Source organism: Cryobacterium frigoriphilum (assembly GCF_004403305.1).
Taxonomy (GTDB): Bacteria; Actinomycetota; Actinomycetes; order Actinomycetales; family Microbacteriaceae; genus Cryobacterium; species Cryobacterium frigoriphilum.
The window spans coordinates 1-50,914 of sequence record NZ_SOHE01000065.1; the positions used below are offsets into that span (position 1 = coordinate 1).

General features: G+C 68.0%; 54 protein-coding genes. 12 read left to right on the forward strand and 42 right to left on the reverse strand.

The genetic code is table 11. The features are described from left to right. Nucleotides 1-190 (forward strand): hypothetical protein (locus tag E3T55_RS20615; RefSeq protein WP_206751385.1); only part of this gene is annotated, 190 nt, incomplete at its 5' end. 215 nt (nucleotides 191-405) lie between these two features. On the opposite strand, the gene csrA is transcribed toward E3T55_RS20615, so the two are convergent. From csrA to E3T55_RS15510, 31 genes are all read right to left on the reverse strand, one after another. Beyond that, entirely contained in the window at nucleotides 406-843 is a 438-nt protein-coding gene (csrA, locus tag E3T55_RS21090) for a carbon storage regulator CsrA (RefSeq protein ID WP_134520438.1), read from the reverse strand. A gap of 9 nt (nucleotides 844-852) precedes the next feature. Then, nucleotides 853-2,736 (reverse strand): hypothetical protein, encoded by a 1,884-nt coding sequence (locus tag E3T55_RS15365; protein WP_134520439.1) that lies wholly within the window; start codon nucleotides 2,734-2,736, stop codon nucleotides 853-855. Next, nucleotides 2,711-4,744 carry a flagellar biosynthesis protein FlhA gene (locus tag E3T55_RS15370; protein WP_241993093.1) on the reverse strand — a complete coding sequence of 678 codons (2,034 nt, stop codon included), beginning with the start codon at nucleotides 4,742-4,744 and terminating at the stop codon, nucleotides 2,711-2,713. Before E3T55_RS15370 ends, E3T55_RS15365 begins: the two co-directional genes overlap by 26 nt. A gap of 22 nt (nucleotides 4,745-4,766) precedes the next feature. Beyond that, nucleotides 4,767-5,852 (reverse strand): EscU/YscU/HrcU family type III secretion system export apparatus switch protein, encoded by a 1,086-nt coding sequence (locus tag E3T55_RS15375; protein ID WP_478213438.1) that lies wholly within the window; start codon nucleotides 5,850-5,852, stop codon nucleotides 4,767-4,769. A gap of 33 nt (nucleotides 5,853-5,885) precedes the next feature. Next, entirely contained in the window at nucleotides 5,886-6,644 is a 759-nt protein-coding gene (locus tag E3T55_RS15380) for a flagellar biosynthetic protein FliR (protein WP_134520442.1), read from the reverse strand. Between the two features lies 1 nt (nucleotide 6,645). Continuing rightward, the gene (fliQ, locus tag E3T55_RS15385) at nucleotides 6,646-6,921 is read right to left on the reverse strand and encodes a flagellar biosynthesis protein FliQ (RefSeq protein ID WP_134520443.1); all 276 of its coding nucleotides are present in this window, start codon (nucleotides 6,919-6,921) and stop codon (nucleotides 6,646-6,648) included. After that, nucleotides 6,921-7,736 (reverse strand): flagellar type III secretion system pore protein FliP, encoded by an 816-nt coding sequence (gene fliP / locus E3T55_RS15390; RefSeq protein WP_134520483.1) that lies wholly within the window; start codon nucleotides 7,734-7,736, stop codon nucleotides 6,921-6,923. Before fliP ends, fliQ begins: the two co-directional genes overlap by 1 nt. A gap of 83 nt (nucleotides 7,737-7,819) precedes the next feature. Further along, nucleotides 7,820-8,275 carry a FliO/MopB family protein gene (locus E3T55_RS15395; RefSeq protein WP_134520444.1) on the reverse strand — a complete coding sequence of 152 codons (456 nt, stop codon included), beginning with the start codon at nucleotides 8,273-8,275 and terminating at the stop codon, nucleotides 7,820-7,822. Further along, a complete protein-coding gene (gene fliN, locus E3T55_RS15400) occupies nucleotides 8,276-8,983 on the reverse strand; it encodes a flagellar motor switch protein FliN (RefSeq protein WP_134520445.1) in 708 nt (235 codons plus the stop codon). Nucleotides 8,984-9,051: 68 nt separating this feature from the next. Beyond that, nucleotides 9,052-9,960 (reverse strand): flagellar motor switch protein FliM, encoded by a 909-nt coding sequence (locus E3T55_RS15405; RefSeq protein WP_338145131.1) that lies wholly within the window; start codon nucleotides 9,958-9,960, stop codon nucleotides 9,052-9,054. A gap of 201 nt (nucleotides 9,961-10,161) precedes the next feature. Beyond that, nucleotides 10,162-10,962 (reverse strand): OmpA/MotB family protein, encoded by an 801-nt coding sequence (locus E3T55_RS15410; protein WP_174775478.1) that lies wholly within the window; start codon nucleotides 10,960-10,962, stop codon nucleotides 10,162-10,164. Then, nucleotides 10,959-11,813 (reverse strand): motility protein A, encoded by an 855-nt coding sequence (locus tag E3T55_RS15415; RefSeq protein WP_134520446.1) that lies wholly within the window; start codon nucleotides 11,811-11,813, stop codon nucleotides 10,959-10,961. Before E3T55_RS15415 ends, E3T55_RS15410 begins: the two co-directional genes overlap by 4 nt. Further along, nucleotides 11,813-12,046 (reverse strand): flagellar FlbD family protein, encoded by a 234-nt coding sequence (locus tag E3T55_RS15420; RefSeq protein ID WP_134520447.1) that lies wholly within the window; start codon nucleotides 12,044-12,046, stop codon nucleotides 11,813-11,815. Before E3T55_RS15420 ends, E3T55_RS15415 begins: the two co-directional genes overlap by 1 nt. 133 nt (nucleotides 12,047-12,179) lie before the next feature. Further along, a complete protein-coding gene (locus tag E3T55_RS15425; protein WP_134520448.1) occupies nucleotides 12,180-13,346 on the reverse strand; it encodes a flagellar hook protein FlgE in 1,167 nt (388 codons plus the stop codon). 68 nt (nucleotides 13,347-13,414) lie between these two features. After that, the gene (locus E3T55_RS15430) at nucleotides 13,415-13,846 is read right to left on the reverse strand and encodes a flagellar hook capping FlgD N-terminal domain-containing protein (protein ID WP_134520449.1); all 432 of its coding nucleotides are present in this window, start codon (nucleotides 13,844-13,846) and stop codon (nucleotides 13,415-13,417) included. Between the two features lie 13 nt (nucleotides 13,847-13,859). Next, nucleotides 13,860-15,593 (reverse strand): flagellar hook-length control protein FliK, encoded by a 1,734-nt coding sequence (locus tag E3T55_RS15435; RefSeq protein ID WP_134520450.1) that lies wholly within the window; start codon nucleotides 15,591-15,593, stop codon nucleotides 13,860-13,862. After that, complete coding sequence (locus E3T55_RS15440; protein WP_166791806.1) at nucleotides 15,590-16,288, reverse strand: C40 family peptidase; 699 nt, start codon at nucleotides 16,286-16,288, stop codon at nucleotides 15,590-15,592. The genes E3T55_RS15435 and E3T55_RS15440 overlap by 4 nt, the downstream gene beginning before the upstream one ends. A gap of 2 nt (nucleotides 16,289-16,290) precedes the next feature. Continuing rightward, nucleotides 16,291-16,731: a hypothetical protein gene (locus E3T55_RS15445; RefSeq protein WP_134520452.1), complete on the reverse strand. Its 441-nt coding sequence runs from the start codon at nucleotides 16,729-16,731 to the stop codon at nucleotides 16,291-16,293. Next, complete coding sequence (locus tag E3T55_RS15450; RefSeq protein ID WP_174775480.1) at nucleotides 16,728-17,999, reverse strand: FliI/YscN family ATPase; 1,272 nt, start codon at nucleotides 17,997-17,999, stop codon at nucleotides 16,728-16,730. The genes E3T55_RS15445 and E3T55_RS15450 overlap by 4 nt, the downstream gene beginning before the upstream one ends. Before the next feature lie 170 nt (nucleotides 18,000-18,169). Further along, nucleotides 18,170-18,850: a FliH/SctL family protein gene (locus tag E3T55_RS15455; protein WP_134520453.1), complete on the reverse strand. Its 681-nt coding sequence runs from the start codon at nucleotides 18,848-18,850 to the stop codon at nucleotides 18,170-18,172. Further along, on the reverse strand, nucleotides 18,840-19,862 hold the full coding sequence (fliG, locus tag E3T55_RS15460; RefSeq protein ID WP_420898009.1) for a flagellar motor switch protein FliG: 1,023 nt from the start codon (nucleotides 19,860-19,862) through the stop codon (nucleotides 18,840-18,842). The genes E3T55_RS15455 and fliG overlap by 11 nt, the downstream gene beginning before the upstream one ends. Next, the gene (gene fliF / locus E3T55_RS15465) at nucleotides 19,853-21,454 is read right to left on the reverse strand and encodes a flagellar basal-body MS-ring/collar protein FliF (protein ID WP_134520454.1); all 1,602 of its coding nucleotides are present in this window, start codon (nucleotides 21,452-21,454) and stop codon (nucleotides 19,853-19,855) included. Before fliF ends, fliG begins: the two co-directional genes overlap by 10 nt. Next, on the reverse strand, nucleotides 21,454-21,774 hold the full coding sequence (gene fliE, locus E3T55_RS15470) for a flagellar hook-basal body complex protein FliE (protein ID WP_134520455.1): 321 nt from the start codon (nucleotides 21,772-21,774) through the stop codon (nucleotides 21,454-21,456). The genes fliF and fliE overlap by 1 nt, the downstream gene beginning before the upstream one ends. Further along, a complete protein-coding gene (locus E3T55_RS15475) occupies nucleotides 21,774-22,160 on the reverse strand; it encodes a flagellar basal body rod protein FlgC (RefSeq protein WP_134520456.1) in 387 nt (128 codons plus the stop codon). Before E3T55_RS15475 ends, fliE begins: the two co-directional genes overlap by 1 nt. Next, entirely contained in the window at nucleotides 22,160-22,501 is a 342-nt protein-coding gene (locus E3T55_RS15480) for a flagellar basal body rod protein FlgB (protein WP_134520457.1), read from the reverse strand. Before E3T55_RS15480 ends, E3T55_RS15475 begins: the two co-directional genes overlap by 1 nt. A gap of 160 nt (nucleotides 22,502-22,661) precedes the next feature. Further along, nucleotides 22,662-22,955 carry a hypothetical protein gene (locus E3T55_RS15485; RefSeq protein WP_134520458.1) on the reverse strand — a complete coding sequence of 98 codons (294 nt, stop codon included), beginning with the start codon at nucleotides 22,953-22,955 and terminating at the stop codon, nucleotides 22,662-22,664. Between the two features lie 46 nt (nucleotides 22,956-23,001). Further along, the gene (gene fliS / locus E3T55_RS15490; protein ID WP_134520459.1) at nucleotides 23,002-23,430 is read right to left on the reverse strand and encodes a flagellar export chaperone FliS; all 429 of its coding nucleotides are present in this window, start codon (nucleotides 23,428-23,430) and stop codon (nucleotides 23,002-23,004) included. Nucleotides 23,431-23,438: 8 nt separating this feature from the next. Beyond that, entirely contained in the window at nucleotides 23,439-24,815 is a 1,377-nt protein-coding gene (fliD, locus tag E3T55_RS15495) for a flagellar filament capping protein FliD (protein WP_241993094.1), read from the reverse strand. A 176-nt stretch (nucleotides 24,816-24,991) separates the two neighbouring features. Beyond that, nucleotides 24,992-26,110, reverse strand: a complete 1,119-nt coding sequence (locus tag E3T55_RS15500; RefSeq protein ID WP_134520461.1) for a flagellin N-terminal helical domain-containing protein — start codon at nucleotides 26,108-26,110, stop codon at nucleotides 24,992-24,994. Nucleotides 26,111-26,361: 251 nt separating this feature from the next. Beyond that, nucleotides 26,362-26,694, reverse strand: coding sequence for a hypothetical protein (locus E3T55_RS15505; protein WP_134520462.1), 333 nt, complete (start codon nucleotides 26,692-26,694; stop codon nucleotides 26,362-26,364). Nucleotides 26,695-26,781: 87 nt separating this feature from the next. Further along, nucleotides 26,782-27,603 carry a sigma-70 family RNA polymerase sigma factor gene (locus E3T55_RS15510; RefSeq protein ID WP_134520463.1) on the reverse strand — a complete coding sequence of 274 codons (822 nt, stop codon included), beginning with the start codon at nucleotides 27,601-27,603 and terminating at the stop codon, nucleotides 26,782-26,784. Between the two features lie 324 nt (nucleotides 27,604-27,927). On the opposite strand from E3T55_RS15510, the gene E3T55_RS15515 reads away from it, so the two are divergent. The 5 genes from E3T55_RS15515 to E3T55_RS15535 all read left to right on the forward strand — a co-directional run bounded on the left by E3T55_RS15515 (nucleotide 27,928) and on the right by E3T55_RS15535 (nucleotide 32,259). Further along, nucleotides 27,928-28,416: a flagellar protein FlgN gene (locus E3T55_RS15515; RefSeq protein WP_134520464.1), complete on the forward strand. Its 489-nt coding sequence runs from the start codon at nucleotides 27,928-27,930 to the stop codon at nucleotides 28,414-28,416. A 10-nt stretch (nucleotides 28,417-28,426) separates the two neighbouring features. After that, nucleotides 28,427-29,854 (forward strand): flagellar hook-associated protein FlgK, encoded by a 1,428-nt coding sequence (gene flgK, locus E3T55_RS15520; RefSeq protein ID WP_134520465.1) that lies wholly within the window; start codon nucleotides 28,427-28,429, stop codon nucleotides 29,852-29,854. Nucleotides 29,855-29,869: 15 nt separating this feature from the next. Then, on the forward strand, nucleotides 29,870-30,763 hold the full coding sequence (gene flgL / locus E3T55_RS15525; protein WP_338145132.1) for a flagellar hook-associated protein FlgL: 894 nt from the start codon (nucleotides 29,870-29,872) through the stop codon (nucleotides 30,761-30,763). Beyond that, entirely contained in the window at nucleotides 30,760-31,236 is a 477-nt protein-coding gene (gene fliW / locus E3T55_RS15530; protein ID WP_241993092.1) for a flagellar assembly protein FliW, read from the forward strand. The genes flgL and fliW overlap by 4 nt, the downstream gene beginning before the upstream one ends. 150 nt (nucleotides 31,237-31,386) lie before the next feature. Then, nucleotides 31,387-32,259: an SDR family oxidoreductase gene (locus E3T55_RS15535; RefSeq protein WP_134520467.1), complete on the forward strand. Its 873-nt coding sequence runs from the start codon at nucleotides 31,387-31,389 to the stop codon at nucleotides 32,257-32,259. A 58-nt stretch (nucleotides 32,260-32,317) separates the two neighbouring features. Here E3T55_RS15535 and E3T55_RS15540 read toward each other — a convergent pair whose 3' ends face one another. Both E3T55_RS15540 and E3T55_RS15545 read right to left on the reverse strand, forming a co-directional pair. Continuing rightward, nucleotides 32,318-32,881: an iron-sulfur cluster assembly scaffold protein gene (locus E3T55_RS15540; RefSeq protein ID WP_134520468.1), complete on the reverse strand. Its 564-nt coding sequence runs from the start codon at nucleotides 32,879-32,881 to the stop codon at nucleotides 32,318-32,320. Continuing rightward, nucleotides 32,881-34,233 (reverse strand): SufS family cysteine desulfurase, encoded by a 1,353-nt coding sequence (locus E3T55_RS15545; protein WP_134520469.1) that lies wholly within the window; start codon nucleotides 34,231-34,233, stop codon nucleotides 32,881-32,883. The genes E3T55_RS15540 and E3T55_RS15545 overlap by 1 nt, the downstream gene beginning before the upstream one ends. Nucleotides 34,234-34,400: 167 nt before the next feature. Here E3T55_RS15545 and E3T55_RS20470 point away from each other — a divergent pair, with 167 nt between their 5' ends. Then, nucleotides 34,401-35,027 carry a hypothetical protein gene (locus E3T55_RS20470; RefSeq protein WP_174775479.1) on the forward strand — a complete coding sequence of 209 codons (627 nt, stop codon included), beginning with the start codon at nucleotides 34,401-34,403 and terminating at the stop codon, nucleotides 35,025-35,027. Then, entirely contained in the window at nucleotides 35,024-36,589 is a 1,566-nt protein-coding gene (locus E3T55_RS15555; protein ID WP_134520470.1) for a GMC family oxidoreductase, read from the forward strand. The genes E3T55_RS20470 and E3T55_RS15555 overlap by 4 nt, the downstream gene beginning before the upstream one ends. Before the next feature lie 36 nt (nucleotides 36,590-36,625). On the opposite strand, the gene E3T55_RS15560 is transcribed toward E3T55_RS15555, so the two are convergent. Next, nucleotides 36,626-37,543 carry an IclR family transcriptional regulator gene (locus tag E3T55_RS15560; RefSeq protein ID WP_134520471.1) on the reverse strand — a complete coding sequence of 306 codons (918 nt, stop codon included), beginning with the start codon at nucleotides 37,541-37,543 and terminating at the stop codon, nucleotides 36,626-36,628. A gap of 141 nt (nucleotides 37,544-37,684) precedes the next feature. Here E3T55_RS15560 and clpS point away from each other — a divergent pair, with 141 nt between their 5' ends. After that, on the forward strand, nucleotides 37,685-37,969 hold the full coding sequence (gene clpS / locus E3T55_RS15565; RefSeq protein ID WP_420898008.1) for an ATP-dependent Clp protease adapter ClpS: 285 nt from the start codon (nucleotides 37,685-37,687) through the stop codon (nucleotides 37,967-37,969). Beyond that, complete coding sequence (locus E3T55_RS15570) at nucleotides 37,966-38,589, forward strand: DUF2017 family protein (protein WP_134520473.1); 624 nt, start codon at nucleotides 37,966-37,968, stop codon at nucleotides 38,587-38,589. Before clpS ends, E3T55_RS15570 begins: the two co-directional genes overlap by 4 nt. Nucleotides 38,590-38,729: 140 nt before the next feature. Here E3T55_RS15570 and rbsD read toward each other — a convergent pair whose 3' ends face one another. The 6 genes from rbsD to E3T55_RS15600 are packed head-to-tail and all read right to left on the reverse strand — an operon-like array spanning nucleotide 38,730 to nucleotide 44,745. Further along, complete coding sequence (gene rbsD / locus E3T55_RS15575; protein WP_134520474.1) at nucleotides 38,730-39,113, reverse strand: D-ribose pyranase; 384 nt, start codon at nucleotides 39,111-39,113, stop codon at nucleotides 38,730-38,732. After that, the gene (locus E3T55_RS15580; RefSeq protein WP_134520475.1) at nucleotides 39,110-40,120 is read right to left on the reverse strand and encodes a ribokinase; all 1,011 of its coding nucleotides are present in this window, start codon (nucleotides 40,118-40,120) and stop codon (nucleotides 39,110-39,112) included. Before E3T55_RS15580 ends, rbsD begins: the two co-directional genes overlap by 4 nt. Beyond that, on the reverse strand, nucleotides 40,117-41,061 hold the full coding sequence (locus tag E3T55_RS15585) for a substrate-binding domain-containing protein (RefSeq protein WP_134520476.1): 945 nt from the start codon (nucleotides 41,059-41,061) through the stop codon (nucleotides 40,117-40,119). The genes E3T55_RS15580 and E3T55_RS15585 overlap by 4 nt, the downstream gene beginning before the upstream one ends. Nucleotides 41,062-41,112: 51 nt before the next feature. Next, the gene (locus tag E3T55_RS15590) at nucleotides 41,113-42,123 is read right to left on the reverse strand and encodes an ABC transporter permease (protein ID WP_134520477.1); all 1,011 of its coding nucleotides are present in this window, start codon (nucleotides 42,121-42,123) and stop codon (nucleotides 41,113-41,115) included. Further along, nucleotides 42,120-43,709 (reverse strand): sugar ABC transporter ATP-binding protein, encoded by a 1,590-nt coding sequence (locus E3T55_RS15595; RefSeq protein WP_134520478.1) that lies wholly within the window; start codon nucleotides 43,707-43,709, stop codon nucleotides 42,120-42,122. Before E3T55_RS15595 ends, E3T55_RS15590 begins: the two co-directional genes overlap by 4 nt. Before the next feature lies 1 nt (nucleotide 43,710). Further along, nucleotides 43,711-44,745, reverse strand: a complete 1,035-nt coding sequence (locus tag E3T55_RS15600) for a LacI family DNA-binding transcriptional regulator (protein ID WP_198418581.1) — start codon at nucleotides 44,743-44,745, stop codon at nucleotides 43,711-43,713. Nucleotides 44,746-45,006: 261 nt separating this feature from the next. Here E3T55_RS15600 and E3T55_RS15605 point away from each other — a divergent pair, with 261 nt between their 5' ends. Both E3T55_RS15605 and E3T55_RS15610 read left to right on the forward strand, forming a co-directional pair. Then, nucleotides 45,007-45,969 carry an FAD binding domain-containing protein gene (locus E3T55_RS15605; protein ID WP_134520479.1) on the forward strand — a complete coding sequence of 321 codons (963 nt, stop codon included), beginning with the start codon at nucleotides 45,007-45,009 and terminating at the stop codon, nucleotides 45,967-45,969. After that, on the forward strand, nucleotides 45,966-49,055 hold the full coding sequence (locus E3T55_RS15610; protein ID WP_134520480.1) for a molybdopterin-dependent oxidoreductase: 3,090 nt from the start codon (nucleotides 45,966-45,968) through the stop codon (nucleotides 49,053-49,055). The genes E3T55_RS15605 and E3T55_RS15610 overlap by 4 nt, the downstream gene beginning before the upstream one ends. Before the next feature lie 88 nt (nucleotides 49,056-49,143). On the opposite strand, the gene E3T55_RS15615 is transcribed toward E3T55_RS15610, so the two are convergent. Then, entirely contained in the window at nucleotides 49,144-50,067 is a 924-nt protein-coding gene (locus E3T55_RS15615; RefSeq protein ID WP_134520481.1) for an ABC transporter permease, read from the reverse strand. After that, nucleotides 50,064-50,914, reverse strand: an 851-nt coding sequence (locus E3T55_RS15620) for an ABC transporter permease (protein WP_338145133.1), incomplete at its 5' end; no start/stop codon positions are given. The genes E3T55_RS15620 and E3T55_RS15615, both read right to left, overlap by 4 nt.

Genomic DNA, 50,914 nt, shown 5'->3' on the forward strand with positions numbered 1-50,914 from the left:
GGGGTTCCGGGGCATCCGCTGCCTCGAACGGATGACCGCGCCCGAAACCGGTGAGCGCTACGGCCATTACGGTAGCGGCCACCCGTTTCGGGCGCGGTCATCGTGCGGCCCCGCCGCCGCGCGGGAGCTGCGCCACTGCGCGGGGACTGCGCCACGGGGTTCAGGGGCATCCGCTGCCTCGAACGGATGACCGCGCCCGAAACGGGTGAGCGCTACGGCCGTTACGGTAGCGGCCACCGGTATCGGGCGCGGCCGTGCTGCCAGCCCGCGCGCTAAGGGTGGGCCGGGGTGGGCGGGTGTGGTCGTGGGCTGCCGGTGGGCGCGACATCAGGCGCGGGCGCGGATGCGACATCAGGCGCGGGCGCGGGCGCGGACTCAGGCACGGGCACGGGCAGGGGCGCGGACTCAGGCGCCAGCGCNCGCGACATCAGGCGCGGGCGCGGATGCGACATCAGGCGCGGGCGCGGGCGCGGACTCAGGCACGGGCACGGGCAGGGGCGCGGACTCAGGCGCCAGCGCGGATGACGGCGCGGGGGCATCCGCTTCGGGCGTGGGCGCAGAGGTCGGGGCGGCGGGCGCGAGGGTGGCGGAGGGGAGGCCGAGTTGCAGGCCGAGGGTCAGCCCCAGGCTGGCCTTGATGCGGGCCTCGGCGTCGGCATCCGCGAGGGTCGCCGCGAGGTTGGCCTCGGTCACCGCGCGCAACACCTCGTCGCGCTGGATCTTCACGCCGCGCGGGGCGTCGATACCGATGCGCACGCTGTCTCCGCGCGCGTCGAGCACGGTGATGACGATGTCATCGCCAATGAGGATCTTCTCCCCCGGTTTGCGTGTCAGAACCAGCATCTGACCAGCCTATCGTGACCCATTGCCGGCCAGGCCCCTCGCCGCCCGGCGGGTGGTGGGCGCGATCGGCTCGAGGGTCGCGTGCCAGAGCACCGGCAGCCCGAGGCTCGCGAGAGTCTCGGGAGTCGAGGTGGATTCCCGGCCGATACCGACAACTCCGTCAACGGGCACCGCCGCCGCAACCACCTGCACCCAGCGGTCGGTGTCGGCGGACTTGTGTGCGGCATCCGCTACCACCCAGATTTGATCGGCACGCAGCGCCGCGAGCGACGCCGCCCGCCGCACGAAGTCGGTGCTGACGTCGACCTGGCTGGGCCCCAGGCCGAATGCGACGAACACCGGATGCCCGCGCTCGACCCCGGCCGCCCGGGCGGCACCCGCAGACCTGCGATCGTCGACGCGGTCGACGCCGGCCGCCGAGAGCGCACCCGCGACGCGCAGCTCGCCGCCGTTGGCGCGCACGATCATGGCGCGGGCAACCTCGAGCGCCCGCTCGGTGAGCCCGACGACGAGGACGAGATCCCCGCGCCCGGTCAGAAGGCGGGGCACGATCGGCGCGACAACTCCCCCGGCCGACGCGGCGAAACCGGCCGCCGCGGCAAATCCGGAGCGACCGGTCGGACCGGCGGAACCCGCAGAACCGGCGCTACCGCTCGGACCGGCGGAACCCGCAGGACCGGCGCGACCGGTCTGATCCGCGGTCCCCCTCGATCCGGAGCGACCGGTCGGATCCGCGGGCCCCCTCGATGCGGCGAGCTCGCCCGGTGCGGCGGGTCTGGCGGGGTCGGCGAGCCCGGTCTGACTCGCGGAGACGGCCGAAACCGCCGAGGCCGCGGCCCGCGGCACCCACTGCGGGCCGGTGTCGAGCAAGGCGGCTGCCCGCGCGGCCGCCGCGCCAGGCACGGCGGGTGCGTCGGCCCCTGCAGGGGTGCGTGCAGCGGCACGTGCCGCATTTCGCTGCGATGCCGCGCCGGGTGAATCGGTCAGCTCACGGGAGGTCGCCGCCTCCGCACGGTCGACTGCGGCGAGGAGGGCGGCCATTGCGCCGGATCCGGCCGACGTCACTCCGGGCTGCCCGTCGAGACCGTTGTTCGCGTCGCTAGAGTTCGCGTCGCTGTGGTTCGCGTCGCTGTGGTTCGGGTCGCTGTGGTTCGCCTCGCTGTCGCTCTGGTCCCGGTCGCTTGTGCCGCTGTTGCCCACTTCGTCGTCGCCGGCCCGGGCACGGCCCGACTCACCCTGCGAAACGAAGCTGTCGGCCGCATCGAGGTCGTCGAGCAGGTCGGCCAGATCGTCGCGGCGGGCGGATTCCGACCGAGCGCTGCGCCGGGGTGAGACGTGTGCGGCCGCGATTGCCGCGGCGTCCGCGGCGGCACGCCTACCCCCAGCGGCACGAGGTGAAGCAGGCATCGGAACGGGTAACGGCGGCGGCATCGGCGCCCGCAGTGCGCCCTGCTCGACCGGCACCTCCGTCGGTGACCGCGAAGCCCGCCCTGAATCCGCCCCGGCAGGCGGCCGCACCGGCGGCTCCGCCCGTGCGGTCGCGAAGGTGAGTTCGTCCATCAGCGCGGCGAACCCATCGGACTCGGTCGAGACCGGAGTCGCCGGCAGCACGGCCGCCGCCCGCGGCCGCAGCTGCGATTCCTGCTCGTCGGCGTCGTCGAGCAGCGCCGCGATGCCCAGCCGGGCCGGCAGATCGAGCGCGTGCGCCGCGCGGCGCCGCGGCGGCACCTCCACGGTCACCTCATAGTGCTGGCGCGCGAAAAAACCGCGAATGCCACCGACGGTGACCTTCTCCGCCGACACGATGAGGGCATCTTCGCCATGATCCAGACGGATGCGCTGCTTCAGTTCGGCCAGCGTCGCGCCTCTAAGCTGAAATCGTCTCGGCTCCACGGACCACCCCCACGGTCTCAATGGTCACGTTCGACGCCGTGACCTCCTGGTACGACAAGACCGGCAGCCCGTCGGACTGCGTGGACACGAGCCGCCGAATTGCCGGCCGCAGCGCCGGCGCGCAGACCAGCACGGCGCTGAGGCCGCTCGCCTCGACCGTGGCGACCGAACTGCGCACCGAAGCGAGCACCGCCTCGATCTTGGCCGGGTCCATCAGAATCTGGGTGCCGGCTTCCGACGGCCGCATGCCCTCGAGCATGGACTGTTCAAGAAGCGGCTCGATCATGATGACCCGCAACACGGTGCCGTCGAGGTACTGCGCGGTCAGCGCCGGTCCGAGCGCGTGCCGGGCGGCCTCGATGAGCCCCTCCGGGTCGGTCGACACCTTGGCGCGCAGGGACAGCGCCTCGTAGATGCGCGGCAGGTCGTTGATCGGAATCTGCTCGATCAAGAGCCCCTGCAGCACCCGCTGCACCTCGGCCAGCGAGAGCATGCCGGGGATCAGATCGTCGACGGCCGACGGATTCACCTGGCGCACGCCATCCGTCAGAATGCGCACGTCTTCGCGGGTGAGCAGCCGGGCGGCGTTCGAGGTGATGATCGACGACAGGTGTGTGACGAGCACCGAGACCCGGTCGATGACTGTGGCACCGGTCATTTCGGCGCTGTAGCGCATCTCGCTCGGCACCCATTTGCCGGCCAACCCGAAAACGGGTTCGACCGTGACCGTGCCGGGCAGGCCGTCGAGGGCATCGCCGAGGGCGAGCACCTTGCCGGCCGGCGCGATTCCGCGGCCCGCTTCGACCCCGGCGATGCGGATCACGTAGGTCGAGCTGGGAAGGTCGATGCTGTCCCTGGTGCGCACCGGCGGAACCACGACGCCTAAGTCCATCGCGATCTTGCGGCGCAGGCCCCGCACCCGGGCGAGCAGGTCGTCGCTGGCGCCGGAGACAATGTCGACCAGGTCGGGGGCGAGCTGAATCTCGAGGGCGTGCACCCGCATCTGCTCGATCAGGTCTTCGGAGGTGTCGGTCTTCGGGGCGACCTGTTCGGCCGCGGTGGCGGCCTCCGTCTCGGCCTTCTTCGCAGCCTCGGTCGTCTTGATGCGCTGCGAGATGAAGATGAGACCGAAACCCACGATGATGAACGGAATGATCGGCATGCCCGGAATCAGGGCCATCAGGATGGCGGCTGCGCCGGTGATCAGCAGGGCGTTGCGGCTCTGGGTGAGCTGGGCAGAGGCGGTGGTGCCGATGTCACTCTCGGCGTTCGAGCGGGTCACGATCATGCCGGTGGAGACGGCCATCAGCAGCGCGGGAATCTGGGTGACGAGACCGTCGCCGATGGTCAGCAACGCGTAGGTATCGAGGGCTTCGCCGATCTCCATGCCGCGCTGCAGCATGCCGATCGCGATGCCACCGATGATGTTGATGATGATGATGATCAGGCCGGCGATCGCGTCACCCTTGACGAACTTCGACGCACCGTCCATGGCGCCGTAGAAGTCGGCCTCGGCCGAGACCTCGGCGCGCCGGTCTTTCGCCTGGGCATCGGTGATCAGGCCGGCGTTGAGGTCGGCGTCGATGGCCATCTGCTTGCCGGGCATGGCGTCGAGGGTGAAGCGGGCGCCGACCTCGGCGACGCGTTCGGCACCCTTGGTGACCACGACGAACTGAATCACGACGAGGATCAGAAAGATGACCGCGCCAATGACCATCGAGCCGCCGACGGCCACGTGCCCGAAGGCCTCGATGACCTGGCCGGCGTAGCCGTCGCCGAGCACGAGTCGGGTGGATGCCACGTTGAGGCCCAGTCGGAACAGGGTCGCGACGAGCAGCAGCGAGGGGAACACCGAGAAGTCGAGCGGCTTCTTCACGAACATAGTCGTCAGCAGCGTGACGAGCCCGAGCATGATGTTGACGATGATGAGCACGTCGAGCATCGCGGCCGGAATCGGCACGACGAGCAGCAGGATGATGCCGACGACGCCGACGGGCACGGCGAGCATCGCGAGATTGCGGTTTTTCACGTTAGAACCCCCTCGGGCCGGATGGTGCGGATGTCATGGTGTGTACGCCGGCCATGCTGCCGCCGGACTGCGAGCCGCGGGCCTTGAGGGCCATCACGAAGGCGAGCACCCGGGCCACCGCGTTGTACAGGTCGGTCGGAATCTCCTGTCCGATCTCGCACGCCGCGAAGAGCGCCCTGGCCAGCGGAATATCCGCGACGATCGGCACCTGGTCGGTCGCGGCCTGTTCGCGGATGCGCGTGGCCACGTGTCCGGTGCCCTTCGCGACCACCCGGGGCGCCGACTTTCCCGGTTCGTAGACCAGGGCCACGGCGACGTGCGTCGGGTTGACGAGCACGACATCCGCGTCGGCGACCGAGGAGATCATGCGGTTGCGACTCATCGCGAGCTGACGGGAACGGCGCTGCGATTTGATCTGCGGGTCTCCCTCTGAGGCCTTGTTCTCGTCGCGCACCTCCTTCTTGGTCATGCGGGTCTTCTTGCGGTTGCGCTTCATGACCACGAACACGTCGGCGGCGGCGAGGATCAGCCCGGCCACGACCGCGGACTGCAGCAGCGCGCCGGCGCCGGCCGCCGCTCCCTCGAGCAGCGCGGAGACGGGCAGCCCACCGGCGGTCATCAGCACGGGCATCAGGCCCTGAATGACGGAGACCAGGACGACGCCGACGACGATGGTCTTGGCGAGCGATTTCACGCCCTCCCAGAGCGCCTGCGTGCCGAAGACCCGTTTCATACCCGAGACCAGGTTGAACTGCTCGTACTTTCCCTCGAACTTCTTGAAGTGGATGCCGCCCTGCAGCGCCGCTCCGAGCAGCACGACCACGACGACCACGCCGAGCAGGGGCGAAATCGTGGCCGACATCGAGGCGAGGCCCTCGACGAGGGCTTCGAGGGCAACCTCGGGGTCGGGGTTCGCGGCGATCGCGCCGACGGTGAAGAGCTGGTCGGTGCCGACGATCGCGCCGGCGGCAATGGCGCCGGGCAGCATGACGGCTGCCGCGCCGACCCCGAGCCAGGCGGTGATGTCCTGCGACTTGGAGAGCTGACCCTTGGCCCGCACCTCTTTCATGCGCTTCTGGGTGGCCATCTCGGTGCGTTCACCGGAATCGGGTTCTGACAACTACCTCACCCCCATGAGTGCGTCCACGGCCTGACCGGTGAGGGTCGAGACGATGCGGGGCAGGGCGATGAAGACGGTGGAGGCGAGGATCAGGGTGATCAGGATCTTCAGCGGAAAGCCGAGGGCGAAGGCGTTGAGCGCGGGCGCGACCCGGGTGAGCAGGCCGAGTCCGGCATCCGCTAGAAAAAGCACCACGAGCAGCGGGCCGGCGATCTGCACGGCGGCGAGAAACATCTGCGTCGTCGCGCCGATCAGGGCCTGCACGGGCGCGCCGAGCTCGACGCCGCCGCCGATCGGCAGGGCGGAGAAGCTGCGGATGAGCCCGCCAATGATTAGCTGGTAACCGCCGGACGCGAAGAGCAGGGCAAGGGCGGTGATCTGAAACAGACGGGTGAACTGGGCGCCGTTGACCATGGACTGCGGGTCGAAACCCTGCGCCATCGAGAATCCGCTGAACATGTCGATCAGTCCACCGGCGGACTGCACCGCCGCGAAGACGACGAAGACGAGAAATCCGAGGATGCCGCCGACCAGGATTTCGAGCACCAGCGCGCCGAAGAATTCGGCGGTGGTCGACGAGACATAGCCGTCGGTGGCCCGTGGCGACACCGCAAGGGCCAGGCCGAGGGCGAGCATGCCCTTGATGCGCAGCGGGAAGGCGTTGTAGGAGAACGGCGGTGCGATGACGATGAAGGCGATCATGCGTACCCCGGCGAGCATGGTCGCTTCGATCCAGGCGAGGTTGAGGCTGAATTCCATCTCAGCCACCGCCGAGCAGCGAGGGGATCTTGTCGAAGATGGCGTGCGTGAAAGCGACCGACTCGGCGATCATCCAGTGACCGCAGACGATCAGGGCGATGGCGACGGCGATGGCCTTGGGCACGAACGACAGCGTCACCTCCTGAATCTGGGTGATCGACTGCAGCAGCGAGATGGCAAAACCCACCACGAGCGCGGTGATGAGCACGGGAGCGGACAGCTTGGCGGCGAGGATCAGGCCCTGCAGGCCGATGTCGAGAACGGCGTTGGTGTCCATCAGCCGACCTGATAACTGCCGATGAGGCTCGTGATGATCAGGCCCCAGCCGTCGACGAGCACGAAGAGCAGAATCTTGAACGGCAGCGAGATCATGACCGGCGGCAGCATCATCATGCCCATGGACATCAGGGCGGCCGAGACCACGATGTCGATCACGAGAAAGGGAATGAAAATGACGAAGCCGATGATGAATGCAGCGCGCAGCTCGCTGATCATGAACGCCGGAATCAGGGTCAGCAGGGTCACATCGTCGGGACTGTCGGGGTTGTCCATGTCGGCGGCGCGGGTCATGAGCGCGAGGTCTTCTTCGCGGGTGTTGGCGAGCATGAACACCCGCAGCGGTTCCCCGGCGGCCGCGAGGGCGTCGGTGAAGGTGAGGTTGCCGTCGAGGTAGGGCTCGACGGCGAGGGTGTTGATGTCGGTCAGTACCGGCGCCATGATGAACAACGACAGGAACAGGGCAAGGCCGGCGAGCACCTGGTTCGGCGGGATCGACGGCAGCGCGAGCGCGTTCCGGGTCATGGCGAGCACGACGAAGATCTTGGTGAAGCTCGTCATCATGAGCAGCAGAGCGGGGGCGACCGAGAGCAGCGTGATGCCCACGAGCGTGACGATCGCCGACGACGGAGCCCCATTCGGGCCGTTGATGTCAATGCTGACGTCGCCGCCGCCGCCCTCGCTCGGGTCGACTGCACCGGTGTCGCCGGGGTCGACGGGCTGCGTGGGAACGAGGGACAGGGCGTGGGCCGAGGGGGTCGTCACCCAGAATATGGCGAGCACGATCACGAGCAGCAGGCCGAGTTGCACGGCCAGGCGGGTGGCGCGGGTGAGCCGGTCGCGGGCGGGGGTCGTGGCGTAGAGATGGTTCAGCGTGCGGACAGACCCAGGTGCGGTGTTCACCGTCGCTGCCGCAGTGCGGCGGCGGCCTGCTGCCACGTGCTCGGGGAGAGGATCGAGCCGCCGAAACGTTCGGCGGTCGCCGGAGTCGTGGCAGTCGTGGCGAGGGCCGGCTGGAGGGCCGGCTGGGAGCCGGGTTCACCATCCGTCGCCGCAGCGAGCAGGCGGGCGAATTCGGCCTGGCCGGTGCCGCCCTCGGTCGCGATCGGCGTGGCGCCGCCGTGCAGCAGGCTCACGGACTGTTCGGTGACGCCCAGAACGAGGCGTTGGCCGTCGATGTCTACGACGACGACGGATGACTTGGGCCCGACCACCTGACGGCCCACCACGGTCACCAGATTCACGACCTGGCTGCCGCGAGCGGCCTTGCTCAGCCGTTTCTGCAGGTACCAGAGCAGCACGAGCACGACGCCGAGCGAGAGAACGACGCGCAGCGCCACGATGAGGGTGTCCATTTAGGCCAGGCCCTCGGCGACATCGAGAATCTGGGTGATGCGCACGGCGTAATCCTGGTCGACGACGACGATCTCACCGTGCGCGATGAGACGGCCGTTGAGCAGAATATCGGCGGGGGCGCCGGCTGAACGGTCGAGTTCGATGACGGCGCCGGGCTCGAGCGAGAGCACGTCGCGCACCGACATGCGGGTGCGGCCGATTTCGACGGTCAGAGCCATTTCCACGTTGCGGATGCGGCCCAGCTTGCCGACGACGGTGTCGGGGGTGCTGAGGTTGAAGCCGGCGACGATGCCGTTCTTGCGCAGGCGAATGGCGAACCAGCCGATGACGATGCCGTTGCCGAGCAGGTCGAAGACCACGGTTTCGTCCGACGCGAACAGGGCCGAGGCGTCTTCGACGCGGGTGTCGCCGAGCACTCCGACGCCGAGCATCGCGGCGGCGGCCTGCAGCGCGGGGCGCAGCACGTCGTGGCTCGCGACGAGGGAGCTCGCCGATCCGGCGGCAACGTCGGTCGAACTGGGATCGGTGAGCACCACGGCAAGGTCGGCGCTCGTGACACCGACGAAAGAGGCGACCGCCGCGGAACCGACCTGCGCCTGCACGGCCGCACCGAGGTGGGGCGTCGCCTGCACGGCCGTGGCGGCCGGCAGCACGAGAATCAGTGCATTGGCGGCGGCGACGGGAAGCGCGGTGTCGGTGGTGTTCATGGCGTTTTCTCCAGTGTTGCTACTGCGGTGTTCGGGGCTGCGGGTGTTCGGGGCATCAGGGCGCCTGTTTAGTCGCTGTCGATGACGATGCAGGCCAGGCGCGCGCCGTTGGCGCCGACGGCCGCGCGGGCCAGCACCCGGCCGTCTACCGTGAGATCGAGCGGCCGATACTGCGGATGCGGGATGGTGATGATGTCACCGACCGCGAGCGACAGGATGCGGCTCGGCAGCACCGGCGCGGGCGTCAGCTGCAGCGATACGTCAACCGGCACCGCCGCGATCTGCTCCTGAATCAATTCCCGGGCGTTGCTGATGCTCGTCGTCGGGTTGGCGTCACCGAGCTGGGGCATGAGCGCGACGGCCGGAATCGCCACGGTGGCGCGGCTGGTGAGCTCGGCGACCCGAATCGAGAAGACGGCCACGATCATGAGATCGCCGGTCGCGGCCGCCTGCGCAAACTGTGAGTTGTACTGAATCGCGTCGACGTGGAGCTCGTCGACGAGCAGGTCGCTGAGCGAATAGCGCAAATCCTCAAGGCCCTCGGCCATGAGCTGGCGAATGAGTGCCTGTTCGATCTGAGTGAACTTGCGTTCCGGGGTGGGGGCCATCGGACCGTTGCCGCCCAGCATGTGCGCCACCCAGGACAACGCGGCCGCGGTCGGGAATTGGATGACACCGCGAGCATCAATGTCTTCAATTCCGAACAGCACCATTGCGGTCGTGCTCGGGAGCGAGGTCGCATACTCGTCGTACGTGTGCATGAGCACGGTTTCGCAGGTCACTGTACAGAGCACGCGAACGCGCGCGGTCAGTTGCGTGCCCCACTGCCGGGCAAAAGTTTCAAAGGCCAATTCCAGCACCCGTGAATGTTCGCGCGCCAGGGTAGTTGGACGACGAAAGTCGTACAACTCAATCGATCTCGCCGGCTTTGCGGGCGCACCGATGTTTACCTGTTCCTGGACCGTCACGGTTGCCACTATCGGCAAGCCCGGCGCTGATGTAAGCACGATTCGCCACGAGATTGCAGACGGAGTCGGAGGGTTCTCTCTGACGAGAGCGATGTCGACCGTCGCCCGGCCCCCGCACCACCTCACCCTGGCGCCGGTTGTCGAGCCCGCCGCACGGCCTGAGTCAGACTCGCGCCCGACCGCGCCAACCGCGCCGTGAACCAGGTACGGTCAGCCGACGACCTCGGGAATCAGTTCTCGCACAGCGTCGGACTGGTCAGACAGCACGACCACGTCGACGCGCCGGTTCTGGGCCTGGTCGGCGAGGGTATCCCCCGTGCTGATCGGCCGAGCCGAGCCGAAGCCGACCGCCAGAATGGATTCTTGGGGCACACCGCCCTGCTCCACCAGCCTGCGCAGCACGCGTGCAGCACGCCCGGCCGAGAGTTCCCAATCGGTGTCGTAGTTCACCGATTGGCCGTGCCGATCGGCATGACCTTCGACGGAGATCTCGAGCCCGGCCGCGACCAGCGAGGGTGCCATCGCGTCGATGACGGTGGTCGCTACCTCACTCAGATCGGCGCTGTCGGGCATGAAGAAGGTCTCAGAGCCGACGAGTCCGACGGTCAGGCCGCGTTCGTTGACGACAAACTGGGTCGTGTCGGCGAGGCCAACCGCTTCAAGCTTGGAGAGAATCTCCTTCTTGAGCTCGGTGAAGTCCTGCACCTCGAGGGCGGCGAGTTCGGCATCCGTGAACCCCTCGTCGGCGGTATCGGCTAGTTCGTCGGGTACGACGACGCCCTCGGCGGTGTCGATGGCTCCGACATTGACCGCGCCGAACCCCGTCGCGAGGGAGTTCGCGAGTTGCTCGAACTTCGCCTCATCCACGGTCGACATGGCGAAGAGCACAATGAACATGCACATCAACACGGTGACCATGTCCATGTAGGAGGCCATCCACCGCTCGTCGGGGCCGTCCTCCTCACCCTCAGACTCACCGTGCGGGCGGCGACGGCCCCGTGGCACGCTCATGCGGCGTCGGTCAGGTCCGCTGCGTCTTTCGCAGCGGCTTTCGCGGCGGCTTTCGCTTCGGCCTTCGCTGCCTTGTTAGTGCCCTTGCCGGTGTCTCTAACGGGGGCGCTCTCGGCGACCATGGCCCGCAGGCGTTCCCCCAGCAGACGCGGCTGGCTTCCGGCCTGCACGGCGAGGGCGCCCTCCATGAGCAGGGTCATGCGGTCAACTTCGATCTCGGTGAGGCGTTTCAACCGCGACCCGATCGGCAGCCAGATGAAGTTCGCCGACAACAGGCCCCACAGTGTCGCAACGAAGGCAGTCGCGATCATCGGGCCGAGCTCGTCGGGAGTCGAGAGATTTTCGAGCACGTGGGTGAGCGATACGACGGTGCCGACGATGCCGACGGTAGGTGCGTATCCGCCGAGAGCCATAAAGAATTTGGAGGCCGTACGGTCGGACTTCGCCTTCGTGGCAATTTCATCTTCGAGCAGGATGCGCAGTTCGTCACCGTCCGTGCCGTCGGCGATGTTACGCAGGGCTCGGCGCAGAAACGGGTCGTCGACCTTGTCGGCCTCCTGTTCGAGGGCGAGCAGGCCAGAGCTGCGGGCCTTCTCGGCGAGGGCGACGACCTGGTCGATGACCCGGTGCGGCGGCGTGGTCTTGCCGCGAAACGCCCCGGGAAGCGCCTTCACCGCAGTGACGAAGTCTTTGAGCGTGCCTCCGGCGATACCGACCGCAATGGTCGCCCCGAAGACGAGCACCATCGGGGCAGGCAGCAGAATGGACATCACCGAGGAACCCTCGAGCGTGATCATCGCAACGAGGGCACCGAAGGCGACCAGCAGGCCGATCAGAGTGGCGGGATCCACTAGAGCTTCCGCGGTCCCCGGGGGATCTCTTCACCCTGGGTGTCGTAGGCGAGGGCAATGACGTGCGCGCGATAGCTTGCGATGCGCTCGATGACCTCGGCCATGGTCTCGGTGACGATGAAGTTTGCACCGTCGACCATGATCAGGGTCGTGTCCGGGTTTGCGTGGATGCGCTCGATCAGGTCGGGATTGATCGCGAACTGCGTGTCGTTGAGGCGCGTGACAATGATCATGATTCCCTTCCCAGCCGGCCGTGAACTTCTGCATGGACGCTTCAGAAAAGTCGTCACCGTACACTGTCGGCCGCCGTGCCGCCCATGTAAGGCGACCACGACGGCCGATAGTTCAGACGGATGTCTGCGCGGGCTAGCGCTTCAGGCTCGTGATCTCCTGCAGCAGCTCATCGCTCGTGGTGATGATGCGGGCGTTGGCCTGAAAACCGCGCTGCGCCACGATGAGGTTCGTGAATTCCTGCGAGAGGTCAACGTTGGACATTTCGAGCGAGCCGGCCACCAGGGAACCGAGTCCGCCGACGCCCGCGGTGCCGAGGGCTGCGCCGCCCGAGTTGGTGGTCTCGCGGTACGAGGACCCGCCGGTCTTTTCGAGGCCACCCGGGTTGACGAAGTTGGCGAGGGCGATGCGTCCGAGCGCGAGCTGGTCGCCGTTGCTGAAGACGCCGGTCAGAGTGCCGTCGGAGCCGAGCGTGTAGGACTCGAGGGTGCCGGCGGCATTGCCGTCGACGCCGCTGCTCGTGACCGTGTTCTCGCCCGCGAAACTCTGCAGCGCGGTGAGGTCTACGTCGATGCCATCAAATGTCAGGCCGCCAACGATGTCGAAGCCGCCCTCGCCATCCGCGGTCAGTACTGCATCCGATGTGGCACCGTCGGACGTTGCGGTCCACACGCCGTCTCCACTGCTCGTGAAGGTCACCGAGACGGTTGTGCGGGCACCGTCGGTGTCGAAAACGCCAATGTCACGAATGACGGGGCTCTCGGCATCCGTCGGGAGGTTGCCGACGAACGCAGCGACCGTGGTCTGGGCTGCCGGAGCAAGAGCGGCGACGGGCAGGCTGATGGTGCTCGTGGCTCCCCCGGTGGCAATGTTGCCGTTCGCGTCGGCCATGAACCCTTGCACGAGGGCGCCATCGGGTGCGACGAGGTTGCCGTTGGCGTCGAAGTCGAAGGACCCGGCGCGGGTGTAGAGCGTTTCGCCACCGAGCTGGGTGACAAAGAAGCCGTCGCCCGAAATCATCAGGTCGGTGGCTTTACCGGTGGCCTGGGTCGAACCCTGGGCGAAGTTGGTGCTGATTCCGGCCACCTGCACGCCGAGTCCGACCTGCGCGGAGTTGGTGCCACCGACAAGATCCTGCGGGGCCGAGCCCGCGCTCGTCATCTGCGAGAGGGTGTCCTGAAATTGGGCAGCGGATGCCTTGAACGCCGTGGTGTTGACGTTGGCGATGTTATTGCCGGTCACATCGAGCATGGCCTGGTGCGAGCGGAGTCCGGAGATGCCGGAGTACAGGGAACGAAGCATCGGATGCTGCCTTTCAGTCGAGAAGAATTGGTAAAAGAGAAAAGTGTGTGGGGTTCGGGTACTGCGGGTTAGACGGTGGCGGTGGCGGGCGTGACCACGCCGCTGATCACGTCGAGAGCCACCGGCTCGCCGTTCACGGTGACCTGGGGCACCGCGTCGGCGAACGAGACGGATGTCGCAACACCGGTGATCTCGGTGCCGTCGCTCTGTGTGTAGGTCACGGTCTGGCCGACGAGGGCCGCCGCCGAGGTGCGCATCTGCAGCGAGAAGCCTTCTTCACTGGCGGTTGCCATTTCGGTGAGCTTCTCCATCATCGCGAGCTGGGTGGTCTGCGCGATCATCTCGTTGGTATCCATGGGTGAGCTCGGGTCCTGATTCTGCAGCTGCGTGACGAGCAGCGACATGAAGACCTCGGAGTCCATGGCCTGGCTGGGGGTGCGGGTCGCCGGGGCGACATAGGAGCTCGCGTTGCTGGCGGCGGCGACTGCGTCGATGGTCATATCGGTTCTTTCTCTAGACCATCACGTCGATGGTCGATGCGGAGTTCGTTCGGGGGTTCTGCGAGCCGTTCTGCCACGGGTTCGGCGGCGGCCGGGGTGGGTTCGGGTCACCGCTCGGTGCGCGGGCCTCGGGCGGCGTGCGCGGCTGACGGGAATCCGGAGAATCGTCGGGCTGGCTGTGCGACGAGAGTTCGAGCTGCGCGGCGACGCCGGAACCACCCGGACCGGCGCCGGCGAGGTCGCGGCGCAGGTCGGGAAGAATCAGCCGCAGGGCCTCGCGGGCCGCGTCGCTCGGGCTGAACATCTCCACGCGGATGCCGTCGGCCCCGACGTGCGCGCGCACGGTGACGGGTCCGAGGTTGTCGGGCGACACGGTGATGGTCATGACGTGTTCACCCGGCGCGACGCCGACGAGGGAGAACAGCGGTTTTGCGAGCTGGCTCGCGAAGGGGGGTGCCGGGGTCGGAGCGGGCTGCGCGGCCGGTGCTGCCGGTGCTGCTGCGGCCTCGGGGGCCGCGACCGGGCTGAGGTTGGGCGTGACGGCCGGGGCGAGCGTGACGGGAGTCGGCGCTGGAGCGGTCGAGCCGGCGGCATCGGTCGACGCGGGCGCGAGGGAGGCCGCGGGCGCAGCCGGAGCGGGCGAAGCCGGAGCGGGCGAAGCCGGAGCGGGCGAAGCCGGAGCGGGCGAAGCGACGAGTGCGTCGGGTGTTGGCGCCGGGTTCGAGTCGCTGGCGAGCTGCTGCGGGAAAACCTTTGGCTCGCTCGAGGCGACGGCCACGCCGATCGGTGCCGCCTGCAGCGAAGACCTGGGAGCGACCGCCACAGGCCTGGCCGGTGCTGTTGCTGCTGCTGCTGCTGCTGGCACGGTGGGTGCCGGGGCGGGCACAGTAGCCGCAGGGGTTTCAGCCGGCACAGTGGCTTCGACTGGCACAGTGGCTTCGACCGGCACAGTGATTTCGACCGGCACGGTGGCTTCAGTCGGCACAGCCAACACGAGAGCGGACGGCACGGGAGCAGGTGCGGTCGCGAGCGACAGAACCGCAACCGGCTCGACTGTCCCTCGCGCAGCGGCAGCTCCGTCGGGACGATCGACGGGCACCTCTGTGACCGGCACGTCAATTACGGGGACCTCGGTTCGCGCCGTGGGCACATTGCCGCCGGCGGGCATCGGGGCGGGCGCGCTGCTCGCGGGCACTGCGGGGGTCGCGGGTTTGACGGCGGCGGGAACGGGTACCGGAACGGCAATCGCGGGCGGCGTGGCGGAGAGCGTGGCGGGAGGCGTGGCGCTGACCTCGGGCTCAATCGCACGCGGCCGTGCAGGCAGCTCGGGCGCGGGCTGCGCCGCGAGAACGGGCTGCGGCGCGGCGACCACGTCGACTGGGGAATCGAGAAGAGCACCGTCTGTCGGTTCCGCCGGTGCGGCCCCGGGCGGGTCGGCCACGACGGTTGCAAGCGACGTGGTGAGTGCCGTCAGTTCGGGGGCGGTGTGGTATCGACAGGCTCGACCAACGGAATCGGCTCGACCACCGGAGTCGGAGTCGGCTCGACCAACGGATTCGGAGTCCACTCGACCAGCGGAGTCCGCACGACCACCGAGCAGTGCGGGGTCGGAGGCCACGACCGTGAGAACGGCCGCGAAGGCTGCGGCTCCCCCGGCGACGGTGGCGGCCGCAGCCGAGGTCGCCGAACCGGTGGCCGTCGCGGCGGGGCGTGCCGGGGCAGCGCCAGGCGTCAGGGTGAGGGTCACGAGGCAGTCCCCCGGGCAAAGGATGCAAATGCCGCGCTGAGCATGTCCGTGCCGTTCGTGGCCGAACCTAGGCTGGCCGAATTGAGGCTGGCCGAATTGAAACTTGCCGCGATGCTCGATGCGGTCTGCGAGGGGATGACGCGGCGGATGGTGTCGATGTCGGCATCCGTCATGTACGCCTCGACGAGACAGACGTCGCGACCCGGATAGGGCGCGTGGATGACCTTGTTGTCGCCGGCGTAAATGAGAATATGCGCGCCGCCACCGGTCACGATGAGGTCGCCGGGCTGGGCTTCGGCGAGCGAACCCACCTCGGTGCCGATGGTCATCTGCCCGGAAACCAGGCGCGGAACTTCTATGCCCAGGTCGGCATATACGGTTTGCACGAGTCCGGAGCAGTCCATGCCGCTCGAGTCTTCGCCCCCGAAGACGTAGGGCACGCCGAGGTACTTCTGGGCGGCGGCGGCAACATCCGTTCCCGTGACCGAGCCCGGATTGAGGATCGACGTCTCGGTGCTCGGGGTGCTCACTCCGAGGGCCGAGGCCAGCGTCGACGCAAAGTCAGCGGCCGACCCCGACGTGGCCGCCGCCGACAGCGACGCGCTCGCAGCGGCCGTCGGCGACGCGGTTTTGGTGCCGGAGATCTGCTGCAGCGTGGACTGAATCTGCCCGATACGCGACAGGGCGTCGGTCATGCTCACTGGTCATCACCGCCCGCGATCTGGTCGCGGTGCCAGCGCGTGGACGCGATTTCGTCGAGCACGGTCTGTTCGACGTGCAGGTCTTCGGCGGCCAGGGCTTCGGCATGGCGCAGCTCGAGCTTTTCGAGGCGAATCGAGTCGGCGCGGGCAGCATCGAAAACGGTCTGGGCCTCGGCCACGGCGGTTTCGTGATTGCGTCCGAGGGCGTCCAGGTCACTGAGCATGCTGCGGGAAGAGGCCCGGGCCGCAGCCATCGCGTGCAGTGCGGCCATGTTCGTGGGGGTCGCCGAGAGTCCGTAGAGCGCGGCGCGGGCGTGCAGATGACGCTCGTCGTGCGCACGCCTGGCCGAGTTCGCCGCGGCGAGGTCGACCGAGGCCTGGTCCTGCTGCAGGTGCCGCAGGCGCAACAGGCCGGCGAGCGGAAAGAGGCGCTTCATGCGGCCACCGCCAGCTGGCGGGTGAGCTGGGCGAGGCGATCCCAGGCCGCGGTTGCGGGGGTCTGGTCGTCCATGCGCTGCTGCAGAAACGCGGTGATCGCGGCTTCGTGCGTGACGGCGGCGTCGACGAGGGGGTTGGTTCCGGTGCGGTAGGCACCCACGTCGAGCAGATCCTGCGCGTTCTGGCGCGCGGCGAGCACACGGCGCAGGGTGCCGGCCACGCGGTTGCGCTCGGCGGTGTTCACCCGAGAGGCGACCCTCGAGATGGAGGCGAGGGCATCGACCGAGGGAAAATGACCCATCACGGCGAGTTTGCGGTCGAGCACGACGTGGCCGTCGAGAATCGAACGGGCGGCGTCCGCGATGGGCTCGTTGTGGTCGTCGCCGTCGACGAGCACGGTGTAGATGCCGGTGATCGAGCCGGTTTCACCGGTGCCGGCGCGTTCGAGCAGCCGAGCAAGCAGCGAGAACGTCGACGGCGGATAGCCTCGGGTCGCCGGCGGCTCCCCCACCGACAGACCGATTTCGCGCTGGGCCATGGCCACGCGAGTAAGCGAGTCCATCATGAGCACGACGTGTTTACCCTGATCACGGAAGGATTCGGCGATGCGGGTCGCGGTGAATGCGGCGCGCAGGCGCATCATCGCCGGTTCATCAGAGGTCGACACGACCACGATCGAGCGGGCGAGGCCCTCGGCTCCGAGGTCGTCTTCGAGAAACTCGCGCACCTCGCGGCCCCGCTCGCCGACGAGGGCGATGACCGACACTTCGGCATCCGTTCCCCGGGCGATCATCGACAGCAGCGAAGATTTCCCGACTCCAGAGCCGGCGAACAGGCCCATACGCTGGCCGCGCCCCATGGTCGTGAGGGTGTCGAGCACCCGCACCCCGAGCTGCAGGGGGGTGTCGATGCGGGCACGCCCCATGGCCGAGGGACTCTCGTTGTCGAACGACACGAAGGCATCGACCGTGAGCGGGCCCTTGCCGTCAATCGGGCGACCGAGGCCGTCGACGACCCGGCCGAACAGGCCGGTGCCGGTCGGCACCAGCAGGGGCGTGCCGGCGGCTCGGGCGGGCGCACCGGCCTGCAGTCCGGTGAGGCGGCCGAGCGGCATGCAGCGCACGCCGTCGCGCGTCGTCGCAACAACCTCCGCGTCGATGCGCGGGTTGTCGCCAATCGTGACGAGGTCACCGATCGCCGCGGGCAGGCCACGCAGCTCGACGCTGAGGCCGACGATCGAGGACACGACGCCGACACGCTCCGGCAGGGCGGCACTGAGGGCCGGGGTGAGGGTGTCGGTGCGCGGGCGCCAGGCCGAGGCAGCGGTCGGGGCAGGCGCAGCAGAGCCAGCCCCAGCAGCCGGCTTGGCAGCCGCCGGACTCGTCGGCACCGGGGCAACCACGGTCGGCGGCGTCGCGAGGGTGAATCCCGCGGGGCTCACAGTCGCGCCCCGGTGAGGGCGGCCTTGGCACGCGCGAATGCGCTTGCGAGGCGGGCGTCGAGAAAGCCATCGGAAAAGTCGACGACAGCATCACCGCGATTGAGCGTCGGGTCAGCCACGAGTTCGACCCCGGGCAGGTCCGCGGTGGCCGAGCCGAACATGCTGCCGCTCACCGTGCTGTTGAGCACGAGCACATCGGCTGGGTGCATGCGCACGGTGCGGGTCTCTGCTTCATCGGCCTGGCCAAGCGCCCGTTCGAAGGCGCGGCGGGCAGAGGTCTCCGTGTCAGCCAGTTCAAAGCCGATGACCGCCTCAGTCAGTTCGAGGGCCGTGTCGATGAGTGCCGACTCGACCTCGCGAATGTTGGGCGCGGCCTTCGCTTCTAGGGCGGCGGCCGCGGCGCTCAGTAGGTGCACGGCACGGTCGATGCGGGCCTGTGCCGCCTGCGCGGCAGCCTGCTGGGCTGCCTCGACACGGTCGGTCTGCGCGGCCGCCTCGACGGCGGCGGCCCGCAGCCCTGCGGCGTACCCGGCCGAGTGGCCGGCCGCGCGCGCCTGTTCGCGAATCTGTACCGCGGCATCCGTCTGGGCAGCCGTCTCAGTGTGCGTCGCCACGTTCAGTCGCGGAAAGACGAGGCTGGAGAACCCGGCCGGCACCGCACCTGCGCTAGTTGACATACTCATCTTCAGCTCCGCGGCCGATGGTGATCGAACCCTGGGCTTCGAGGTCGCGGATGGCGCGCACGATCTCGGCGCGGGCGTCTTCCACCTGGCGCACTCGTACCGGGCCGAGGCTCTTCGTCTCGTCGTCGAGGATGTCGCGGTTGCGCTCGGACAGGTTCGCGCGAATGACCTCGACGACGGCACTCGAGGTGCCCTTCATGGCCGTCGCGAGGATGCTCGCGTCGATTCCGCGCAGAACCTGCTGCACGTCGCGGCTCTCCAGCCGCACGATGTCGGTGAAGGTGAGCATGTGTGAGCGCACCTCGTCGGCGAGGGCCGGGTCTCGGGCGTCGAGGCCTTCGAGCAGGGCTCGTTCCGTGGCGGCATCCGCTCGGTTGATGATCTCAACGAGCGGCTGAACACCGCCCACGACCTCGATCGGGTCGCGTGAAACGCTCGCGCCCACCCGCAGCTTCAGGGTGTCGGTCACGATCCGGATCGCCTCGGGAGAAGCGCTGCCCATGGTGGCGATGCACAATGCCACATCAGTGCGCAGGGGGTCGCTCATGCCGCTCAAGACAGCGGATGCTCGTTCGCGACTGAGGTGCGCGAGCACGAGCGCGACCGTCTGAGGCAGCTCGCCCTCAAGCAGGTTGATCACGGCCGGCGCGTCGGAGGAATCGAGAAACTCGAAGGCCTTGCCGGCCAGGGAACTGGCTACCCGGGCCATTACACCGGCGGCACGGTCCGACCCGTACGACGATTCCAGCAGACCGCGGGCAAAGTCGTGGCCGCCCTGCGAGTGCCGTCCACCGCGCCGGGAGATCTCCTGAAACTCCATGAGAATGCTCTCGGCGAGCTCGGCGTCGACCTTGTTTAGCTGGATCAGTTCGGCCGTGATCACTTCTGCTTCGGCATCGGTGAACTGCTTCATGACGTCGGTTGCCTGCAGCGAATTCATGTTCATGAGCACGACGGCAACCTTTTGCGCGCCGTTCAGCGTCTGAGGTACGTCATTCACGAGGATTGCCGATCACTCATAAGGCTGCGGAGGTAGTCAGCCGTGCGGTGCGGATCGATCCGGGCGAGGTTGTCGATCTCACCACGACGCAGGTCGCCCTCGGTCGGTGGCGTCAGGAGTTCGGTCGGTGCATCAATCGGGCGCGGAGCGAACGGCGCCGCCAGGGCGATCGGCATAGTCATGCCGCCGAGGGCGTTCTGCTGGGTCAGTGCGTCAAGTTCGTCGAGTTCGTCCATGCCCACGGTCTCACGGCTCTGGCGGCGCGAGCGGCGAGCGTAGACCAGCAGCGACGCGACGACGGCGAGCACGATACCGACGGTGATGACGATCGTACGAATGAGTTCGGCCTGAGCGGCGGCGGCGGTTGCAGCCTCCGAAGCAGCCAGGGCTGCGGCGGCAGCGGCAGCGCCGGTGGCGTCGAAGGCCATCACCTCAACGGTGACCGCGTCGCCGCGGGTCGCGTCGATGCCGGCGGCCGATGAGACGAGCGAGGTGATGTCGGCTACGTTCAGGCCGGCGACGTCGGCGTTCAGCGCGACCGAGACGGTCTGGCGGTTGATCTGGCCGGCCGGAATCACGGTCGACTCGGTGACCTTGTTGACCGCGTTGTTGCGGGTCGTGGACTCCGAGTCGAAGGTGCCGTCCCCTCCGGTGTCGACCGCGGCGGTGTCGGTACCCAGCACGCCGCCGGCGGTCGCGCCGGTTCCGGTGTAGGTCTCGGTGTCACTGGTCTCGGTGAGCGCCGGGGTGTCGACGGGGTTGGTGAAGGTCTCTTCAACGCGTTCACCGGTCTGGCTGCTCATGTCGGCGGCCACCACGACGGTCGCATTGCCGCTGCCGACGACCTTGTCGAGCATGGCCTGCACGGCGCCGCGCACGCGACCTTCGTAGTCGGTGGCCTGCTGCCCGGCGGTGCCGGTTGCTCCCACACCCACGGCCGAGAGCACGGTTCCGGCAGCGTCGACGACGGCGACATCGCTGGCCTTCATGCCGTCGATCGACGCACTCGTGAGGTGCACAATGGCCTGAACCTGGTCGCTGCTCAGCGTCACACCGTTGCTGGTCTGCACGAAGACGGATGCCGTGGGGGTGCCCTGCTCAGACACGAACACGCTCTCCTCGGGGATCGCGAGCTGAACGGATGCGTTCTGCACCCCGTCAAGGGCCATGATCGTCGAGGCGAGTTCACCCTCGAGAGCACGCTTGTAGGTGACCGACTGCTGAAACTCGCTCGAGGTGACACCCATCGTGTCGAGCAGTGAGTACCCGCCGGTGCTGTCGGAGGGGAGCCCGGCCGCGGCCGATTTCAGGCGCTGGGCGTAGACATCCGCTTCGGGAACCATGATCGTGGCGCCGCCGTCGGCGAGTTCGTAGCTGATGGCATCCGCCTGCAACTGTTCGACGATGGTGTTCGCGTCGGAGCCGCTGAGGCCGCTGAACAGCGGGGTGTAGGCGGGCTTGGCGGCCCACATCGTGAGGGCGGCGATGCCGAGCACGAGCACGGCGACGCCGATGATCGCGAGGGTGCGCTGGCCGACCGTGAACGCCTTGATGGCGTTACCGAAGCGTCGGAATGCCGACGTCATCTGGGCGGGCATCAGGCCTGCATCCGCATGATCTCGGTGAACGCGTCAATGCCCTTGTTGCGAATGGCGGCGACGAGCTCGAGGGTAACCTGCGCCTCGGTCGAGGCGATCGTGGCGGCGGCGATGTCACCGACGCCGCCTTCGATGGCGTTCAGTGCGAGGCCGTTGGACGTGTTTTGCAGGGTCTGCACGTTCTCGACAGCGCCAGCGAGAGCCACGCCAAAGCTGGCGCCGCTGTCCTGGGTGCCCTGAGTGCTGGCGATCGAGGTGGTGCCTGCAACACCGGTGGTGCCGGCAACGCTCGACACCATGGAAATTGCGCTGAATGGCATCAGCCACGACCAATCTGCAGGGCGGCCTCGTAGGCGGTCTTGGCCCGGTCTACGACGGCCGCGTTGGCCTGGTAGCCGCGCTGAGCCATGATGAGCTGGCCCATCTGCTCGGAAAGATCGATGTCGGGGTAGCGCACGTAGCCCTGAGCGTTGGCGAGGGGGTGCGTGGGTTCGTAGACGAGCTGACCCTCGGTGTCGCCAAGCGCGGCGTCGGCGGTGACGCCGGTGATGCCCTCGCCCTCCTGTGCGACGATGAAGCGCTCCTGGAAGGCCAGGTCGTCACCGCCGCGCACGGTGTTCGCGTTGGCGATGTTGTCGGCAATGGCGTCAAGCCATTTGCGGTGCAGATTCATGCCGCTGCCGGCGATGCTGATGGCGTCGGTCATTAGTTGGTCCTCATTGCGGTGCGCAGGCCGGTAACCGGGCCTTCAACGGCCTTGGCGGCGAACTGGTAGCGCAGCAGCGCTTCGGTGCTCGCCAGCGTCTCCACGTCGAGGTTCACGTTGTTGCCATTGAGCTTCGTCGGCTCATCGGAACGGGTCACGGTCGGTGAGATCACGCCACTGCCCTCTTCGATGGACCTCGCGAGGGCTCCTTCGAAGGAGACAACCTGAGCGCGGTAGTCGGGAGTATTAATGTTCGCGATGTTGGTCGCGATGACACTCTGGCGCAGTGAAAGTGCAGTCAGCGTGCTGGCGAGTGCATTCGAGGTCACTGAGCCAAGCATGATGTTCCGTTTCGTCGACGAAAGACAAGACGGCCGATCCGTGGCCAGGGGTAAGCACTCCGTACTCGGTTATTGCTATCGGCTCGAAGTTGGGTGCCGTTAGCAGTGGGGGCAAGAAATCTTAGGAATTTCTTACGGGTTTCTTTCGGTTAGCCTGCGCTTAACCTGCAACGTCGAGATAAACGGATGCTCCGGGGTTGCGTGCCGGGGGCACCGAACGCACCGCGGCGAGATGCTGCAGGGTGACCCGCTTGGCCTTCTCGAGCTCCCCCACAATCTTGCGTTGGTTCACGAGCACGTCCTGAGCCCGCTCCTTGAGTTGCGCGGGCAAGGCCCCAAGATTCGTGGGCAGAACCCAATCGACACCAATCTCGCTGGTTGAGCCGGGCGCACGCTCCACGCGCCCGGTCGAAACCCCGTTCGCCGATCCCATGACCCGCGCGGCGTCATCCAACCGCAACTCCATATCTGCGAGAACTTTCTCCCAAGCGCTCACACCCTCACCCAATCCCAAGATCTCCCCCGGCCCGCATCGGCGCGGTCTGCGCCGGCAGCATCTCGGCCGCTTCGTGCCAGGTCTGGCGCAGCGGCTCGAGCAGCGCAATACACTCCCGAGTGCGCGCCGGGTCGCGATTCGTGTTCGCGCCGGCCATCGCCGTCGACACATAGGTGTACAGCGCAAACAGCCCCTCGCCGCCGTCCCAGGCATCGATGTTCAGCGAGGTACTCAACTCCGAGACGATCGCCTGCGCGTGAATCAGGTTGTTCGAGGCGACCTGCCAGTCCTGCCCCTCTTGCGCGACCTCGGCGCGATTCAGGTCGAGCAGCAGGCGGTCGTAGAGCATCGTGAGCAGGCGTACCGGCGTGGCCGAGAGAATGGCGTCGCGGTTGTAACGGGCACGCTGAGCGGCTTGGGCTCCCATGGTCATCGTCATTTCTAGTTGTTCGATTTCGAGGCGTTGAGGGACTCAACCTGGGCGGTCAGCCAGGCTGACTGGGCGTTCATGTTGCTGAGCTGAACTTCGAGTGATGCGTAGGTTCGCTCAAGACTCGACCGCCGTGAGGTGAGGCGCAGGTCCCAGTTGTCGATCTGGGTGCCCAGATCTTTCACCAGGCTCTCCTGGCCGGTGATGCGCGCCGTGATCAGGCCGTCGTACTTGTCGGATGAACTCGTCGCGGCATCGGCGACGCGGGACGAGATCTCGGCCAGCACCGACTTCACGAACTCGGGATCTTCCGCCATCGCGGCGGCGAACTTGTCCGCGTCGTACTCCAGAGTGCCCGTCTTCGTAATGCTGATGCCGATCTCCGACGGCGAACGGCCATCGACCGGATACGAGGCCGCGTTCATAATGAGCTGCTTCACGTCGCGCACTGTGCTGTCACCACTGAAGACCCCGCCAGAGACGACGGCAGCACCGGAACTGTCGGTGCTGTTTACCACGGCCGATTTGGTGGAGATCAGGGCAAAGAGCGTATTGAGCGAGTCAACCAGGCCGCTGGCTATCTTGCTGACCGCCGCGTCGTCCCGGCTCACGCTCACCGTCACCGGGTCGTTCGAGACCGCAGACACCGTCACCGCCACGCCCGGCAGCAGGTCTTCAAAGGTATTCGTCGACGACGTGATGGCTTGCTCGGCGCTCGTGCCCTTCCAGAGGGTGACGGATGCGTCCTGCGCGGTACGAATGACGGCCGCTCCGGTGTCGGTGAGCAGGTTCGTTGAAGTTCCGCCGTCGACCATGGCGCCCGTGCCGGCGTGCAGTTCGAAAGCGCTTTCTGCACCGGTCTCGTCACCGACGATCTGCAAGCGGTACTGGGTCTCGCCGGCCGCGTTGGTTCCCGAGGCAATCTTGGTGGCGGTGATGCCGGCATCCGCATCGTTGATCGCCGCGACGACGTCGTCGAGCGAGGTGCTCGCGGCGGTGATCGAGGTTTGAGTGCCATCGTTCGCGACGAGGGTGTAATCGGTGGTCGAGGCCACGGTCATCGCCGCGGTAACACCGGACTGTGACTGGGCAAGCTGATCGACGACGATGTCGAGGGAGCCGGACGTGGCGGTGCTCGCGGCCGATGTCGTGACGGTCGAGGAGCTGCTCTTCGCGGCGTAGATGTTGAGGGAGTCCGCGGTTGCGCTCTTGGCCGCGAGGGTGGCGAGCGAGGCGACCGAGGTGTTGAGCGCCTGCAGAGCGGTCGTGAGGGTGTTGCTGGTGGTGACCTTGGCCTTGAGCAGCGTCTGCGGCCCGGCCTCCAGGGTCATCAGCTGGTTAATCAGCGAGGTGGTGTCGAGGCCGCTGATGAGGCCGTCCACTGCCATTGACACGATGCGGCCTTTCCTCAAGCTGATCTGCTTCACGCTCGATCAGGGCGGTGTGCCCTGATGAGTGTGGCGGCAACTGCGGAGCGAGGTCCAGTTCGCCCTGCCGTTGCCGCCACATCAACGGACTACCGAGGTAGCCAATTGGTTACTGCTGGTGGAGATTGTGTGCGTTGTTACTGAAGAAGCTGCATCACGCCCGAGTTGGACTGGTTCGCCTGCGCGAGCATGGCGGTACCGGCCTGGGACAGGATGTTTGCGCGGGTGTACTTGACCATTTCCTCGGCCATGTCGGTGTCGCGAATACGCGAACCGGCAGCGGTGAGGTTCTCCTTCGAGACGGACAGGTTCTTGATGACGCTCTCGAACCGGTTCTGGTCGGCACCGAGCGAGGCGCGCGAGCTTGAGACGGTCTGGATCTGAGTAGTGATCGTCGAGATTGCCGTAGCAGCACCGGCTGCAGTGCTGAAGTCCAGGCCTGCTGAAGTCCCGACTACGGCGCCGGCAGCGATACCCGTGCCGGGCGCAGTCAGGTCGACGGTCGCACCCGTCTTCGACTTGACAACCAATGCACCAGCATCCACTGTTGCCGTCAAGTTGCCCGAGAACTGGCTGTCGGAATTCAATGCGGCAGCGAGCTGATCGACTGTATTGACGTCGCCCGCCGTGAAGGACGCGGTTGTAATCGTGGTCACTGTTGAGTCGGGGTTTACGACGTCAAAGGCCAAGGTTCCAGCAACGAGCGCGGCGTCTGCGACTGCGAACTTTCCACCAGCGGGTGACGTCTTCAAGATGTCGGCGATGGCACCAACGTCTGCAAGGTCGACACTGATCTGGTCGAGGGAGTTGGCACCGATCTGGAAGCTCAAAGCGCCGCCATTCAGCAGGTCCTTGCCGTTGAAGTTCATCGACTCGGCGAGCCGGGTGAGTTCCTCCGTGAGCGCGGTTGCTTCGGTCGTGATTGCTGCACGAGATTCAACGCTGTTCGAGTCGTTACCGGCCTGAACGGCGAGGTCACGCATACGCTGCAAGATCGAGGTGACCTCGTTGAGCGAACCTTCAGCGGTCTGGATGACCGAGACGGCGTCCTGTGCGTTGCGGCTGGCGACCGTGAGGCCACCGACCTGGGACTTCAGGCCCTCCGAGATTGCGAGGCCGGCCGCGTCATCCGCTGCGCGGTTGATGCGAAGACCACTGGAGAGCTTTTCGAGGGACTTGCTGAGTTCGTTCTGTGTAGTGGAAAGGTTGCGGTAAGCGTTGTTCGCCGCGACGTTGGTGTTGACCTGCATGCCCATGATGAATCCTCCGTGATTGGGTCGTAGTGCGCCGGCCCATCCATGGGCCAGCACAAAGAGCTATCGGCTGGGGGCGGGGCGGGGTTAGGCGGGGAGAGGAGGTTTTTTCGATTCGGGTGAACGGGGGTGGCTCGGTTTGGAGGTCGGCTCGCCATGGTTTCGACACGGGCGCGCCAAAAGCGCGCGCGCCCTGCTCAACCAGCGGGATGGGGGCTGGCGAGAGGGCGCGCGTTTGGGCGGCGGCGAGGAGGCTACTGGGGCTTGGGGTCGAGAATCTGGAGCACGTCGGCGCTCGACTGGCGGGCCTGAGCCGAGACGGCCACCGCGGGCTCGGCCAGGATCTTCTCCTGGGTAACCTCAGCCACCTGAGCGGCCATCTCACCGCTCGTGATGCGCGAGGCGGCGGCCAGACGATTCTCGGTAGCGACCGCTTCGGTCTTCTTGGCGATCGCGACCGTGTCGACCGGCGTGCTGCGCACGCCGCCGGAGAGTGGAACGGTTGGCTGTTCGACTCCCCCGCGGGCGCCCTCCGCCCTCGCCGGTGTGGATGGTGTTGAAATATTGTTGTTCAGCTGCATACCCATGATGTGTTCTTCCGTGTTGGGTGTAACTACATCGGCCCATCCGTGGGCCGAAATTTGTGGGTGGTCGAGGCCATCGACCAAGCGAATCTAGGAGGCGGCCAGTTCGGGCACCTGCAGGCGCTCGTGCACGGCGCGGGTCATGCCGACCGCGGCAACGTCGGCGAGGCGGGCCAGGTAGGCGCTGCGGCGGGCCGGCGCGATGCGCGACTCGGGCTCGTAGACGGCCTCGGCGTCGTCGGCGTAGTGCGTGCCGAGGCCGTCGCGCAGCAGGCGGATCGCCTCGGCGCGCAGCTGCGAGACCGCGGAGTGCGTGGTGCCGAGCTCGGCCGCGATCTCTTTCACCGTGCGGTCATCGAAATAGACCTGCTCCACGATGACTCGCATGTTCTCGGGCAGGGCGGCGATGGCGGCCCGCAGATACACCAGACGCTCCGACGAGAGCAGCGAGTCTTCGGGCAGCACGGTCTCGGCAACGAGAAACTCGGCCGTGGTGTCGTCGAGCGTCGACAGGGTGCGGGCGGCATCGGCCAGGCCGGCGGATGCCGTCTCGCGGTCCACTCCGAGCGCTGCGGCGATCTCGGCCACGTTGGGCATACGCCCGAGAGCGGCGGAGAGAGTCTCCTGCACGGCGAGGGTCTCTTTGATGCGTTTGCGGGCGGAGCGGGTGGCCCAGTCGCTCGAGCGCATGTCGTCGGCGAAGGCTCCGATGATGCGGCGGCGAGCGAAAGCTCCGAACGGTACCCCGAGATCGGGATTGAAGGCATCCGCTGACGTGATCAGGGCCACCGCGCCGGCGGAGGCGAGGTCATCGCGGGACAGGTGCCGGGCCTTGGCCCAGACCTCGGAGACGAGGTAACCGACCAAGGGTAGGTTTTCGACGACGAGCGCATTGCGTTCGGTGCGATTCACGAGCAGTCCCCCAGTGCGACTCAACGGTGCAAACTTGCATTCACAGAAACGGATGTTCGCGGGTGTGCGTACCCCCGCGCGAAGCCTCTAATTGCCTTCGCTTTAAAGCTACCTATCGTGGCAGCACAACGAGTTCACACCATGCCCCCCATTCAGGGCTAAAGTTGTCCTATCTTTGGGGGACAGACACACGGTCTAGGCGCGGAACAATTCTCACTGAGCGTCTTACCGGCCGCTGACCAGTGCCGATAGTCCCTACGAACGAGCTGGAAGACCCCCACATTCGCGGGGTGAACCGCGTGAACCGGAAGGGTGGTCGAGGGCATGGGCGCCAACGAACTATCTGCACTGCTCTGGCGTGAACGCGAGCTGCTCGAACTTCTGATTTTCAAGCTCGAAGAAGAACACCTGCTGCTGCAGGGCGGCAAGGGCCGCTGGCTGCAGCACGCCACCCGCGAGGTCGAGCAGGTGCTCAACCTCGTGCGCGAGGCCGGGCTCGGCCGTGCCGTCGAGGTAGCGAGCCTGGCCACCGAGTGGGGCACCAACGAAGAAGCCACCCTGCGGGAACTGGCCAGCCACGCCCCCGCCGGCCCGTGGGGCGAGATCTTCGCCGCCCACCTCAAGGCGATGGGCGACCTGACCGTGCAGATCAAGGAGCTGCGCGACACGAACGAGAAGTTCATCCGCAGCGCCGCCCGCTCGGCACAGGAGACCCTCGCCGGCCTCAACCCCGCTGCGGCCACCTACGACGCCCGCGGCAACGACGGCGCCCCCCTCAGCGCGGCCGCGCGCCTGTTCGACCAAAACCTGTGAGGAGCCGCTCATGAGCACCTTCGGCGGCCTCAATACCGCGTACACCGGCCTCGTCGCCGCCCGCCAGGGCCTCAACACGGTCGGGCAGAACATCGCGAATGCCAACACGGATGGCTACACCCGCCAACGCGTGACCACCTCGTCGATCGCGGCCACCGCCCAGACCGGCCTCGTCGCTAACGCCGGAAACCTCGGCCAGGGCGTCTCGGTGGATGGTGTCGCCCGCCTCGGCAGCGCCCAGCTCGACGCCGGCGTGCGCACCTCGGCCGGAGCCGCCGGCTACTCGGCGGTGCGGGCCAACGCCCTCGCCGCCCTCGAAAATTCGCTCGGCGAACCCGGCGACAGCGGCCTGAGCGCCAAGCTGGATGAGTTCTGGGCGGGCTGGCAGACCCTGTCCAACGGCGCCGACGAACCGACCAACGCCTCACTGTTGCTCGAAACCGCCGGCCAGCTCGCCACGCAGATCTCCGCCGGCTTCGCCGCGGTCGGGGCCGAGTGGGCATCCGTACGCAGCGGCCTGTCGTCGATGGCCGACGAGCTGAACGGTGCAGCCAGCCAGGTCGCGACCCTCAACACGCAGATTCGGTCGGCGCTGGCCTCGGGCGGCTCGGCCAACGAACTGATCGACCAGCGCAGCCAGCTGACCACCACGATTGCCGCCCTGACCGGCGCGACCGTGCGCGATCAGACCGACGGCACCGTGACCGTGGTCGTGGGCGGCAACGCCCTCGTGAGCGGCGACTTCGCCAACACGCTCAGCGTCTCGGGCGCGTCGACGCTCTCCGGGCTGAACTCCTCAACGGCCGTCACCCTGACCTGGGCCTCCGGCACGACCGTGTCGATGGAGGGCGGCGAGATGGCCGGCTCGCTGTCGCTGCTCGGCGCCGCCAACGACTCGGGCACCGGCGGAGTGATCGCTGAGGCGGCCGCCTCCTACGACTCCTTCGCCGAGTCTCTCGCCGTCAAGGTCAACGACATCTACACCACCGGGGGCACCGGCGACTTCTTCTCCTATACGACGGGCAGTGCAGCCTCGACGCTCAGTGTGGTGCCGGTGACGGCCGACCAAGTCGCTGCCGGATCGTCCGAGACCGGAACCTACGACGGGTCGATCGCCGACGCGATCGCGCAGCTCGGCGCCGGCGCGGCGGTCGACGGTTCCGGCAACGCGATCGACTCTCCCAGCACCGACTGGGCGGCGTTTGTCACCCGGCTCGGTGTTGCGACGCAGAGCGCGCTGCAGGGCGCGACGATCGATGACGCAGCGGCGACATCCGCTATCGGACGGCAGCTCGCGAATTCGTCGGTCGATATGGACGAAGAGAACGTCAACCTGCTCATGTTCCAGACCGCCTATCAGGGCGCGGCACGCATGCTCACCGCGGTCGATGAGATGCTCGACACCCTCATCAACCGCACCGGATTGGTCGGGAGGTAACCCATGATCACGCGAGTGACAAGTCAGACCCAGATGCGCGATGCGCAGCGCAACCTGCAGACCAACATGGCGAATCTCGCCAAGCTGCAGGAGCAGGCGAGCTCACTGAAGGCCATCAGCCGGGCCAGCGACAACCCCACCGCCGCCGCCAGTGCCATGGCCGTGCGCACCGAGCAGAGCGCGGTGGCGCAGTACGGGCGCAACGCCGACAACGGCAACAACTGGCTGACCACCATTGACGGCGCGCTTGACACGGCCTCGTCGCTGATGAACAGGGTGCGCGACCTCACCGTGCAGGGCGCCAACGACGGCTCCCTGTCGACCGCGGCGAAGGAAGCCATCGCGGTCGAGCTCGAAGGGCTGAAAGAAGAGCTGCTCTCGGTCGCGAACACGAAGTATCTGGGGCGCACGGTCTTTGCCGGCAATTCGGATGCCGGGGCGGCCTTCACGTTCGAAGACGGCGCCTACGCGTTTCAGGGCACCGAGAACAGCGCCGTGACGCGGCGCATCGGTGCCGATAACACGGTGCGGGTCGATGCCGACGGCGCCGCGGTGTTCGGCTCCGACGCCGCCAACGGTACCGGGTCGGTGTTCGCACTGATCGACACGATCGCCGGCGAGCTGCGCAGCGGCACCAATGTGGGCTCGAATCTGACGGCACTCGATCTGCGCATGACCGCGATGACGGAGCAGCGCTCGGTCGGCGGAGCACGGCAGGCAAACTTAGAACGAGCCCAGGAGGGTCTGATGACGAAGGCCGGAGCCCTCGAATCCACGCGTGCGGGGCTCGAAGACCTTGATCTGGGCCAGGCCATCCTCGACCTGACGCTGCAGGAGACCACCTACCAGGCCGCCCTCGCCGTGACCGCGCGGGTGCTGCAGCCGACCCTGATGGACTTCTTGCGATGACCCCCACCCTTTCAGCTTCTGCCACGACCGCCTCGCCCCAGATTGTGAGCCCCATGAACGCGACCCTCAGCTTCGTCACGCCCCCGCCCGGCCTCGCGCCGCTGACCGCGTTCGCGCTCACCGAGATCGAGGGCGCGACCGGGCTGTACTCGCTGCAGGCCATGGACGCCGTCAGCACCCGGCTGTTCGTGCTCGACGCCGCGGTGTTCCTGCCCAACTACACGCCGTACATTTCGGCGGAGCAGTCGGCGTCGCTGTCACTGACCGCACCGACGGATGCCCTCGTGCTCGTCGTCGTGAATCCCGGTGATGCGGGCGGTTCTGCCGCGACGCCGGGTGGGGCATCCGCTTCGACGACCGTGAACCTGATGGCGCCGATCGTCGTGAATGCCGCGACGGGCGACGCCGCTCAGCTCATTCTTGAGGGGCAGGACTGGCCGCTGCAGGCCGAGCTCACGCCGCAGGGCGCGTAGCCCGCGCTGTGTTCTCGTGTCGATAAGTGACAGCTGAGAGCGAGCTAACCCTCCCACGGGGCCTTGCTCGCTCTCAGCTATCACTCATCGACACGCGCGCTCCCTCGCGGGGGACAGCCGGGCGGCGGCACCGGTGCCACACTGAGCACTATGAGCTATGTACTCGTGACCGGCGCAACCGGAACCCTCGGCCGCGCCCTCGTGCCGCTATTGCGCGAGGCCAACCTGCGCGTGCGCATTCTCAGCCGTGAGTGCGCCCCCACGGGCTGCGAACCGGGAACCTGGGTGCGCGGCAGTCTCAGCACCGGGGAGAACCTCGACGACGCCGTGCGCAACGTCAACACGATCGTGCACCTGGCCACCGCCCCGCGCGGCCACGACGCCATTCTCACTCGCGCCCTGGTCGACGCGGCCCGCCGCGGGCCCCGAATGACGGCGCCGCTCCCCCACCTGATCTACCAGTCCATCGTCGGCGTCGACACCATTCCTCTCGGCTACTACAGGCAGAAACTCGCCGCCGAGCAGGGTATCGAGGCGTCGGGGCTGCCGTTCACCATTCTGCGAGCCACCCAGTTTCACGACCTGGTCTATTCGCTGTTCGCGGCCCAGCGACGGATGCCCGTGGCCCTGGCCCCGGACATCCGTCTGCAGCCCATCGACGTGCGTGACGTGGCCGCGCAGCTGCTCGGGTTGGTGCGCGCGGGGGCGGCCGGACGGGTTGCCGACATCGGCGGTCCGGATATCGAGCTGGCCTCCGACCTGGCCCGCGCGACGCTCTCGAGCTTTCGCCGGCCTGGCCCGCACGCGGCGGTCGGCTCGCGTCGGCCGATCGTGTCGCTGCGGCTGCCGGGCGCGACGTTTGCGGCGTTCGCCGCGGGGCAGAATCTGGTGCCGGGCAACCGCATCGGAACCTTCAGCTACCCGGACTATCTCATGGCCCGCGCCGCGGCCGCCCGCCAGCTCGCCGAGGAGGAGGCCGCAGCAGCAGCCGATGACAACCCCTCTTCCCGCGAGAGCGGGTGAATCGTCGGTAAGCACGAGTCAGAGCGACCATTCACCCGCTCTCGCGAGACAGGCGGGGCTAGAGGGATTGAGCCTCGTTCAGGGCGGCCTCGAGCGCGACCCACGGCAGCATCGCGCACTTGACCCGGGCGGGGTAGCGCGAGACTCCCCCGAAGGCAGCAGCGTCGCCGAGCACCTCTTCGTCGGGTTCGATCTTGCCCCTCGAGCGCAGCACGTCGCGAAACGTGTCGATGAGCTGACGAGCCTCAGCCACGGGAAGACCGGTGACGAGGTCGTGCAGAACGGATGCCGACGCCATCGAGATGGAGCATCCGTCGCCGCTCCACTGCACCTGGTTGATATAGGGAATCAGCTGCGGAAGGCGCGGGTCGTCACCGGAGATCTCGAACGGCAAGGAGTCGAAGATCACCATCTGCTCGGGGGTCGGCCGATCGATCAGCACGACGACCCGCAGAGTCACGTCATCACCGCAGGTGGTGTTGATCTGGTGCGACTGGCCGAGGTAGGTGCCGTCGGGCATGCCAATGTCGTCGATCGAGTCGAGCGCCTGCGTCGCGGCACCGTGCCGGGCCTTGGCGTGGTCGAGGATGATCTGCTGGTACAGGTTCTGCAGGTCGCTCATCACTTGCCTCCGATGGAATTCGATGATGCGGCATCCGTCACGCCAAAGAACGGCCGAACCTCGGCGAGCGTGGCCAGAAACAGGTCGATCTCCTGCGTCGTCGTGTACAGGTACGCGCTCGCCCGCGTCGACGCCGTCACGCCCAAACGCTTGTGCAACGGCTGCGCGCAGTGGTGCCCGACCCGCACGGCGATGCCGGCATCGTCGAGAAACTGTCCGACATCGTGCGCGTGCACGCCCGCGACGTCGACCGCGGCCAGTCCGAGACGCTCGACGCCGACACCGGGGCCCAGCACGCGCACGCCGGGAATCTCGGCGAGGCCCGCGACGAGGCGCTGCCCGAGCTCGGCCTCCCACGCCGCGATACGGCCCATGCCGGTCTCGGTCAGGTAGTCAACGGCCGCGGCGAGCGCGATCGCCTGCGAAATGCGCTGGGTGCCGGCCTCGAAGCGCTGCGGCGGTGCGAGAAACTCGGCCGCTTCCATCGACACGGTCGTGATCATCGATCCGCCGGTCAGGAACGGCGGCATCGCCTGCAGCAACTCGGAGCGCCCGTAGAGGGCCCCGACACCGGTCGGGCCGAGCATCTTGTGCCCCGAGAACACGGCGAAGTCCACGCCGAGCGCGGCCACATTCACGGGCAGGTGCGGCACCGTCTGGCAGGCGTCGAGCACGGTCACGGCGCCGACACCCTTGGCGATCGCGACGATGTCGTCGACCGGGTTGATGACCCCGGTCACGTTCGAGGCGTGGGTGAAGGCCAACACTCGGGTCTTCGCGTTCACGATCTCGGATGCCGCGGCCAGGTCGAGCGAACCGTCATCCAGTACCGGAATGAACCGCAACGTCGCCCCCGTGCGCAGCGCGAGCTGCTGCCACGGAATCAAGTTCGCGTGGTGCTCCCCCTCGGTGACGACGATCTCGTCGCCGGCGCCGAGCCTGAAGCGGCGTGCGGCCGGGCCGCCGAGCCACAGCGACGCATTGCTGAACGAGTACGCGATGAGGTTGATCGCCTCGGTCGCGTTCGACGTCCAGACGATCTCGTCGGTGTGGGCGCCGACGAAGGCGGCGACCTTTTCTCTGGCCAGTTCGAAACTCTCGGTCGCGATGACCGCGAGGCTGTGCGCGCCGCGGTGCACGGCGGCGTTGCGCTGCTCGTAGTACTCCTGCTCCGCCTCCATCACGCTGATCGGATTCTGCGAGGTGGCTCCGGAATCCAGATAGGTCAGCGGATGACCGTTCACCCGTTGCGAGAGCACCGGAAAGTCGTTCCGAATGCGTTCCACCTCGACATCCGTCAGCGCGAGAGCTGACCGGGGCGGCGGGGAGGTCGGGGAGGGGAAAGGCGTCATGGTTCTAGCGTATTCCTTCCGCCGACACTCGGAACCAGTTCTCACCACGTGAGACCGTGACTACCGCGGCGAGCGCCGAAGCCCGATCATGGACCGGTCATGTCTGCGCGCGCGTGACCCCCTCAGTCGTCCCCACCATCAGGAGCACCACACAAAAGGAGTGAACAGTGACGTCTCACGCCACCACGGAAGCCCCCCGGCGGTTTCTTGAATCCGAACGCGCGCATGTGCTGCTGGTTCGGGTGATCCGCATCGCGTTTCCGCACGACACCCTGCCGGACTCGGCGTATGAGCGCACCGCCGACAGTCTCCTGGATTTGGCAGTACGGACCAACCGCATGACGCTCGCCGTGGCGAACGGGCTCGACAGCCTCGGGTCCCTGCCGGCGGGCGACTTTCTCGGCCTGACCGTTGAGGAGGCTTTCGAACACCTGAGGGCGATCGAGCGCACCGAATTCTTCAGTTTCGTGCGCGGCAACACCGTGCTGACGCTGTACAACCTGCCGGAGGTGTGGGAAGTGCTCGGCTATGAGGGAGCATCCGTCGAGAAGGGCGGCTACCTCACGCGCGGTTTCGACGACCTCGACTGGCTTCCCGAGCCCCGGGTCGAGGAGTACAGCGGTGAGTTCAGCCGGGTTGAGATCGGCGCGCTGCCGTATGCCGTCACGACGGACCCGACGCCCGAACCTGACCGGCGCACTCTACCGGACCGTCGGACTGCGGCTGACCGGCGGACTGCGGCCGACCGGCGGAGGGCACCGAAACGGCCTGGGGCCGATGAGGTGACGCTGTGACGGCGTTCGACCACGACGACGAGGTCGTTGTCATCGTGGGGTCGGGCGCCGGCGGCGGCACACTCGCCCACGAACTGACCACCCGCGGAATTCGTGTCGTGCTGATCGAGGCGGGGGCGCACATCCGTCTCGAAGAGCACGTCAACGACGAGTGGGAGGCCTTCGGGCAGCTGGCGTGGACGGATGCACGCACCACGAGCGGGTCGTGGCGCATCGCCCGAGACTTTCCCAACCTGCCGGCCTGGGTCGTGAAGGCCGTGGGCGGTACGACCACGCACTGGGCCGGGGCGACACCCCGGTTTCTCGAGCACGAGTTTCGCGCCCGGTCGACCTACGGTGACATCGACGGCGCCACCCTGCTCGACTGGCCGCTCACCCTCGCCGAGCTCGCGCCGTACTACGACCGCGCCGAGATAGCGATGGGGGTCAGCCACCGGCACGCCCGCAAGGCCCTGCCGGCCAACAACAACTATCGGGTGTTCGCCAACGGCGCCGCCCGGGTCGGGTACAACTTCTACGCCACCGGCCCCTACGCCGCCAATGCGGAGCCCTACGACGGCCGCCCGGCCACAATCCAGGACGGCTTCAATTTTCAGGGCGACCGCTCCGGCGCGAAGTGGAGCACGCTGGTGCGGGAGATTCCGCGCGCGGAAGCCACCGGCAACCTCGATCTGCGGCCCGATTGCCAGGTCGTGCAGATAACCCACGACGCCCGGGGCCGGGCCGACGCGGTGATCTACGTCGATGCCGACGACAACCTGCACCGGCAGCGGGCCCGGGTCGTGGCCGTCGCCGGCAACTCCATCGAGACCTCTCGCCTGCTGTTGCTGAGCGCGAGTTCTCGGTTTCCCGACGGGCTGGCGAACTCGTCGGGCCACGTCGGTCGGCACTACATGCGACACACGACCGGGTCGGTGTACGCGCAGTTCGAGCATCCGGTGCACGCCTATCGGGGCGAGACGATGGCGGGCGTCATCGCCGACGAGGCCCGGCACGACCCGAGCCGCGGCTTCGCGAGCGGCTACTACCTCGAAACCCTCTCGCTCGGGCCGGCCTTTCTCGCGGCCTTCGCCGAGCCGGGCAGCTGGGGGCCCGACTTCACGGCCCTGCTCGACGGGTACGCGAATACCGCGGGCCTCTGGATCGTGGGCGAGGACATGCCGCAGGCCAACAACCGGGTAACCCTCAACGGCACGGTGACCGATGGCCACGGCCTCCCGGTCGCACACGTGCACGTCGATGACCATCCGAACGACACTGCCATGCGGGAGCACGGCTATCGGCAGGCCGAACTGCTCTACGACGCGGTCGGGTCGGTCTCCGCGCACCGCACCCCGCCGTATCCGTCGACGCACAACCTCGGCACCAGCCGCATGAGCGTGAAACCCGAGGATGGCGTGACCAATGCGTTCGGTCGCACCCACGACGTGCCGAATCTGTTCGTCAGCGACGGATCGGTCTTCACGACCGGCGGCGCGGCAAACCCGACGCTCACGATCGTGGCCCTCGCGATGCGGCAGGCCGAGCACATCGTTGATCTGTTCTCGCGGCACGAACTCTAGGTGCGGATGCCCGGGGAGGCCGACCGGGGCATCCGCTCAGTCCGGGTGCCGGGCGGGCACCGTGCCGGAGCGGAAGTAGCGGCTGAGGCGGGCGCCGGATTCCCGCAGCAACAGCTCGATCTCGCGTTCGCGGCCCGTGAGGTCGTGGGCACGGGCGGAGATAACGACCGATCCGACGACGAGACCGGCGCCGTCGCGCACGCCGACCGCCGCGCAACTCATGCCGGGCACGAACTCCTCGCGCTCCCAGGCCACTCCCCTCGCGCTGATCGTCGCGAGGTCCTGGTCGAGGGCGGCCCGGTTGGTGACGGTGGCCTGCGTGAGGCGGGCCTGGCCGTGCACGCCGAGGTATTGGTCACGCTGCTCGCCCGTCATGCCGCTGAGCATGATCTTGCCGAACGCGGTGGCGTGCGCGGCCTCGTGAAATCCGAACGTCAGGGGCTGCAGGCGCGGACTCTGCGGGGAATCGACGATGTAGATCACGACCACGTCGGATCCGCGATAGAGCGCGAAGTAGGCGGCGGCCCGAGCGGATGCGTGCAGCTCGGCGATCTCGGCGCGCACCTGCTGCGGCACACCGATTTGTCGATGCAGTGACACCCCGAGCCGATGCAGCTTGTACCCGAGCTCGAAGCGGTGCTCGCTGCGCAGGTGCACGAGGTAGTCACTGCGCACGAGCGTCTGCATCAGCCGGTACACGGTCGGCAGCGGCAGGGCGAGCGACGTCGACACCTCGCGGGCGCTCGCCCCGCCACGCTCGGCGACGATCTCGAGGATCGCGAGGGACTTGTGGATCGACGCGACGCCCGTGCTGTCCCCGGGAGCGGGTTCGGCGAGGGAGGTCACCGGGTGCAGCGGTGTCACGGGCGCGGAGTGATCGCCGGCCCGTGCAACCGGGCGCGGTACTGAATCCGCAACCGGGTCGCGGTCGGGGAGGGAATCCGAGGTCGTCATGCGCACATTGTGTTCCGAGGCCTTCATGTGCACAATCGTTCCGGCCGCCCAATCGGCTGGCAATTTCTCACTCCGTGACGGGCGAACGACCGGGGTCGGCGTGCGGGAACACCCGCCATGTGTGAGGCTTACAGTGTGGCTTTGACCGTTGAACTTCCCGACCTGCACCTGCGTGACGCCGTCTCGCTCGAGCGCCCGTGGATCACCCTCGTCTGGGACGATCCGGTCAACCTGATGTCCTATGTCTCCTATGTATTCCGCAGCTATTTCGGGGTGCCGGCCGCCGAGGCCGAGCGCCTCATGCTACAGGTGCACAACAACGGGCGCGCGGTCGTCGCAACCGGCAATCGCGAGGCCATGGAACGTCACGTGCAGGCGATGCACGGCTTCGGGCTGTGGGCGACCCTCGCCAAGGACGATGCATGATGCCGTTCCAGCCCGACGCCGGTGCCTCGGCAGGCAGCGTGCCCGGCCCGATCGTCGTCTCAGCCCGGTTCGAAGCGATCGAGATCGATCTGCTGCGCCTCGCCACCACGCAGCTCGTGGACATGCTCGATGCCGCCACGACCGATCCGCAGTCGGCGCTGACCGACCCGGCGTTTCAGCGGCTGCTGCCCGACGCCTACCGCGACGACGCGGAGGCAGCCGCCGAGTTTCGCCGATTCACGAGCGATGACCTGCTTGCGGCCAAGGTGGCCAACGCACGCTCGGTGCTCGACACTCTCAATGAAGCACCCGGATTCGACTCCCCCGGGTTTGACTCAGAGGGCCGGGAACAGACCGACCTGGAGCTGATTTCAGAGACGGAGACAGACGCATCCGTCGCGCTGGACGACACCGAAACCGTCGCGATCACACTCGATGCGGTCGCCGTGCAAGCCTGGCTGCGCACGCTCACCGATCTGCGCCTGACCCTCGCCGAGCGCCTGCTGATCGGCCCAGACGGCGAGATTCGCCTCGAGGGCGAGGAGGCCAGCTTTCTCGGCGGACTCTACGACTGGCTCGGCATGGTTCAGGAGTCCCTCGTCTACGCCATCGACGCCTGACGCGGCCGTGGCTGGTACGAGCGGCTCAGCCGAGCTGCGCGGGTGCTGCGCCGCTACGCGGGATGCGCGCCACCCGCGTAGGGGCGCACGACCCGCGCAGCTCAACCACGTCTGATTCCAGCCAGAGCGCGGGTGCTGGTTCAGAAGCCGACGCCGCAGACGAGCGCCGCGTTGGCGTACGGCGTGGCCTCACCGGTGCGGATGAAGAGCGCCGCCGACTCGCTGAGCGTCTTGAGCGCGGTGTGGTCGATGTAGTCGAGGTGCTCGAAGCGCGTCGTGAGCCACGGATGCGCCAAGGTCCCCTGTACCTCGACCGCGACAACGGCGCGGTCGATGGCGAGTTCCTCGAGCAGGGCGTCCAACACCTGTTCGAACCGCGGTACGCCGTGCACGAGCGCGAGATCGATGACGGGAACCCCGCGTGGAATCGGCAGGCCGCAATCGGCCACGATCACGAGGTCGGTGTGCCCGAGGCGGCTGAGGGCGGCATTCAGATCCGCGTTCAGGATTCCGCGCCGTCTCACGCGTTCACCGCCGGCAAGGCATCGGCCGTCGTCGGATAGGAGGGCTGGGTGCCGCGACCCTGCACCGCGAACGCCCCGACCCGCACCGCGAATTGCACCGCTTCGAGCAGGGCGGATCCGCCCGCGAGTCGAGCGCTCAGCGCACCGACAAATGCATCGCCGGCGCCGGAGGAATCCACCGCCGTGACGACCGGAGCGGGAACGCTGCAGGTTCCCGAGGCGTCGGCGCAGATCGCACCGGCGGCCCCTCGGGTGAGCACGACCGACCGCAGTCCCAGGGCGCGCAGGCGGGCCACCGCGATCTCGTCGGCATCGGGTGCCGGGTCGGCCACCGCGGGCTGATCGGCGTTCGCGGCGGCATCCGCTGCCTCGCTGCCCGTCGGGGCGATGCCCGTTCGCTGCAGCTGCAGCAGAACGAGCGCGGCCTCGTGCTCATTGACCACCAGGGGGTCGGCGCGCAGAATCACCGCGGCCGCCAGATCGATCACGGGTGCGAGGTTGAACACGACCCGTCCGGTCGCCAGACGCACCGCGGCCTCGATCCCCGATGCCGGGATCTCTCCCTGCAGCACAACAACCGCCGCTGCGGAGATGACATCGGCCGAGTCAGCGACCACGGAGTCAGTCATGGCGGCGTTGGCCCCCGGAATCACGATGATGGAGTTTTCTCCATCGTCGGCCACGGTCACGATCGCGAGACCGGTCGGCCCGGACACCGCGTGCACCGCGCTGAGGTCAACCCCGGCCCGGGTGAGGTATTCGGTCGCTATGGCGGCCTGTGGGTCGCCGCCGACCCGACCGATCAGACGCACTGTGGCGCCCAGCTGGGCGGCCGCGACCGCCTGGTTGGCGCCCTTGCCGCCGGGCAGCAGGGTGAGGCCATGGCCGATGAGCGTTTCTCCGGGCAGCGGATGCCGCCCCACGGTCACCACCTGGTCGACGTTGACAGACCCGACGACGACGACCTCGCCCGCCGTGGACCCGTTGTTCGTGCGCGCTGTGGTCATTCGGTGAACGCGGCGATGTTGTCGAGGGTGACGGCGACGACCTCGACCGGAACAACGGCATCGATTTCTTCGTCGTTCATGATCTTGACGGCGAGTTCGACGGCGAGCTGGCCGAGCAGCGCCGGCTGCTGCGCGATGGTCGCAACGAGGGTGCCCGCTTCAATCGCGGCAAGGCCGTCAGAGGTACCGTCGAATCCGACGACCTTGACCTCGGCGCCGGCGCGGTCCCCCAAGGCCTGGATGGCCCCGAGGGCCATTTCGTCGTTCTCGGCGAAGATGCCGGTCACACCGGGATTCGCCTGCAGCAGGTTGCTCGTCACGTCGAGCGCCGCGGCCCGGTCGAAGTTCGCCGTCTGCTTGGCGACGACCTCGATGTTGGGGTACGCGGCGATGCCGGTCGCGAAGCCCTCGCCACGTTCGCGGCTCGCGGAGGTACCGGAGACTCCCTGCAGCACGATGATGCTGCCCTGCTCGCCCATGGCCGCGGCGAGGGCGTCGGCCGCCTGGGTGCCGCCGGCCACGTTGTCGCTCGAGACGAGGGAGGCGAGGTCGGCGCCATTCACCGTGCGGTCGACGCCGATCACCGGGATGTCTGCCGTGTTGAGGTCGGCGACGGAGGAACTCACGGCATCCGAATCGACCGGGTTCACGATGACGACGCCGGTGCTGCCGACGGATGCGTTGGCGAGCTGGTTCGCCTGTGTCGCCGAGTCGTTCTGAGCGTCCACGATGTTCAGCTCGACGCCGGCAGCATCCGCCGCCGCCTGTGCACCATCACGCAGCTCAACGAAGAACGGGTTGTTCAAGGTGGACACCGCGAGAACCACTTCGGAGCCGGCGGCGGCGCCGTCGCTCGATCGGTTGCAGCCGGCCGTGCCGGTCACGATGAGTGCGGCGGTCGTGGTGAGCACGGCAATCCGGCGAAAAGAGGAGAACTTCATTGTCTGTGTCCTAGCTGTTTCTGAAATGGTGGAGGAGAAGAAGAAGGGACGCTATTTGGAGCGCGATTTGCGGCGCAGCACGTCGATGCCCACGGCGAGGGCGATGACCAGGCCGATCACGACCTGCTGCCAGAATGCGGTGACGTTGAGCAGGTTGAGGCCGTTGCGAATGACCACGAGGATCAGCGCTCCGACGATGGTGCCGGAGATGCGGCCGACCCCACCAGCCAGTGACGCGCCACCGATGACCACGGCCGCAATGGCGTCGAGCTCATAGCCGGCCGCGGCCTGTGGCTGAGCGGAATCGAGGCGGCCGGCCAGCAGCAGACCGGCGACGGCGGCGAACAGCCCGGCGAGGGCGAAAACCGTGACGATGATGCGGTTGACCGGAAGCCCCGACAGCCGGGCCGCTTCCGCGTTGCCGCCCACGGCGTACATGGACCGGCCGATGACCGTGCGGTTGAGGATGAACGAGGCGATGAGGGCGGTGACGACGAGCACGATGATCGGAACCGGCACCGGGCCGACGCTGCCGCCCAGGAAGGAGACCTGCGGGGCGGTGGCGATGGGTCGACCGTCGGAGATCACGAGGGTCAGTCCGCGTGCGACGCTCAGCATCGCGAGGGTGGCGATGAAAGATGGCAGCTTGCCGTAGGCGCTGGCCAGGCCGTTGATCACACCGGCGAGGAGGCCGGCGATGAGGCCGGCGGCGAGGGCAGCGCCGCCGGGAAGGCCGGCGCTCACGAAGAACCAGCCCGAGACCATCGCGGAGAGTGCCGCGACCGATCCGACGGAGAGATCGATGCCGCCGGCGATGATGACAAACGTCACGCCGAACGCCATCACGGCCACGGTGGAGGCCTGGATGCCGATGTTGAGCAGGTTCTGCCCGGTGAGAAAGTCGGGGGTGGCGATCACCAGGGCGATGCAGAGCACCACCAGGCCGACCAGGGCACCGTTGTTGGAGAGGAAACGCTTGACATCGAAGCGGCGGGGCTGCGAGTCACGGTGCACGTCGCGGTGCACGTCGCTGTGCAGCACCTCGGGGGTCTTCGTGGTCATGCGGGGATGTCCTTGTCTTGAAGGTTGCTGTCGGTAATGGTGGTGTCGCCGACCGAACGGGCGGCGAGGGTCATGACGGTGTCCTGGGTGGCCTCGGCCGCTGAGAGTTCCCCGGCCAGACGGCCGTCGCGCATGACGAAAATTCGATCGCTCATGCCCAGTACCTCGGGCAGCTCGCTCGAGACCATGACGACGGCGCCGCCGGCGGCGGTGATTGAGTTCATGAGTTCGTAGATTTCGACCTTTGCGCCCACGTCCACGCCGCGGGTCGGTTCGTCGAGCAGCAGCACGGTTGATTCGGCGATGATCCAGCGCCCGAAGACGGCCTTCTGCTGGTTGCCGCCCGACAGCGACCGGATCGGCTGGTCGATGCTGTGCATGCGAATCCGCAGTCGTTCCGCGACGGTCTGGGCCTTGCTGCGCTGCCCGGCGAAGTCGGCGAGACCGAAACGCCCCGAGGAGGCGAGCGTCGCGTAGCCCAGATTGTCGTTGACGGATGCGTCAAGCACCAGCCCCTGCCCCTTGCGGTCTTCCGGCACATGGCCGACACCGGCCGCGATGGCGGCCTTGATGCTGTGCTTGGGCAGGCTGCGGCCGCGGATGCTGATGGTTCCGGATTCGTAGGAATCCACCCCGGCGATGGCGCGGATGAGCTCGGTGCGGCCGGCACCGACGAGACCGGCGATGCCGACGATTTCGCCGGCCTTCACCGTGAAACTGACGTCGGCGAAGCGGCCGTGTGCGGTGAGGCCCTGCACGGCGAGCACGTCCTCGGGAAGGGGGTTCTCGGCATCGGCCGGGCTGGCGTCGGCCTGAACGGCCGTGCTGTGCAGGCCGGATCGGCGCGGGAACTGGTCATCGATGCTGCGGCCCACCATCAGCTTGACGAGTTCGTCTTCGGAGGTCGAGGCCGGAACCTCCGCGACGCACGCGCCGTCGCGCAGCACACTCACGGAGTCGCCGATCTCGGCGATCTCGTCGAGGTGGTGGCTGATGAAGAGCATGCCGACTCCCCGGCCACGGAGGTCCTCGACGATGCGAAAGAGGCTCTCGGTCTCGTGCCGGGTCAGGGCGGCGGTGGGTTCGTCGAGGATCAGGATACGGGCGTCAATGCTCAGCGCCTTGGCGATTTCCACGAGCTGCTGCCGGGCGATTCCGAGCTCACCGACGGGCGTGTTCACATCGACGTCGAGGCCGATCAGGTCGAGGGCGGCGCGCGCCTGCGATCGGAGGGCCGTGCGGTCAACCATGCCCCAGCGGGTCGGGATGCGCCCCATCATCACGTTTTCCGCGATGCTGAGCGTCGGCACGAGGTTGAGCTCCTGATGAATCGTGGCGATACCGTGCGCCTCGGCCGCCCGTGTCGTGGGAAGAACGACGGTACGGCCGCCGACCTCGATGTGTCCCGCATCCGGTTGGTAGACCCCGGCCATCATCTTGATGAGGGTGGATTTACCGGCACCGTTTTCACCGAGCAAGACCTGTACCTTGCCCGGGTAGACGTTGACGGTCACGTCGGAGATGACCGTGACCGGGCCGAAGACCTTACTCACGTTGCGGAGGGTGATGAGCGGTTGCACGGTCATGTCAGTTCTTCCTTGAGCTGGGCGGCAGGGTGGCGTGGGCGGCGCCGGCGGAGGACGCGCGAATGATGAGCTCGCTCGGCAACACGACCGACTGCGGGTGCTGGCCGTCGATGACCTGCAGCAGCAGCTGCACCGCGATGCGTCCCATGTCCTCGACACTGTGCGTGATCACGCTGAGCGCGGGGGTGAGCAGGGAAAACCACTCGATGTCATCGAAGGCGACGAGGGCGATGTCCTCGCCGATGCGCAGGTCGAGGCGCTGCAGCATGGCGACCGCGCCGACCGCCATGAGACTGTCGGCGGCGATGATGGCGGTGGGGGCATCCGTCAGGCTGAGCAGGGCGTGCACGGCCGCGGATCCGCTTGCGGCCTGAAAATCGCCGACGTAGATGAGGGCGGGGTCGGCGCTGAGTCCGGTCGCCGCGATGGCGCGGGTAAAGGCCGAGTACCGTTCGCGCCCGGTGGAAATGCTCTGGGGGCCGGCGATGTAGCCGATGCGAGTGTGGCCGCGTTCGGCGAGGTGGGCGACGGCCTGGCGGATGCCGGTGTCGCTGTTGGTGGTCACGCTGGGCAGGTCGATGTCCGCGATGACGCGGTCCACGAAGATCGTGGGGATGCGACGTTTGATGAGGGCACGGATGCTCGCGCTGTCTCCGCCCTGCGGCGCGACGATGATGCCGTCGACGCGGCGCGAAATGAGCGAATTCAGGTAGCGGTCCTGCTGATCGGTGCGCTCGTTGGCGTTACCGAGCAGGGTCACGTAGCCGGCCGCGAGGGCTGACTGTTCCACGGTGTGGGCAAGGTCGGCGAAGAACGGGTTGCGCACGTCGGAGACGAGCAGTCCGATGCTGTCGGTGCGGGTTGAGCGCAGGGAGCGGGCCTGCGCGTTGGGCTGGAATTCGAGTTGCTTCACGGCCGCGGCCACGCGCTCGCGGGCCTGCGGCGAGGTCGCGGGGTTGCCGGACAGCACCCGGGAGGCCGTTGCCGGCGATACTCCCGCGAGTGCGGCCACATCCTTGATCGTGACGGTGCTCACGTCTATCACTCCGTTGTGTTGTCATGGAATCGATTCCATGGAATCGATTCCATGAGCGTATGACAGCGACGAGCTGCTGTCAAAACGCGCCACGGCGAGTCGGCGGTCCGGCACCGAAGCCCCCGCGGCCCGGGGCTGCTCCCGGGCAGCAGTAGTCTGGAGCAGAGCTGGGGCATCCGTCTGAAACCGCCCCCGCCAGGACGCACCCCGCATCGTTCGACAACGCCGTCAGCCCGTCGCCCCACCCCGTCGGAGGACAGCATGGACCTCAACACCGTCACCCAGATCACCGCCGCCCGGCACCGCGATGACCTGCGGCTGCTCGGCCCGGGCGTCGTGCCGCTGGCGGGGGGAAGCGAGCTGTTCGCCGATCCACGCGTGGAACTCACCGGGCTCGTCGATCTCACGACCCTGGGCTGGCCGGCGCTCACGGTCACGGATGACGGCGGGCTCGAGATCGCGGCGACCTGCACCCTCGCCGAACTTGCCGCGTTCGCCCCGCTTGTGCCCGCCAGCCCCGCCAGCCCCGCGAGAGCGGGTGAGTCGTCGGTTAGCGACGCTCAGAGCGACGATTCACCCGCTCTCGCGGGAATCGGCGCGGCGGGAATCGGCGGGAGCGCTGCGGCCGGGTGGGCGGCGCATCCGCTGCTGTATCAGTGCTGCACGGCCCTGTTCGGCTCGTTCAAGATCTGGAACGTCGCCACGGTCGGCGGCAACCTCGCCACCGCGCTGCCCGCCGGCCCAATGATCACCCTCGCCGTCGCACTCGATGCCGAGCTGCTCATCTGGCGCGGCGGCGGCACGGGCGGCGGTACCGATGAACGCGTGCCCGCCGTCACGTTCGTCACCGGCAACATGACCACGATTCTCGCACCGACGGATGTTCTGCGCTCGATCCACGTGTCGGCCAACGCCCTCGCCTCCCGCACCGCGTTCCGCAAGATCGCGCTCTCGCCGATCGGGCGTTCCGGCGCCGTGCTCGCCGGCCGCCTCGCCCCCGGCGGCGGCTTCACGCTGACCGTGACCGGCGGAACCCTGCGCCCGGTGCTGCTGGCCTACAGCGAGCTGCCGCCAGCGACCACGCTCGCCGCCGACATCGCCGCAATCGATTGCTGGTTCACGGATGCCCACGGTGCCGCCGATTGGCGGCGCGCGGTGAGCGGGGTGCTCGGCGAGGAGATCCGCCTCGAACTCAGCGGCGACCAGACGGGTGCACGCGCATGAAACTTCAGATCAACGGCGAATCGGTCGAGGCTCCGGCTGCCCAGGGCCAGTGCCTGCGCACCTTTTTGCGTGAGCAGCACCACTTCGAGGTGAAAAAGGGCTGCGACACCGGCGACTGCGGCGCCTGCTCGGTGCTGCTCGACGGCATTCCGGTGCACTCCTGCATCTACCCGGCCTTTCGGGCGGAGGGAGCCTTCGTCACGACCGCCGCGGGACTCGGCGGCACGAACCTCGGCGGCACGAACCTCAGCGGCACGAACGCCGGAGACGAGCCGACCCTGCACCCCGTGCAGCAGCGCTTCGTCGACGCCGCCGGGTTCCAGTGCGGGTTCTGCACCCCCGGCATGGTGGTCACCGCATCGACTCTGAGCGACGAAGACCTCGAAGATCTGCCGCGCCTGCTCAAGGGCAACCTGTGCCGCTGCACCGGTTACCGGGCGATCGACGATGCTATCCGCGGCCAGCACACTCCCGCCGGGGGGCCCTGCCACGAACCCAGTGGCGAGCCCCGTCTCGACCTCGGCCACGGTCACGGTCACGGCACGGCCGGCATGTCCACGAGCGTCGGGATCGAGGCCGCAGGCAGCACGGCCGGCGGCACCGGGGCATCCGTGGCCGTCGAAGCTGTGCCCATCGAATCCGTGCCCGTCGAAGCTGTGCCCATCGAATCCGTGCCCATCGAATCTGTGGCCGTGCAGGCCGCGACGCTCGGCCCGGTGCGCCGCACCGGCCGGGCTCCGCGCCTCGAGGGCGGACTCGTCGGGACCTCCCTCGGCGCACTCGCCGGCCGCCGCGTGGTCACCGGGCAGGAACCCTTCACCCTCGACGTGGCCATGACCGGCCTGCTGCACCTGAGCATGCTCGCGAGCCCGCACGCGCACGCCCGCATCCGTTCACTTGATGCCACCGCCGCCCGCGCCCTGCCGGGCGTGCACGCCGTGCTCACCCACGCGGACTCCCCCGCCACCCGTTTCAGCACGGCCCGGCACGAGAGCCGCTTCGACGACCCCGACGACACCCTCGTCTTCGACCGGGTGCTGCGCTTTCGCGGGCAGCGCGTCGCGGCCGTCGTGGCGGACTCGGTCGCGATCGCCGAGGCCGCCTGCCGCCTCATCACCGTCGACTACGAGCTGCTGCCGGCCGTCTTCGACCCGGTCGCCGCGCTCGCTCCCGGCGCGCCCCTCGTGCACGGGCAGGCGGATGCCGCGACCAGCCGCATCCAGGACCCCGCGCGCAACCTCGTGGCCGCACTGCACGGCGAGTTCGGCGACGTGGCGGCCGGCCTGGCCGAGGCGCACACGATTGTCAGTGGCAGCTGGCAGACTCAGCGCATCGCGCACACCCAGCTCGAGACCCACGCAACGATCGGTTGGTTGGAGGACAACCGACTGGTGCTGCGCACGAGTACCCAGGTGCCGTTTCTGGTGCAGCGCGAGATCTGCCGCATCTTCGACCTGCCGGCCGATGACGTGCGGGTCTTCACCGCACGGGTCGGCGGAGGCTTCGGCGGCAAGCAGGAACTGCTCACCGAAGACCTCGTGACCCTCGCCGTGCTCACCACCCAGCGCCCGGTGCAGTACGAATTCACCCGCGCCGACGAGTTCACGCGGGCGACCGTGCGGCATCCGATTCGGGTGCAGGTGACCCTGGGGGCGACGAGTGAGGGGCGTCTGACCGCCCTGAAGCTGGGCGTGCTGAGCGACACCGGCGCCTACGGCAACCACGGGCCCGGCGTGATGTTTCACGGCACCTCCGAATCGATGGCGCTCTACAACGTGCCCAACAAGCGGGTCGACGCGGACTGCGTCTATACGAACAACCCGCCGTCGGGCGCGTTTCGCGGCTACGGGCTCGGCCAGATGATCTACGCGATCGAGTGTGCTCTCGACGAGCTCGCCGTGCGGCTCGGCATCAGCCCGTTCGAGTTGCGTCGCCTCAACTCGGTGAAACCCGGCGACCCGCTCGTCGTGACCGCGGCCGAAGGGCCAGACATCGGCTTCTCGGGCAGTTACGGCCTCGACCAGTGCCTCGATCTGGTCGAGGCGGCCCTCGCCCGCGGCAACGGGCATGCCGCCCCATTCGGCCCCGAGTGGCGGGTCGGCACCGGCATGGCGTCGTCGATGATCGCGACGACTCCCCCGCGCGGGCATCACTCGCAGGCCAGTGTGACCCTCGAGGCCGATGGCCGCTACACCGTGCGGATCGGCACCACGGAGTTCGGCAACGGCACCATCACCGTGCACGCGCAGATCGCTGCGACGGCGCTGCAGACCACGGCCGATCGGGTGACGATTCGACACTCCGACACCGATGACGCCGGCTACGACACCGGGGCATTCGGCTCGGCCGGCGTCGTCGTGGCCGGCAAGGCCGTGCTCGGTGCCGCGACCCGACTCGCGGAGCTGCTGCGCGAGGCGGCGGCCGCAGAGACCGGGCTGCGAGCCGAGGACTTCACACTCGAGGCCGACGGCCTGCGCTGCGGACCGGTCGTCGTGCCGCTGCCGGTGCTCGCGGCAGCAGCGGCGGCAGCGGTTAGCGACCCGGCAGCAGCAGGCGACGCGGCCGAGGCCTCGCTGCCCAGCCCGGCCGGGGCATCCGTCGCCGGTGTGCTGCGCGGCATCGCCGACGAAGACGGGGCCCGGCGTTCCCTCGCCTTCAACGTGCATGCCTTCCGCGTCGCCGTGAACACCGCCACCGGCGAGGTGCAGATTCTGCAGTCCATTCAGGCAGCGGATGCCGGCACCCTCATGAACCCCGAACAGGTGCGCGGCCAGGTCGAGGGCGGAGTGGCGCAGGCCATCGGCACCGCCCTGTTCGAGGAGGTCGTGCTCGACGGCGCCGGCACCGTGCTGACCCGGGTGCTGCGCAACTACCACGTGCCCCAGCTCGCGGACCTGCCCGTCACCGAGGTGTATTTCGCGCAAACCCGTGACGACCTCGGCCCCTACGGCGCGAAGTCGATGAGCGAGTCGACCTACAACCCGGTCGCGCCCGCGCTGGCCAACGCGGTGCGCGATGCGGTCGGCATCCGCTTATATGAGCTGCCGATGTCCCGCGACCGCATCTGGCGGGCGCTGCAGGCCTGAGCGGATGGGGGTCGGGCCGCGAACTTTCACAGATGGCCCCATGGGCACCCCGTCAGACGAGCGAGTAGCCCGGACCGGCCTCCGGCGCCTAGGTCGTCGGCTGCTGCATGCCCATGCGGCGCAGCACCAGGGTCTCCACGAGCTGCGCGAGGCCGTAGAGCACGAGCGACACCACCGTGATCGCGACGACCGAGGCCCAGACCTCGAAGTTCTTCACCTGGGCGACCGCCGTCACGATGCCGTTGCCGAGCCCTGTTCCCGTGGAGAGCCACTCTGCGAGCAGCGCCCCCGTGATCGCCCCCGGAATCGAGATCTTCACCGCTGCGAAGAACGAGGGCAGCGAACTCGGCAGGGCCACCTTGCGCAGAGCCGTGAACGCATTGCCCCCATAGACGGCGATCACATCGCTGATCTGCGGCGAGGCCGAGCGCAGCCCGAACGCGATATTCACGAGCGCCGGAAACAGCACCACGATGCTGCCCATCACCACGACCGTCGTCAGCCCCCGCCCGGTGATGAGGCTGATCACCGGGGCCAGCGCCACGAGCGGCACCGACCGCAGCAGCAGCGCGATCGGCATCAGCGCGCTCTCCACGCCCCGCGACAGCGTGAACACCGTCGCGAGCAGCGTCGCGAGCACGAGGCCGGCGGTGAATCCGAGAAACGCGTCGCCGAGGGTCACGACCAGGTTCTCACCGATGACGGCCCGGTTCTCGGCGGCCGCCGGAACGCTGAACAGCCACGACCACACGTCGAGCGGCCCCTTCGCGAGAAACGGCGACACCCCGAGCACGAGCAGCAGCGCCTGCCAGGCGAGCACCACGAGCACGAGGGTGATGAGGCCGGTGAGCATCGCCCGCCCGATGCTCGCCCCGATGCTCGCCCCAAGGCTGGCCCCAATGCCCGGCCCGATGCTGGCTGCGATTCCGCGGGCAGCGGATGTCCCACTCCCGGGCAGAGTCGGCGCGCTCCCCGCGGCTCCCGCGGCAGCCTCCTCCGCGCCGGCGCTCATCGGGCGACCGCCCGACCGCTGGACCAAGGGGTTGCGAAGCGCGAGACCAACGCAAAGAACCCATAGCCGAGCCCGGCGACGACACCCGCGACGACCGCGAGGGCCCAGACCCGGTCGACGTTGGCCGAGGCTCCGGCGACGAGCATGGCGATGCCGAGGCCACGCTCGACCCCACCGAGATACTCGCCAAGAATCGCGCCGAGAAAGGCGGCGGGTGCGGCAACCTGCAGTGCGGTCAGCACGCTCGGCAGGGCAGACACGAGCCGTACCTTGCGCAGTTGGGTGAAGCGGCTGCCGCCGTAGGCCGTCACGAGGTCGAGGCTCGCGGCATCCGCTGCCTTGAGTCCGACGAGAGACCCGACGACCGTCGTGAAGAAGACCGACAGAGCCGCGAGGAACACGGCGGTTCCGGCGGGCTGGCCGCTCGGCGGGGCGCCGATCACGATGTAGGCGATCGGGCCGATCGCCACGATCGGAATGCAATAGGTGATGACGGCGATCTGCAGGGCGACCTTTTCGACGCGCGGCACGACGAGCACCACGGCCGCGAGCAGCAGGGCGAGGCCGGTGCCCCAGAGGAATCCGGTGGCGGCCTCGAGTACGGTGACCGAGACGTGTGGCCAGTAGAACGCCCGGCCGTCGGTGACGAGTTGCACGGCAACGTCACCGGGAGTGGGGATGGCGCCGCCGGGCATCGAGCCGACGCCCTGAAACACGGTCGCGGCGCCGAGCCACCAGAGGGCGATGACCACCGCGACGCCGAGCAGTCCGCTGGCCCAGCCGGGCAGGCGCGCGCTGCCGCTCATGCCCGCGCCGCCCCGGCCGAGGCCGCCCGGGCCGAGGTCGT

What these genes read in the sequence shown, in the direction of transcription:
- E3T55_RS15370 (WP_241993093.1), bottom strand. Translation starts at nt 4,744, where the DNA reads ATGCTCGCCGTGCCCGTCGGCGTCGTCGGCATCATCCTGCTGCTCGTC.
- E3T55_RS15375 (WP_478213438.1), bottom strand. Translation starts at nt 5,852, where the DNA reads ATGGCCACCCAGAAGCGCATGAAAGAGGTGCGGGCCAAGGGTCAGCTC.
- E3T55_RS15380 (WP_134520442.1), bottom strand. Translation starts at nt 6,644, where the DNA reads ATGGAATTCAGCCTCAACCTCGCCTGGATCGAAGCGACCATGCTCGCC.
- fliQ (WP_134520443.1), bottom strand. Translation starts at nt 6,921, where the DNA reads ATGGACACCAACGCCGTTCTCGACATCGGCCTGCAGGGCCTGATCCTC.
- E3T55_RS15395 (WP_134520444.1), bottom strand. Translation starts at nt 8,275, where the DNA reads ATGGACACCCTCATCGTGGCGCTGCGCGTCGTTCTCTCGCTCGGCGTC.
- fliN (WP_134520445.1), bottom strand. Translation starts at nt 8,983, where the DNA reads ATGAACACCACCGACACCGCGCTTCCCGTCGCCGCCGCCAATGCACTG.
- E3T55_RS15410 (WP_174775478.1), bottom strand. Translation starts at nt 10,962, where the DNA reads ATGAGCGTGCCACGGGGCCGTCGCCGCCCGCACGGTGAGTCTGAGGGT.
- E3T55_RS15420 (WP_134520447.1), bottom strand. Translation starts at nt 12,046, where the DNA reads ATGATCATTGTCACGCGCCTCAACGACACGCAGTTCGCGATCAATCCC.
- E3T55_RS15425 (WP_134520448.1), bottom strand. Translation starts at nt 13,346, where the DNA reads ATGCTTCGTTCCCTGTACTCCGGCATCTCCGGACTCCGCTCGCACCAG.
- E3T55_RS15430 (WP_134520449.1), bottom strand. Translation starts at nt 13,846, where the DNA reads ATGACCATCGACGCAGTCGCCGCCGCCAGCAACGCGAGCTCCTATGTC.
- E3T55_RS15440 (WP_166791806.1), bottom strand. Translation starts at nt 16,288, where the DNA reads ATGACCGACGCCCTGTCGCGTATCGGGCAGATTCAGTCCACGCTGCAG.
- E3T55_RS15445 (WP_134520452.1), bottom strand. Translation starts at nt 16,731, where the DNA reads ATGAAGCGCCTCTTTCCGCTCGCCGGCCTGTTGCGCCTGCGGCACCTG.
- E3T55_RS15455 (WP_134520453.1), bottom strand. Translation starts at nt 18,850, where the DNA reads ATGTCAACTAGCGCAGGTGCGGTGCCGGCCGGGTTCTCCAGCCTCGTC.
- fliF (WP_134520454.1), bottom strand. Translation starts at nt 21,454, where the DNA reads ATGCCCGCCCAGATGACGTCGGCATTCCGACGCTTCGGTAACGCCATC.
- fliE (WP_134520455.1), bottom strand. Translation starts at nt 21,774, where the DNA reads ATGCCATTCAGCGCAATTTCCATGGTGTCGAGCGTTGCCGGCACCACC.
- E3T55_RS15475 (WP_134520456.1), bottom strand. Translation starts at nt 22,160, where the DNA reads ATGACCGACGCCATCAGCATCGCCGGCAGCGGCATGAATCTGCACCGC.
- E3T55_RS15480 (WP_134520457.1), bottom strand. Translation starts at nt 22,501, where the DNA reads ATGCTTGGCTCAGTGACCTCGAATGCACTCGCCAGCACGCTGACTGCA.
- fliS (WP_134520459.1), bottom strand. Translation starts at nt 23,430, where the DNA reads ATGACCATGGGAGCCCAAGCCGCTCAGCGTGCCCGTTACAACCGCGAC.
- fliD (WP_241993094.1), bottom strand. Translation starts at nt 24,815, where the DNA reads ATGGCAGTGGACGGCCTCATCAGCGGCCTCGACACCACCTCGCTGATT.
- E3T55_RS15500 (WP_134520461.1), bottom strand. Translation starts at nt 26,110, where the DNA reads ATGGGCATGCAGGTCAACACCAACGTCGCGGCGAACAACGCTTACCGC.
- E3T55_RS15505 (WP_134520462.1), bottom strand. Translation starts at nt 26,694, where the DNA reads ATGGGTATGCAGCTGAACAACAATATTTCAACACCATCCACACCGGCG.
- E3T55_RS15515 (WP_134520464.1), top strand. Translation starts at nt 27,928, where the DNA reads ATGGGCGCCAACGAACTATCTGCACTGCTCTGGCGTGAACGCGAGCTG.
- flgK (WP_134520465.1), top strand. Translation starts at nt 28,427, where the DNA reads ATGAGCACCTTCGGCGGCCTCAATACCGCGTACACCGGCCTCGTCGCC.
- fliW (WP_241993092.1), top strand. Translation starts at nt 30,760, where the DNA reads ATGACCCCCACCCTTTCAGCTTCTGCCACGACCGCCTCGCCCCAGATT.
- E3T55_RS15535 (WP_134520467.1), top strand. Translation starts at nt 31,387, where the DNA reads ATGAGCTATGTACTCGTGACCGGCGCAACCGGAACCCTCGGCCGCGCC.
- E3T55_RS15540 (WP_134520468.1), bottom strand. Translation starts at nt 32,881, where the DNA reads ATGAGCGACCTGCAGAACCTGTACCAGCAGATCATCCTCGACCACGCC.
- E3T55_RS15545 (WP_134520469.1), bottom strand. Translation starts at nt 34,233, where the DNA reads ATGACGCCTTTCCCCTCCCCGACCTCCCCGCCGCCCCGGTCAGCTCTC.
- E3T55_RS15560 (WP_134520471.1), bottom strand. Translation starts at nt 37,543, where the DNA reads ATGACGACCTCGGATTCCCTCCCCGACCGCGACCCGGTTGCGGATTCA.
- E3T55_RS15570 (WP_134520473.1), top strand. Translation starts at nt 37,966, where the DNA reads ATGATGCCGTTCCAGCCCGACGCCGGTGCCTCGGCAGGCAGCGTGCCC.
- E3T55_RS15580 (WP_134520475.1), bottom strand. Translation starts at nt 40,120, where the DNA reads ATGACCACAGCGCGCACGAACAACGGGTCCACGGCGGGCGAGGTCGTC.
- E3T55_RS15585 (WP_134520476.1), bottom strand. Translation starts at nt 41,061, where the DNA reads ATGAAGTTCTCCTCTTTTCGCCGGATTGCCGTGCTCACCACGACCGCC.
- E3T55_RS15590 (WP_134520477.1), bottom strand. Translation starts at nt 42,123, where the DNA reads ATGACCACGAAGACCCCCGAGGTGCTGCACAGCGACGTGCACCGCGAC.
- E3T55_RS15595 (WP_134520478.1), bottom strand. Translation starts at nt 43,709, where the DNA reads ATGACCGTGCAACCGCTCATCACCCTCCGCAACGTGAGTAAGGTCTTC.
- E3T55_RS15605 (WP_134520479.1), top strand. Translation starts at nt 45,007, where the DNA reads ATGGACCTCAACACCGTCACCCAGATCACCGCCGCCCGGCACCGCGAT.
- E3T55_RS15610 (WP_134520480.1), top strand. Translation starts at nt 45,966, where the DNA reads ATGAAACTTCAGATCAACGGCGAATCGGTCGAGGCTCCGGCTGCCCAG.
- E3T55_RS15615 (WP_134520481.1), bottom strand. Translation starts at nt 50,067, where the DNA reads ATGAGCGCCGGCGCGGAGGAGGCTGCCGCGGGAGCCGCGGGGAGCGCG.